General features: G+C 69.7%; 62 protein-coding genes (1 of these 62 running past the window's edge). 30 read left to right on the forward strand and 32 right to left on the reverse strand.

The genetic code is table 11. The features are described 5' to 3' along the window. Positions 1 to 929: xanthine dehydrogenase family protein molybdopterin-binding subunit (locus tag QH270_RS24790; protein ID WP_280346490.1), on the forward strand; the 929-nt coding region annotated here is incomplete at its 5' end. Positions 930 to 931: 2 nt separating this feature from the next. Here the strand turns inward: QH270_RS24790 and QH270_RS24795 are convergent. Together QH270_RS24795 and QH270_RS24800 are read right to left on the reverse strand one after the other, a co-directional pair. Beyond that, positions 932 to 1,327 carry a DUF3618 domain-containing protein gene (locus tag QH270_RS24795; protein WP_280346491.1) on the reverse strand — a complete coding sequence of 132 codons (396 nt, stop codon included), beginning with the start codon at positions 1,325 to 1,327 and terminating at the stop codon, positions 932 to 934. Next, positions 1,324 to 1,764, reverse strand: coding sequence for a phage holin family protein (locus QH270_RS24800; protein ID WP_280346492.1), 441 nt, complete (start codon positions 1,762 to 1,764; stop codon positions 1,324 to 1,326). Before QH270_RS24800 ends, QH270_RS24795 begins: the two co-directional genes overlap by 4 nt. A gap of 168 nt (positions 1,765 to 1,932) precedes the next feature. On the opposite strand from QH270_RS24800, the gene QH270_RS24805 reads away from it, so the two are divergent. Both QH270_RS24805 and QH270_RS24810 read left to right on the forward strand, forming a co-directional pair. Next, positions 1,933 to 2,232 (forward strand): hypothetical protein, encoded by a 300-nt coding sequence (locus QH270_RS24805; RefSeq protein ID WP_280346493.1) that lies wholly within the window; start codon positions 1,933 to 1,935, stop codon positions 2,230 to 2,232. A gap of 340 nt (positions 2,233 to 2,572) precedes the next feature. Then, on the forward strand, positions 2,573 to 2,869 hold the full coding sequence (locus QH270_RS24810) for a hypothetical protein (protein ID WP_280346494.1): 297 nt from the start codon (positions 2,573 to 2,575) through the stop codon (positions 2,867 to 2,869). Between the two features lie 59 nt (positions 2,870 to 2,928). Here the strand turns inward: QH270_RS24810 and QH270_RS24815 are convergent, their stop codons facing one another. Beyond that, positions 2,929 to 3,468 carry an OsmC family protein gene (locus QH270_RS24815; RefSeq protein WP_280346495.1) on the reverse strand — a complete coding sequence of 180 codons (540 nt, stop codon included), beginning with the start codon at positions 3,466 to 3,468 and terminating at the stop codon, positions 2,929 to 2,931. Positions 3,469 to 3,633: 165 nt separating this feature from the next. On the opposite strand from QH270_RS24815, the gene QH270_RS24820 reads away from it, so the two are divergent. Further along, the gene (locus tag QH270_RS24820; protein WP_280346496.1) at positions 3,634 to 3,927 is read left to right on the forward strand and encodes a DUF4242 domain-containing protein; all 294 of its coding nucleotides are present in this window, start codon (positions 3,634 to 3,636) and stop codon (positions 3,925 to 3,927) included. Here the strand turns inward: QH270_RS24820 and QH270_RS24825 are convergent. After that, positions 3,924 to 6,806, reverse strand: coding sequence for an ATP-binding protein (locus QH270_RS24825; protein ID WP_280346497.1), 2,883 nt, complete (start codon positions 6,804 to 6,806; stop codon positions 3,924 to 3,926). The genes QH270_RS24820 and QH270_RS24825 overlap by 4 nt on opposite strands. A gap of 141 nt (positions 6,807 to 6,947) precedes the next feature. Between QH270_RS24825 and QH270_RS24830 the strand changes: the two genes are divergently transcribed. Continuing rightward, positions 6,948 to 7,310, forward strand: coding sequence for a hypothetical protein (locus QH270_RS24830; RefSeq protein WP_280346498.1), 363 nt, complete (start codon positions 6,948 to 6,950; stop codon positions 7,308 to 7,310). 38 nt (positions 7,311 to 7,348) lie between these two features. Further along, a complete protein-coding gene (locus tag QH270_RS24835) occupies positions 7,349 to 8,725 on the forward strand; it encodes an FAD-binding oxidoreductase (RefSeq protein WP_280346499.1) in 1,377 nt (458 codons plus the stop codon). A 76-nt stretch (positions 8,726 to 8,801) separates the two neighbouring features. Here QH270_RS24835 and QH270_RS24840 read toward each other — a convergent pair whose 3' ends face one another. The 3 genes from QH270_RS24840 to QH270_RS24850 form a co-directional block, all read right to left on the reverse strand. Further along, positions 8,802 to 9,161: a hypothetical protein gene (locus QH270_RS24840; RefSeq protein WP_280346500.1), complete on the reverse strand. Its 360-nt coding sequence runs from the start codon at positions 9,159 to 9,161 to the stop codon at positions 8,802 to 8,804. A gap of 490 nt (positions 9,162 to 9,651) precedes the next feature. Next, positions 9,652 to 10,161 carry a MarR family winged helix-turn-helix transcriptional regulator gene (locus tag QH270_RS24845; RefSeq protein ID WP_280346501.1) on the reverse strand — a complete coding sequence of 170 codons (510 nt, stop codon included), beginning with the start codon at positions 10,159 to 10,161 and terminating at the stop codon, positions 9,652 to 9,654. Between the two features lie 294 nt (positions 10,162 to 10,455). Continuing rightward, on the reverse strand, positions 10,456 to 10,920 hold the full coding sequence (locus QH270_RS24850; RefSeq protein WP_280346502.1) for a hypothetical protein: 465 nt from the start codon (positions 10,918 to 10,920) through the stop codon (positions 10,456 to 10,458). Between QH270_RS24850 and QH270_RS24855 the strand changes: the two genes are divergently transcribed. Further along, the gene (locus QH270_RS24855) at positions 10,919 to 11,107 is read left to right on the forward strand and encodes a hypothetical protein (RefSeq protein WP_280346503.1); all 189 of its coding nucleotides are present in this window, start codon (positions 10,919 to 10,921) and stop codon (positions 11,105 to 11,107) included. The genes QH270_RS24850 and QH270_RS24855 overlap by 2 nt on opposite strands. Before the next feature lie 119 nt (positions 11,108 to 11,226). On the opposite strand, the gene QH270_RS24860 is transcribed toward QH270_RS24855, so the two are convergent. From QH270_RS24860 to QH270_RS24875, 4 genes are all read right to left on the reverse strand, one after another. Next, positions 11,227 to 11,913, reverse strand: coding sequence for a cyclase family protein (locus QH270_RS24860; protein ID WP_280346504.1), 687 nt, complete (start codon positions 11,911 to 11,913; stop codon positions 11,227 to 11,229). A 161-nt stretch (positions 11,914 to 12,074) separates the two neighbouring features. Further along, positions 12,075 to 12,800 (reverse strand): hypothetical protein, encoded by a 726-nt coding sequence (locus QH270_RS24865; RefSeq protein WP_280346505.1) that lies wholly within the window; start codon positions 12,798 to 12,800, stop codon positions 12,075 to 12,077. 110 nt (positions 12,801 to 12,910) lie between these two features. Further along, a complete protein-coding gene (locus tag QH270_RS24870) occupies positions 12,911 to 13,651 on the reverse strand; it encodes a Crp/Fnr family transcriptional regulator (RefSeq protein WP_280346506.1) in 741 nt (246 codons plus the stop codon). A gap of 109 nt (positions 13,652 to 13,760) precedes the next feature. After that, entirely contained in the window at positions 13,761 to 14,864 is a 1,104-nt protein-coding gene (locus tag QH270_RS24875; protein ID WP_280346507.1) for a GGDEF domain-containing protein, read from the reverse strand. A gap of 314 nt (positions 14,865 to 15,178) precedes the next feature. Here QH270_RS24875 and QH270_RS24880 point away from each other — a divergent pair, with 314 nt between their 5' ends. Both QH270_RS24880 and QH270_RS24885 read left to right on the forward strand, forming a co-directional pair. Further along, a complete protein-coding gene (locus QH270_RS24880) occupies positions 15,179 to 15,973 on the forward strand; it encodes a hypothetical protein (RefSeq protein WP_280346508.1) in 795 nt (264 codons plus the stop codon). A gap of 76 nt (positions 15,974 to 16,049) precedes the next feature. Beyond that, positions 16,050 to 16,670 carry a TetR/AcrR family transcriptional regulator gene (locus QH270_RS24885; protein ID WP_280346509.1) on the forward strand — a complete coding sequence of 207 codons (621 nt, stop codon included), beginning with the start codon at positions 16,050 to 16,052 and terminating at the stop codon, positions 16,668 to 16,670. Between the two features lie 51 nt (positions 16,671 to 16,721). On the opposite strand, the gene QH270_RS24890 is transcribed toward QH270_RS24885, so the two are convergent. After that, complete coding sequence (locus QH270_RS24890) at positions 16,722 to 17,729, reverse strand: LacI family DNA-binding transcriptional regulator (RefSeq protein ID WP_280346510.1); 1,008 nt, start codon at positions 17,727 to 17,729, stop codon at positions 16,722 to 16,724. 123 nt (positions 17,730 to 17,852) lie between these two features. Here QH270_RS24890 and QH270_RS24895 point away from each other — a divergent pair, with 123 nt between their 5' ends. From QH270_RS24895 to QH270_RS24905, 3 genes are all read left to right on the forward strand, one after another. Then, positions 17,853 to 19,025 (forward strand): acyl-CoA dehydrogenase family protein, encoded by a 1,173-nt coding sequence (locus QH270_RS24895; protein WP_280346511.1) that lies wholly within the window; start codon positions 17,853 to 17,855, stop codon positions 19,023 to 19,025. Beyond that, the gene (locus QH270_RS24900; RefSeq protein ID WP_280346512.1) at positions 19,022 to 20,128 is read left to right on the forward strand and encodes a CaiB/BaiF CoA transferase family protein; all 1,107 of its coding nucleotides are present in this window, start codon (positions 19,022 to 19,024) and stop codon (positions 20,126 to 20,128) included. Before QH270_RS24895 ends, QH270_RS24900 begins: the two co-directional genes overlap by 4 nt. 114 nt (positions 20,129 to 20,242) lie before the next feature. After that, on the forward strand, positions 20,243 to 20,623 hold the full coding sequence (locus QH270_RS24905) for a hypothetical protein (protein WP_280346513.1): 381 nt from the start codon (positions 20,243 to 20,245) through the stop codon (positions 20,621 to 20,623). A 42-nt stretch (positions 20,624 to 20,665) separates the two neighbouring features. Here the strand turns inward: QH270_RS24905 and QH270_RS24910 are convergent, their stop codons facing one another. Then, entirely contained in the window at positions 20,666 to 21,094 is a 429-nt protein-coding gene (locus QH270_RS24910) for a hypothetical protein (RefSeq protein ID WP_280346514.1), read from the reverse strand. Positions 21,095 to 21,193: 99 nt separating this feature from the next. On the opposite strand from QH270_RS24910, the gene QH270_RS24915 reads away from it, so the two are divergent. Continuing rightward, on the forward strand, positions 21,194 to 21,421 hold the full coding sequence (locus tag QH270_RS24915) for a DUF6480 family protein (RefSeq protein ID WP_280346515.1): 228 nt from the start codon (positions 21,194 to 21,196) through the stop codon (positions 21,419 to 21,421). Between the two features lie 8 nt (positions 21,422 to 21,429). Here QH270_RS24915 and QH270_RS24920 read toward each other — a convergent pair whose 3' ends face one another. After that, entirely contained in the window at positions 21,430 to 22,584 is a 1,155-nt protein-coding gene (locus QH270_RS24920; protein WP_280346516.1) for an AI-2E family transporter, read from the reverse strand. A 113-nt stretch (positions 22,585 to 22,697) separates the two neighbouring features. Between QH270_RS24920 and QH270_RS24925 the strand changes: the two genes are divergently transcribed. From QH270_RS24925 to QH270_RS24935, 3 genes are read left to right on the forward strand one after another with little or no spacing between them, the layout of a single operon-like run. Then, positions 22,698 to 23,339 (forward strand): TetR/AcrR family transcriptional regulator, encoded by a 642-nt coding sequence (locus QH270_RS24925; RefSeq protein WP_280346517.1) that lies wholly within the window; start codon positions 22,698 to 22,700, stop codon positions 23,337 to 23,339. Then, positions 23,336 to 24,928, forward strand: a complete 1,593-nt coding sequence (locus QH270_RS24930; RefSeq protein ID WP_280346518.1) for an MDR family MFS transporter — start codon at positions 23,336 to 23,338, stop codon at positions 24,926 to 24,928. Before QH270_RS24925 ends, QH270_RS24930 begins: the two co-directional genes overlap by 4 nt. After that, positions 24,928 to 25,665, forward strand: coding sequence for an LppU/SCO3897 family protein (locus QH270_RS24935; protein WP_280346519.1), 738 nt, complete (start codon positions 24,928 to 24,930; stop codon positions 25,663 to 25,665). The genes QH270_RS24930 and QH270_RS24935 overlap by 1 nt, the downstream gene beginning before the upstream one ends. Positions 25,666 to 25,669: 4 nt before the next feature. Here the strand turns inward: QH270_RS24935 and QH270_RS24940 are convergent, their stop codons facing one another. Beyond that, positions 25,670 to 25,942 carry a hypothetical protein gene (locus QH270_RS24940; protein WP_280346520.1) on the reverse strand — a complete coding sequence of 91 codons (273 nt, stop codon included), beginning with the start codon at positions 25,940 to 25,942 and terminating at the stop codon, positions 25,670 to 25,672. A 204-nt stretch (positions 25,943 to 26,146) separates the two neighbouring features. Between QH270_RS24940 and QH270_RS24945 the strand changes: the two genes are divergently transcribed. Both QH270_RS24945 and QH270_RS24950 read left to right on the forward strand, forming a co-directional pair. Next, the gene (locus tag QH270_RS24945) at positions 26,147 to 27,199 is read left to right on the forward strand and encodes a fatty acid desaturase family protein (protein WP_280346521.1); all 1,053 of its coding nucleotides are present in this window, start codon (positions 26,147 to 26,149) and stop codon (positions 27,197 to 27,199) included. A 108-nt stretch (positions 27,200 to 27,307) separates the two neighbouring features. Then, a complete protein-coding gene (locus QH270_RS24950; RefSeq protein WP_280346522.1) occupies positions 27,308 to 27,694 on the forward strand; it encodes a hypothetical protein in 387 nt (128 codons plus the stop codon). Between the two features lie 37 nt (positions 27,695 to 27,731). Here QH270_RS24950 and QH270_RS24955 read toward each other — a convergent pair whose 3' ends face one another. The 5 genes from QH270_RS24955 to QH270_RS24975 form a co-directional block, all read right to left on the reverse strand. Further along, on the reverse strand, positions 27,732 to 29,402 hold the full coding sequence (locus tag QH270_RS24955; protein ID WP_280346523.1) for an FAD-binding dehydrogenase: 1,671 nt from the start codon (positions 29,400 to 29,402) through the stop codon (positions 27,732 to 27,734). 54 nt (positions 29,403 to 29,456) lie between these two features. Beyond that, positions 29,457 to 30,287 carry an alpha/beta fold hydrolase gene (locus tag QH270_RS24960; RefSeq protein WP_280346524.1) on the reverse strand — a complete coding sequence of 277 codons (831 nt, stop codon included), beginning with the start codon at positions 30,285 to 30,287 and terminating at the stop codon, positions 29,457 to 29,459. A gap of 104 nt (positions 30,288 to 30,391) precedes the next feature. Beyond that, positions 30,392 to 30,982 carry a TetR/AcrR family transcriptional regulator gene (locus QH270_RS24965; RefSeq protein WP_280346525.1) on the reverse strand — a complete coding sequence of 197 codons (591 nt, stop codon included), beginning with the start codon at positions 30,980 to 30,982 and terminating at the stop codon, positions 30,392 to 30,394. Between the two features lie 99 nt (positions 30,983 to 31,081). After that, positions 31,082 to 31,522 carry a hypothetical protein gene (locus QH270_RS24970; RefSeq protein WP_280346526.1) on the reverse strand — a complete coding sequence of 147 codons (441 nt, stop codon included), beginning with the start codon at positions 31,520 to 31,522 and terminating at the stop codon, positions 31,082 to 31,084. Between the two features lie 113 nt (positions 31,523 to 31,635). Beyond that, on the reverse strand, positions 31,636 to 32,589 hold the full coding sequence (locus QH270_RS24975; protein WP_280346527.1) for an alpha/beta hydrolase: 954 nt from the start codon (positions 32,587 to 32,589) through the stop codon (positions 31,636 to 31,638). Between the two features lie 212 nt (positions 32,590 to 32,801). Here QH270_RS24975 and QH270_RS24980 point away from each other — a divergent pair, with 212 nt between their 5' ends. Next, positions 32,802 to 33,371 carry a TetR/AcrR family transcriptional regulator gene (locus QH270_RS24980; protein ID WP_280346528.1) on the forward strand — a complete coding sequence of 190 codons (570 nt, stop codon included), beginning with the start codon at positions 32,802 to 32,804 and terminating at the stop codon, positions 33,369 to 33,371. Between the two features lie 21 nt (positions 33,372 to 33,392). Here QH270_RS24980 and QH270_RS24985 read toward each other — a convergent pair whose 3' ends face one another. Both QH270_RS24985 and QH270_RS24990 read right to left on the reverse strand, forming a co-directional pair. Then, on the reverse strand, positions 33,393 to 33,698 hold the full coding sequence (locus QH270_RS24985) for a DUF1905 domain-containing protein (RefSeq protein ID WP_280346529.1): 306 nt from the start codon (positions 33,696 to 33,698) through the stop codon (positions 33,393 to 33,395). Between the two features lie 25 nt (positions 33,699 to 33,723). Further along, entirely contained in the window at positions 33,724 to 34,104 is a 381-nt protein-coding gene (locus QH270_RS24990; protein WP_280346530.1) for a DUF1761 domain-containing protein, read from the reverse strand. A 76-nt stretch (positions 34,105 to 34,180) separates the two neighbouring features. Here QH270_RS24990 and QH270_RS24995 point away from each other — a divergent pair, with 76 nt between their 5' ends. Then, on the forward strand, positions 34,181 to 34,801 hold the full coding sequence (locus tag QH270_RS24995) for a TetR/AcrR family transcriptional regulator (RefSeq protein ID WP_280346531.1): 621 nt from the start codon (positions 34,181 to 34,183) through the stop codon (positions 34,799 to 34,801). 83 nt (positions 34,802 to 34,884) lie between these two features. Here QH270_RS24995 and hpnE read toward each other — a convergent pair whose 3' ends face one another. Further along, entirely contained in the window at positions 34,885 to 36,252 is a 1,368-nt protein-coding gene (gene hpnE, locus QH270_RS25000) for a hydroxysqualene dehydroxylase HpnE (RefSeq protein WP_280346532.1), read from the reverse strand. 161 nt (positions 36,253 to 36,413) lie between these two features. On the opposite strand from hpnE, the gene QH270_RS25005 reads away from it, so the two are divergent. Together QH270_RS25005 and QH270_RS25010 are read left to right on the forward strand one after the other, a co-directional pair. Further along, complete coding sequence (locus QH270_RS25005) at positions 36,414 to 37,499, forward strand: NAD(P)-dependent alcohol dehydrogenase (RefSeq protein WP_348537688.1); 1,086 nt, start codon at positions 36,414 to 36,416, stop codon at positions 37,497 to 37,499. Between the two features lie 88 nt (positions 37,500 to 37,587). After that, the gene (locus tag QH270_RS25010; RefSeq protein WP_280346534.1) at positions 37,588 to 38,202 is read left to right on the forward strand and encodes a hypothetical protein; all 615 of its coding nucleotides are present in this window, start codon (positions 37,588 to 37,590) and stop codon (positions 38,200 to 38,202) included. A 56-nt stretch (positions 38,203 to 38,258) separates the two neighbouring features. On the opposite strand, the gene QH270_RS25015 is transcribed toward QH270_RS25010, so the two are convergent. Beyond that, on the reverse strand, positions 38,259 to 38,501 hold the full coding sequence (locus tag QH270_RS25015) for a hypothetical protein (protein ID WP_280346535.1): 243 nt from the start codon (positions 38,499 to 38,501) through the stop codon (positions 38,259 to 38,261). 217 nt (positions 38,502 to 38,718) lie between these two features. On the opposite strand from QH270_RS25015, the gene QH270_RS25020 reads away from it, so the two are divergent. From QH270_RS25020 to QH270_RS25030, 3 genes are all read left to right on the forward strand, one after another. Beyond that, complete coding sequence (locus tag QH270_RS25020) at positions 38,719 to 38,982, forward strand: hypothetical protein (protein ID WP_280346536.1); 264 nt, start codon at positions 38,719 to 38,721, stop codon at positions 38,980 to 38,982. After that, positions 38,979 to 39,242: a twin-arginine translocation signal domain-containing protein gene (locus QH270_RS25025; protein ID WP_280346537.1), complete on the forward strand. Its 264-nt coding sequence runs from the start codon at positions 38,979 to 38,981 to the stop codon at positions 39,240 to 39,242. Before QH270_RS25020 ends, QH270_RS25025 begins: the two co-directional genes overlap by 4 nt. 235 nt (positions 39,243 to 39,477) lie before the next feature. Beyond that, the gene (locus tag QH270_RS25030) at positions 39,478 to 39,939 is read left to right on the forward strand and encodes a hypothetical protein (protein ID WP_280346538.1); all 462 of its coding nucleotides are present in this window, start codon (positions 39,478 to 39,480) and stop codon (positions 39,937 to 39,939) included. Positions 39,940 to 39,944: 5 nt separating this feature from the next. Here the strand turns inward: QH270_RS25030 and QH270_RS25035 are convergent, their stop codons facing one another. The 3 genes from QH270_RS25035 to QH270_RS25045 form a co-directional block, all read right to left on the reverse strand. After that, positions 39,945 to 41,789, reverse strand: coding sequence for a glycoside hydrolase family 15 protein (locus QH270_RS25035; protein ID WP_280346539.1), 1,845 nt, complete (start codon positions 41,787 to 41,789; stop codon positions 39,945 to 39,947). Between the two features lie 221 nt (positions 41,790 to 42,010). Continuing rightward, positions 42,011 to 43,108, reverse strand: a complete 1,098-nt coding sequence (locus QH270_RS25040; RefSeq protein ID WP_280346540.1) for an NAD(P)H-dependent amine dehydrogenase family protein — start codon at positions 43,106 to 43,108, stop codon at positions 42,011 to 42,013. Between the two features lie 8 nt (positions 43,109 to 43,116). Continuing rightward, positions 43,117 to 43,908 (reverse strand): SDR family oxidoreductase, encoded by a 792-nt coding sequence (locus QH270_RS25045; RefSeq protein ID WP_280346541.1) that lies wholly within the window; start codon positions 43,906 to 43,908, stop codon positions 43,117 to 43,119. A gap of 91 nt (positions 43,909 to 43,999) precedes the next feature. Here QH270_RS25045 and QH270_RS25050 point away from each other — a divergent pair, with 91 nt between their 5' ends. The 4 genes from QH270_RS25050 to QH270_RS25065 all read left to right on the forward strand — a co-directional run bounded on the left by QH270_RS25050 (position 44,000) and on the right by QH270_RS25065 (position 49,161). Continuing rightward, entirely contained in the window at positions 44,000 to 44,896 is an 897-nt protein-coding gene (locus tag QH270_RS25050; protein ID WP_280346542.1) for a helix-turn-helix domain-containing protein, read from the forward strand. Between the two features lie 76 nt (positions 44,897 to 44,972). Next, complete coding sequence (locus QH270_RS25055; RefSeq protein ID WP_432420428.1) at positions 44,973 to 46,763, forward strand: multicopper oxidase family protein; 1,791 nt, start codon at positions 44,973 to 44,975, stop codon at positions 46,761 to 46,763. 86 nt (positions 46,764 to 46,849) lie between these two features. After that, positions 46,850 to 48,088, forward strand: a complete 1,239-nt coding sequence (locus QH270_RS25060; protein WP_280346544.1) for an oxygenase MpaB family protein — start codon at positions 46,850 to 46,852, stop codon at positions 48,086 to 48,088. 17 nt (positions 48,089 to 48,105) lie between these two features. Beyond that, positions 48,106 to 49,161 (forward strand): lipocalin-like domain-containing protein, encoded by a 1,056-nt coding sequence (locus QH270_RS25065; RefSeq protein ID WP_280346545.1) that lies wholly within the window; start codon positions 48,106 to 48,108, stop codon positions 49,159 to 49,161. A gap of 7 nt (positions 49,162 to 49,168) precedes the next feature. On the opposite strand, the gene QH270_RS25070 is transcribed toward QH270_RS25065, so the two are convergent. After that, positions 49,169 to 49,786, reverse strand: a complete 618-nt coding sequence (locus tag QH270_RS25070; RefSeq protein WP_280346546.1) for a TetR/AcrR family transcriptional regulator — start codon at positions 49,784 to 49,786, stop codon at positions 49,169 to 49,171. Between the two features lie 110 nt (positions 49,787 to 49,896). Here QH270_RS25070 and QH270_RS25075 point away from each other — a divergent pair, with 110 nt between their 5' ends. Continuing rightward, entirely contained in the window at positions 49,897 to 50,733 is an 837-nt protein-coding gene (locus tag QH270_RS25075) for an LLM class F420-dependent oxidoreductase (protein WP_280346547.1), read from the forward strand. Between the two features lie 10 nt (positions 50,734 to 50,743). On the opposite strand, the gene QH270_RS25080 is transcribed toward QH270_RS25075, so the two are convergent. The 4 genes from QH270_RS25080 to QH270_RS25095 all read right to left on the reverse strand — a co-directional run. Then, complete coding sequence (locus tag QH270_RS25080; protein ID WP_280346594.1) at positions 50,744 to 50,923, reverse strand: hypothetical protein; 180 nt, start codon at positions 50,921 to 50,923, stop codon at positions 50,744 to 50,746. 226 nt (positions 50,924 to 51,149) lie between these two features. Beyond that, entirely contained in the window at positions 51,150 to 51,518 is a 369-nt protein-coding gene (locus QH270_RS25085) for a VOC family protein (protein ID WP_280346548.1), read from the reverse strand. A 345-nt stretch (positions 51,519 to 51,863) separates the two neighbouring features. Beyond that, positions 51,864 to 52,787 (reverse strand): helix-turn-helix domain-containing protein, encoded by a 924-nt coding sequence (locus tag QH270_RS25090; protein WP_280346549.1) that lies wholly within the window; start codon positions 52,785 to 52,787, stop codon positions 51,864 to 51,866. Positions 52,788 to 53,079: 292 nt separating this feature from the next. Further along, a protein-coding gene (locus QH270_RS25095; RefSeq protein WP_280346550.1) for a sensor histidine kinase crosses the window boundary here: on the reverse strand, positions 53,080 to 53,690 show its 3' portion. 466 nt of this gene lie beyond the right edge of the window; the window shows 611 of its 1,077 coding nt (coding positions 467–1,077); its start codon lies beyond the right edge, outside the window; its stop codon occupies positions 53,080 to 53,082.

Here is a 53,690-nt window from a genome sequence, read left to right on the forward strand (position 1 = left end):
GGGGGGGGGGGGGCTCCCCGGGCGGCGTGGCCGGGTTTTTCCGCGGGGGCCCTGCGGGGGGGGGGTGGCCTGCCGTTTCCCGGCGGGCGGGGGGCCGGCGCCGGGGTCGACGACTGGTCGGCTCGGGTGTCGCCGCGGCGACCTATCCCGCCCAGGTGTCGGCGGGCAACAGCGCGCGCGTGCGCCGCAGCGGCGACCGCTACGAGGTGGACATCGATGCCATGGACATCGGCACCGGCACCTGGACCACGTTGCGCCAGATCGCCGCCGACGCGCTCGAGGCCGACTTCGACCGGATCGAGCTGCGCATCGGTGATTCGCGCCTCCCCGAAGGGTCGGTCGCGGGCGGCTCCAGCGGCATGGCGTCGTGGGGATCGGCCGTGGTCGCCGCCGCGCGAGCACTGCGGGATCGCTACGGTCCCGATCCCGCCGACGGCGCCGAGATCACCGTCGAAGCGCCGAAAGACCCTCGGCGGGAAGACTTCTCGACCCACGCCTTCGGCGCGCACTTCGCCGAGGTCGAGGTCGACACCGACACCGGCGAGATCCGGGTTCCGCGCGTGGTCGCGGTCTTCGCCGCGGGCCGCATCATCAATCCGCGTACGGCCCGTTCGCAGTTCATCGGCGGCATCACGATGGGCATCTCGATGGCGTTGTGGGAGGAGAGCCGGTTCGACACGCGGTATGGCCAGGTCGTCAATCACGACCTGGCCGGCTATCACCTTCCTGTGCACGCCGACATCGGCGACATCGACGTGAGCTGGGTGGACGAACACGATCCGCACGTGAATCCCATGGGCAGCAAGGGAATCGGCGAGATCGGCATCGTCGGCTCGGCCGCGGCGGTCGGCAACGCGGTCTATCACGCCACCGGTGTGCGCGTGCGCGACCTACCGATCCAGGTCGAAGACCTGCTCGACGCGCTGTGAGGTCACGGCCTGCGTCGCCGGATGGCCAGCCACACCACGACACCGGTCAGCACCGCGAGCGCGGTCACCGGTACCGCGGGTTTCCTGGCGACCTCGGCGGCTTGCCTGCCCCGCGCTGCCACCGGAGCCGGGATCGCGGACTCCAGGTTCGCGGCGGCCTGCCTGGTCTTGTCGAGCGCGTGGTCGGCCTTGTCCCGTGCCTGGTCCGCGGTGTGCAGGGCCTGGAATTTCGCGTCGGTGACCTTGTCCCTGGCCGCCTGCGTCCGCTCGTGCACGCTGGTGCGCGCACGGCCGGGAACGTCGAGTTTGCCGGTCAGTTCGGCGAGGGTCTCACCGAGTTCACGGCGCGCCTGCTCACGGTCGAGGCGCAGGATGTCCGGGTCCTGGGGCTCGCTCATCGCGTGCTCCTTCCCTTGATCGTCGCGAAATCGTCCTTCACGCTCTGTGCGGTGTCGCGGGGGATCGGTGGTGCCGCATCGGTGGCCTTGCGTTTACCGAGCAGCCCGAGCCCTCCGCCCAGCAGGATCAGCACCGCGCCGACGATGAGCGCGGCCGCCCACTCCGGCAGCAAGATCGCCAACGCGAACACGGCGGCGGCGGTGAGGGCGATGCCGCCGTAGAGCGCGAGCAGCCCACCGGCGCTCGCGAGGCCGGCGCCGAAGGCCAGTCCCTGGGTGCGTTCGCGCATCTCGATGCGAGCCAGCTGGATCTCGTCGCGCACCAGCCTGCTGACCTGCTGCGACGCGTCGTCGACCAGTTCGGCCACCGATCGGGTGTGCTCGGTGGTGGGCGGTCCGGTCCGGGTCTCCGCCATGTCGTCATCTCCTTGCGTCATCTCGGCGTCCTCTCCGACAGCGATGCCACCTCGACGACGGTCCAAACAAGGGCGGCGCGGTATTCACCGCTGATTGCTTTCGTCCACAACGGCTACATCCGTGACGACAGGCCCGCGCGGGCGCACGGTGGACGAGAGGCGGAACCGGCGATGAACATGCGGAGGACGATGGCCGTGACAGGGGCGATAGTGGTGGCCCTCGCGGTGTCGGCGGGGTGCGACGAGGTGGAGGAGGCGGTCAACAAGGGCGGCGACACCAGCTGTAGCGAGTACACCGCGCAGGACGCGGGCGAGCGCCGCACCACGGTCACGAAGTTCCTCGAGGAGGAGCGGCGCGACAATGTCTCACTGGATCAGAACCAGATCGACCTCGCGGTGGCCGCGATCGACCTCATGTGCGGCGCACAGGCGAACCCGGACACGCCGATCCGGGAAGCGGATCTCACCGGGGTGCTGGTGCCGAAATAGCACCCGAAGAACCCGCCGCGCTGGCCGACGCGGCGAGCGAATCGTTTGCTGCCACGGGATCACCTGTGGCAGCAAATCATCGGCAGCGCGGCGCGCGGTGCTTCCGTGGACGGCCGATCGAGCCGAATTCACGGCTCCGGGCGGATGTTTGCCGCCACACCGGGTCGTCTCGGGCAACCATTGCGGAGAGTTTGCGGATATCGAGATTTTCGGAGTGCGGGCAGATCCGGCCACCGGGCCGGTACCGAACACGAGATGAGCGGAACGACTCGGCTCCGGCGGCGTCCCGCCCGGGGTCGTCACCGTCCGGACGGATCGATACCGAACTCGAGGATTACCCATGGTCAGCGACGCGCACGCCGTCATCGCCACTGATACGACCGACGCGCGTGTGGACACGCCGCTCGACGAACACGACGAACCACCACCCTGGGCCGCGCCCGCCCTCTTGCTGTCGATCCTGATGCTCGGCGCCGACCTGGTCGCCCTGATCCCCCTCGGCGAGTGGATGACCGACTACGGCATCATCCCGGTCTGCACCGTCTACCTGGTGCACGTGTTGTCCACCATGGCACTGGCGGCCTGGACGGTGACCCGGCTGCCCGCCCGATACCTCGACATCGACGTCCACGACTGAGCCCGGTGGCACCGGAGGTGTGCATCGCCGGCCGCGTAGGACCGACGTGTCGGACCGGCCTACTCACTCTCGCGAGGGGAGAGTCGTTCGGCACGCACAACCCGGACCACCGGTGGGTGCCGCAGGCTGCGGCCGACCACGCAGTACCGCTCGGTGAGTTCGGCGAGTGTCGTCAAGGCCGCCGGGTCCACCTCGGACGAGGTGGTGACGGTGATCGTCACCGTGATGGGCGAGACGCCGATCTCGGTGTTCCGGTTGATGCCGAGGGTGCCGGTGGCGTCGAAGGAGCCGGTCGTCTCGATCTCGGCGCCGGTGATGGGCAGGGCCATGGCGGTAGCGACGCTGCGGCAGGTCACGCCCGCGCAGGCGGCCAGTGCCTCCAGCAGCATGTCGCCCGAGCAGGCATCGGAACCGTCGCCGCCGGTGGCCGGGTGCAGACCCGCGCGCACCGGCCCCGCGAACGTCCGCACCGTGCAGGTGATGCCGGGGTCGGCGAAGGAGCCGACCGCGCGCAGGGCGGTGATCGCGGCGGCCGGATCGTCCCGGTACCGCTGCTTCACCGAAGCCTGCTTGGCCTTCAACTCCGCCGCGGTGGTCATCTTCGCAGCGTAGGCCCCTGCGACGGTCCAGCACAGCCCCCGGTGGACAGCGCTGACCATTGAACAGCGAGAGGCGACCTTGGTACGTTGGGATCGAGGTCGGGACCACCGTTCGGACCGGTGCACCGCATGGCCGCCGCCCGAGCACGATCAAGGGGCGTTTCGATGCCGGTATTCATGGTGGAGCGGCAATTCGCCGAACAGCTCGAGGTGGCCCCGGAGACCGCCGCGGAGATCAATCGGATCAATGACGAGTTCGGCGTGCGCTGGCTCAGTTCCTTTCTGTCCCTGGACAAACGCAAGACGTTCTGCCTCTACGAGGCCGACGACGTCGAGGCGATCCGCGCCGCCGCTGTCCGGGCCGGGATCCCGGCCGACGCCATCATGGAACTGTCCGGCACGCTCTCGCCGGACGGCGCCTTCGCGCCCGTGTCGACAGCGGACGGACCGGTCGGCTAGAGCAGTCCGTGCTCGGTGGCGAAGATCGCGGCCCTCGTCCGATTGGGTGCCGCGGTCTTGATCAGGATGCTGCGCACATGATTGGCGGCGGTGTTGGCGCTGATGAACAGGCGCTCGCCGATCTCGCGATTCGACAGACCGTCGGCGACCAACCGGAGTACCTCCACCTCACGCTCGGTCAGCCCGTTCGGTAGGCAGGCGTGCTCGACGCGGGGCGCCGGCTCGGCGTCCAGCTCCCGCAGGATGCGGCGGTGGCCGATCCGCCGCGCCAGTGCCCGTGCCTCGCCGGCCAGATCGGCGGCGGTGGGCCCGGGCAGGGCGTCGGGGTGGCGGACTCGGTGCCGATACCACGCCGCCAAGGTCTCGGCCTGGTGGGTCACCGCGCCCATCCGCCGGTCCATCGCGAGCGCGCGCCCGAAGTGCGTGTCCGCGCTCGGCACACCGAGTACGGAGTCGAGCTCGGCGAGGTAGCGATCCGCACTGCCGAACACCGCGACGCTCGCGCCCGCCATCAGATTGGCCCCGGCGTACCCGGCCACCAGCGGGCGCAGGGTCGCCGCCACCGCCGTGTCGTCGAGCCGGACCGCCGCCTCGGTGGCGAACGCCAGCACACCCGCCCATTGCGCGCCGAACCGGTGATCGCCGAGCCGGTCGCACAGGTGGGTCAGCAGGCGCCCGGCCGGCTGCCACATCGCCAACTCCGTGTACAGGGCGAGCAGGCCGGGCAGCCAGTGCTCGTCGAAGCTCTCCTGCCCGGTGACGAGCGAACGAACCTGCTCCAGGCCGCCGGTGACCCGCCGGAGCATGAACTGCTGCACACCCCAGGAACCCTCGGTGGCGCCGCCGAACTCGTGGGTGAACTGGTCGTCGAGCCAGTCGCTGATCCGCTCGGCGCCCGCGAAGTCACCGACCGCGAACCGATGCGCGCAACGCGAGCAGCCGGCGACATAGCGGAAGAACGGCTGCCCTCGCGCCAGCGCCAATTCCGTCAGATCCCGCTGGGCGCTGGTCCAGGTCGGCTCGTCGCCGACCAGGTAGGCGAACACCCCACGGTGGAAGGCGGACGGGCCCCGGTAGTCGTCGTCGCCGAGGCGCGCGCCGAGTTCGTTGAGCTCGATCGCCCTGGCCAGCAGCTCGGGGGCGAGGTCGGGGCGCAGGCCCTGCCACAGCGTCGTGCACAGGGCATGCGCGAGAAGCTCGGGATCGCCGATCGCCCTGGCTCGTGTCAGTGCGTCGTCCCCGATGCGGCGAGCCCGCCGGAAGTCCCCGGTGAACGACGCGGCTCGGCCCATGCTCGCGTGCGCGCGGATCGACAGGGGATCGTCGGGGTCCAGGGCCGCGGCGCGCGACGCTTCGCTCAGGAGAGCCAGCGAGCGTCGGCCATTCGCGGACGGCCGCCACGACGCGTTCTCGTGCCCGATCGCGGCGGCCAGCCGGACACGCGGGTCGCTGTCCGCGGCGAGGTCTTCATAGATCCGGCGGGCGGTCGGGAAGTCGCCGCTGTGCAGGTGACAGCGCGCGGCCGCCGAGAGGAGTTCGACCCGGGTCGGTCCGTGTCCGGCGTGCGCCTGCGCGGCGCGTTCGTAGAGCACCGCCGCCTCACGATGGGCGATGCCGCGCTCGGCCTGACGGGCGGCGAGCACGAGATAGTGCACCGCCTTGTCCGCGTACCCGAGGGCGCGGGCCCGGAAGAAGTGATGAGCCAGCGTGGCCACCCGCGTAGGGTCGGCTCGCTCGACCGCCAGCGCGACCCGCGCGTGCGCGGCCGCGAGGTCGCCCGCCGACATCCGGTCGAGCACGGCCTGCCGAGCCAGCGCGTGCGCGAATCGATACTCGCCGTCCGCGGCGCCGGTGACGAGCAGTCCGGCGCGGACGCCGAAGTCGATCCCCGCCAGCACCGTGTCCGAGCCGAGTCCGTCGGCGAAGAACTCGGGGTCGACGACGTCACCGGCGACCGCGGCCAACTCGATCACCCGCGCGTGCTCGACCTCGAACGCCGCCAGCCGCCGGGCCAGCGCGTCCTGCACCGATCGCGGCGCGGCACCACCGGATCGCATCGCGCGCAGGCCGCCGCGGGTCGCCAGGTCGTGCCAGTACTCCCGGAGGAAGAAGGGATTGCCGCCAGTGTGATCACGCAGTACCGGAGCGGCCGACCGCGCCGCACCGGGCGGGACCCCGGCCGCCCGGACCAGGTACTCGGCCACCTCCTCGGTGCTGAGCCCGACGAGATCGATCCGGGAGACACCGTCGAGGCGGTGCAGGTCGGCGAGAGCGAAGCTCACCGCGTCCGTGCGGTCCGGTGCGGTGGTCCGCAGGGTCGCCAGCACGAGCAGTCGTTCACCGGCCGTGGACTCGACCAGATGGGTCAGCATCGCCAGCGTCGGCTCCGAGGCCCAGTGCAGATCCTCGACGACGAGCACCAGCGCGGAACGCTCGGCGATCGCCAGCAAGACCCGCAGGAGGGCGTCGAAGAGGGCGGGCCGGGAGTCCCGGTCGTCCGGAACCGGTTGTGCCGACGGCCAATACCGCGACACGTTCGGGGTCAGCCGCAGCAGCGGCGCGGCCGCGGCGGGCGTGATCACACGCAGGACGTCCGGCGGGGTCTGCTCGATCGCCTGCTCGAGTATCGCGACGAACGGCCGGTAGGGGATGTCGAGATCCTGGCGGCACGCGCCGCCGAGGACCGTGGCGCGGTGCGCGCGCAGTGCGGCGGCCGCCTCGCTCACCAGCCGGGTCTTGCCGACGCCGGGCTCGCCGCCCACGAACACGACCTGCCGCCGATCGTCCTCGACCGCGGCCCAGACGGTCTCGAGCCGCGCGACTTCCGCGCGGCGGCCGACGAAGGTCGTGCCACTTCTCGGCGGAGCCGATTCCGTCACTTCTCGACCATAGCGGCATCCGGCGACCACCGGGATAGTCCGATCTGCCCCCCTGTCCTGCGCCGATTCGATCAGATCAGGTCAGGCGCGCGGCACCGGCCCGCCGTAGCGTCACCGGTATCGCCGACCGAGGAGCACACCATGGCGACCAGGATCGAAGACCTACCCATCGAGGTCGCCCAGGGCGAGCTGGTGACCCGCTACATCGAGTGGGGCGACATGGCGCTGCGCTACGCCAGCGTGCCCGCCGAGACCGACTTCGGCCCGGTCCTGCGCGGGCTCCCCGACGACCGCTGCCCCAGCCCGCACTGGGGAATCGTGCTGGACGGGTCGTTGCGGCTCGAACACGCCGACGGCTCGGTGGAGACCGCCGCCGCAGGCGAGGTCTACCACTGGCCCCCCGGGCACACCGCCACCTCCGCCGGGGGAGCCGTCTTCCTCGAGGTCGGCCCGGTGGCGCAGATGCGGCAGTTCCACGACCACGTCCTGCGCCTCTTCGGCTGATCGCCGCAGCGGCTCGACCCCATCCCGGAGGAGCGGAAATGAACGGCACGCCTGCACTGACCATGCTCGAAGCAGTCCGCGGCGAGGTGCGCACCGCGCAGTCGCCCGGCTACGACCAGGCCCGTTCGGTCTACAACGGGATGATCGACCGCAAACCCCTCGCGATCGTCGGCGCCGTCGATGTCGCCGATGTGCGCACCACCGTCGGCGCCGCCCGCGAGAGCGGCCTCGACCTCGCCGTCCGCGCCGGCGCGCACAGTGTGCCGGGGTTCGGCACCGTCGACGACGGCATCGTCCTCGACCTCGGCGCGATGAAAGGCCTCCGCATCGATCCCGAGCGGCGAATCGCCCGCGTCCAGGGCGGCTGCAACTGGGGCGACTTCGACCACGCAGCGCACACCTTCGGCCTCGCCACCACCGGCGGCATCATCTCGACCACCGGCGTGACCGGACTGACCCTCGGCGGTGGTATCGGCTACCTCGCCCGCGCCTACGGGCTCTCCATCGACAATCTCCGTTCCGCGGACGTCGTCCTGGCCGACGGCACCTTCGTGACCGCGAACGCGACCGAGCACCCCGACCTGTTCTGGGCACTGCGCGGTGGCGGCGGCAATTTCGGGGTGGTGACCGAGATGGAGTTCGACCTGCACCCGGTGGACACCGTCTACGGCGGACCGATGTTCTTCGAACTCGACGCCGCCGAAGAGCTGCTGCGGACCTACCGCGACTGGATCGCCGCGGCGCCCCGCGCCATGGGCTCCTTCCCGGGCTTCCAGATCGCCCCACCGCTGCCGTTCATCCCCGAGGACCGGGTCGGCCGGCCCTTCCTGCTCATCGTCTCGTGCTTCGACGGCAGCGATGAGGAGGGCGAAGCGCTGCTCGCGGACCTGCGCGCGGTCGCGGCGCCGGTCGCCGAGCACGTCGGCCGGATGCCCTACCCGGCCCTGAACAGCGCGTTCGACGGGCTGCTTCCCGCCGGACTGCAGCACTACTGGAAGGCGGCGTTCCAGCCCGAGCTCACCGACGGCGCCCTCGCCGCCCATCTCGCGTTCGGTCCCCGGGTCCCCGCCGTGGAGTCCACCATGCACCTCTACCCGATCGACGGCGCCGTGCACGACGTCGCGGTCGACGCCACCGCGTTCGCCTACCGCACCGCGAACTTCGCGCCGGTCATCGCCGGCATGTGGCCGGATCCGGCCGACAACGAAGCCAATATCGCGTGGGTGCGCGACTACTACGCGGCCCTCGAACCGCACACCGCCGACGGCGGCTACATCAATTTCATGGCCGCCGACGACCAGAGTCGCATCCGCGCCAACTACGGCCCGAACTACGACCGCCTGGCCGCGATCAAGAAGACCTACGACCCGGCCAATTTCTTCCATCTCAACCAGAACATCGCCCCGGCCGGGTAGGGCCGTCGCGAAGGCCGGCACGGGCGACCGCATCGGCCCGTGCCGACGTGGCGCTGCTTCACCCGCGGACCGTTCGCTACCGGTCGGCAGGCGTGGCTCGGCTCAGCGGACCGTCGTCACCCGTGGTGAGGTCGTCGGCGAGTGCGGGATCGACGGAGTCGGCCGCACGGACCTGGTCGGGGTCGGCGGAGCTGACGTCGGCGCCGCCGTGGTCGTGGAGCGTGTCGATGTGGTCGACGGGGCCGCGGGGGAGGTGGAGACCTTCGGTGGCCGCGATGTCGTGGCCGAGCTCGGCGGCATCATGGTCGCCGTGGTGGTGGGCCGCGGTGTGGTCGTCGGGATCGGTGCCGGAGTGGTGGTGGAGGTGACGGTGCTCGTCGGCGGGGCCGGTACCGACACGCCGACCGTGACCGAGAAACTCACGCTCGCAGACCATCCCGGCGAATTCGACGCAGGGGCAGGCGGCGTGGTCGGCGTCGTCTCCGTCGCGGCAGGTGTGCTCGAGGGCTCGTCGGCCGGTGGGGGTACGTCGGGATCGGGAGTCTTGTCGGTACCGGGGACATCATCGGGGGCGACGGGTTGCTCTGCCGGCGTAAGTGCTTCGCCCACGGCTGGGTCCTCGCCGGGTGCCTCAGCCGGTGTGGTCGGGCCGGCCACGCCGGGATCGCTCGGGGCAGTGCAGAATTCGGTTGCCCGCGGCGGGATCCCGACGGACAACTCCGCGTCCTCGATCCGCGACGGTGTGCTCGTATCCGCACCGACCACGACCGCCACCCCGATCGCCGTGATCGCCAGGGCGGACGCGACCCCCGCGCGCGACAGCTGTCGCCGGCGACGCGAGGACGCTGATTCTTCGCGGTAGTCGACGGTGGGCATCCAATTCCTGCTTTCTCCCCGGAATATGGCGGCCGTCGGCCGGCCTGTTCTCAGGGTCTCGGATAGGGATCCACGTCGCGCAGTCGTTGCTGATGGATTCGTTGCAGTTCGCCCGCGCGGGTGAGAAAGTCCGCGATTATTTCGAGTTCGGCGGAGTCGTAATAGGTGAGCAGCATTTTGTAGCTCTCGACGATCATCGGTACGACGAGTTCCTGAATACGGTGGGCCGCGAGTTCGGTCGCCATCACGAGCACCCGACGTCGATCGGTCGGGTGCAGCGTGCGGGTGATGTAGCCCTGCCGCTCCAGCCGGTTGAGCATGACCGTGACGCCCGCCGCGGTGAGGCCGAGCCGTTCGGCCAGCGTGCCGGGCGTCGTGGCCTGCTCGTTCTCGAGCAGCACGATCTCCAGTGCGCGTCGATCGGTCTCGTTCACGCCCAGCACCCTGATCAGTTCGCGGGACAGATCTTCGACGGTTCCGTGATAGAACTCCAGCGCTCGCTTGAGCTGCACCGAGATCCGGGCGGGTTCGCTTGTCGTCGGGCACACAGGCTTTCCCATCGATCACTTTGAAACCTGAAGGACATGCACTGTACGACACGGGGTCGGCGCGCTGCCGCGCATCGGAATATTAGGGCGAACCAGCTGTGGTAGCCCAAACCTCAAGCAGGGCAACCATTGTCGAGGCAATGGTGGTACCGACGGGATGGGTGACGAGGGGGGGGGGGGGGGGGGGGGGGCGGCCCGGCCGCCGGCGCCCGGCGGGGGCGGCGCCCGCCGGGCCCCCCCACCCCCCCCCCCCCGCCCGGATTCACCGCGGACGGCCGACGATCGCCGTGCCGCCCCACGGCGGTCCTAGGTGACGGTCGTCGTGGTCAGGGTCGGGGACGGGTTCGGGTAGCACGCGGTCGCGACATTGCCGACGAAGGACACGTTGGTGGTCATCGTCATGCCGGGACTGGTGTAACTCGTGCCCGCGTACTTGCTCGTGATCGGCGTTCCGGCGGCGCCCGCGGTGACATTGATCGTCACCGCGGGCGGGGTGAAGCTGGTGCCGCCGGCGATCGGACCCGGCACGGTCAGAACGACATTCCCGCCGGAGGTGGAGACGCTGCCCGCGACGGTGCCGCCGGATGCCGTCGCCGAGACCAGCGTCGAATTCGCCGGAGTCGGAATGGTCATCTTCAGGTTGCTGATGTTGTTCACGGTGAAGCCGGAGGCCGAACTGGGCACCGAGGAGGCGCCCGGGGTGATGGTGATGGCCACCGCGGAACCCGAGGCCGCCGAGCCCGGCGCGGTGCCGGTGACGGTCGTGTTCATGCTCGAGGTCTGGCCGATACCGAGGACGGTGCCCCGGCAGCTCCAGTTCACGCTGACGGGCGCGGCATTCACCGGTGCCGCCAAACAAAAGACGGTCGCGACGGCCACCGGCGCGAGAAAGCCGGCACGGAACAGGGAAGACGTCGATCTCATGGCGATCTCCAGGAATTATCGAGCCGCGGTGTGACGGATTGTCGAACCGCAAAATGGGGGTGTTAAGAAAATATAGCCTGCCTGTATCTTTTCGTGGTCGGAATCGTGAATAAAAGCAGGTTGAAAATATCACTAGTCACTATTAGTTATTCACTACGAATAGTTAATTCCGGAAAGATTTATATCGCTATTGCCGATCCGGGCCACCGCCCGGACCGGGGCGCCGTCTCCACCGCGCAGTGGCAGCGGGAACAAGGACACCTCGATCGGTTCACCCGCCGCCTGGGCGGTCACGAGTTCGTCGAGTGCGGTGAGGTTCTCGGCGATCACCGCGTGCGCACCGCACAGGATCCGGTGCGCGGGCAGGGTGAGGTCGGCGGTCTCGGACGGGTCGATGCTCGGAGCGTCGACGCCGACCGTCCGAATTCCTTTGTTCACCAGCAATTGTGCCGCATCCGGGTGCAGGTAGGGGTGGGCGGGGTAGTCCGCGGTATTCCACCGCGACGCCCACCCGGTGGCGATGAGCACGATCGTGCCGGGCACCAGGTCGATGTCGACCAGTGCCGGCCCGATCGCGCCGCGCGCGGGCACCGATCGGGCGTCCACGATCCGCGCGCGCCCGATGAAACGTTCGAGGGGGAGTTCGTCCACGGTCGGCAGGCTGTCGTCGAGGTGAGCCGGGGCGTCGACATGGGTCCCGGATTGTGAGCCGAGATGCAGACGCAGCACGTTCACCCCGTCCGCCGCGACCCGCAGCGCCGGTTCAAGGAGCACGTCGGGATCACCCGGGAACACGGGCATGCCGGTGTGGATCGGCCGGGTCAGATCGATCAGGCGCACGCCGTCAGAATACGAGGCCGACCGAGGGGAGTCGTTCGAGGCGGGCGTCACCGCCGCCGAGGTCGTGCCGACGCGCACTGCGCGATGTGCTCAGTGGCGAGGTCCCCTCGGCGCCGCGACAACGGCCACTCGGTCGAACCGGCGAGCGGGGCTCGCGACGATCACGCACGCGGGGCGAAGAACTCGGCGCGGGCGGCATCGATGCGGGCCTGGGCTTGCGCGGCGCCTTGGAAACTGACCGCCGCCGATCCGCCACCGGCCAGGCCGAGGGCGAGGAGACCGCCGATCACCGAGAGGAGCTTCGGCTCGGGGAGGATGCCGGTGTCGCTGGTGGGAGCCACCTCGTGGGTGGGCGCTGTCGGTCCGCCTGCGGGTGCGGTCGCCGGTGGAGCCGGTGGAGCGGCCGGTTCACCGGGAGCCGGTGATCCGGGGGAGTCGCCGGGAGCGGACCCGGCGGGTGGGGCGGAGCCGTCGCCACCGGGAGCGGCGCCGCCCGGTGCGCCGCCGGGCTCGGCGGTGCCCGGCGGGGCAGTCTCCGGCTCGGGTTCGGCGGGTGCATCCGGCGCGGGTTGCGGAGCGGGGTTCGGATTGTTGCCCGGGTTCGGGTTGCCGTTGTTGCCTTGGTTGCCGCCGCCGTTGCCCTGGTTCCCGTTGCCGCTGCCCGGGTCCGAATTGCCGTTGTTCCCGCCGTTGCCATGGTCGCCGGGACCCGCGACGAACCTGAGGTCGCCGAAACCCGTGCGACCGGGGACCTCGGTGTGGCCCTGTGCTCCGGCGACGGCGGCTTCTTCGCTGGTGACCGCACTCGGCTCCGCGGCCGCGAGCCCGCCGAAACCGAGAAGCCCGAAGACACCCGCGGCCCCGGCGACCACGGCTGTTCGTCTCATCCGACCGGCTGTCACGCGCCCTCCGTCCCGTCCTCGATAGCCCAGCTCACACCATTGCGGTCGGATCCGGCACCGCCCGCGTTACGCATCGTCGGACCGTGGCCGCGTGTTCAGTGGCTCAGTGCCGTCGCGGTGAGCTGACGCAGCCCGTCGGTGTCCAGGATCTCGATGCCCCCGGTGCCGGTGCTGATCAGGCCGTGTCGCTCGAACTCCGCCAGCACCTTGTGGAGTTCCGGGCGCCGGGCGCCGAGCATGGCTGCGAGCGTGCGCTGGGTCGGTGATACCGATCCGTCGACGGCTTCGTCGACCAATATCTGGGCCACCTGCACCGGCAGCGGGCTGCCGAGAATGGTGATCAGCCGATCCCGGCCCGCGGCCATCCGCTGCGCCACACTGGTGAGCCAGCGTCGCGCGATCGTGGGATGGCTGGTCAGCAGCGTGTCGAAATCGCGGGGGGACAGGAACAGGCATTCCGCGTCGGTGAGCGTGCGCGCGGTATAGGCCGGCGGTGTTTCCTGCAGCAGGGCGATATCGCCGTCCACGTCGCCGGGGCGCAGCAGCCCGACCACCGCGCGCTCCCCGTCCGACCCGACGGACAGTTCGATCGTTCCTCGCCGCACGATCCACACCCCGTTCGGCGGCGTTTCCGCCGCGAACACCGCCGATCCGGCCGGTAGCGCCTCGGGTGAGAGCCATTCGGACAGCGCGGTGAGATCGCCGGGTTGCAGGGGCGCGGTGGCGCCGCGGCCGACGCACCGCGCGGCCCAGACCGCGTGCCGCACGCGGTCGTCGTCGAAGGACTCCTCGCCCATCGCCTGTAGCAAGTGTGAGAACGTGCGGTGGCTGTGCATGTCGCCTGCTCCTCGTGGTGCGCGCGATCCTGCCCTCCCGATGCCGATTATCCTCGGTTCGGCAAGTGCCCGCCCAGGCCCGCGGGCTGATCGGCGCCGCGGCCCGGCGTCAGTCCGGCTCGGCCGGATGGTGATGGTCGCGCGGCGGGGTGAGCTCGTCGACCACGACCGTGTTGCCGCCGGATTGTTTGGCCCGGTACATCGCCGCGTCGGCGGATTGCAGCAGCCGGTCCGCGGCCGGACTCGGGCATCGACGGCAGGCGGTGGCGTCGAACACCGCCACTCCCACGCTCGTGGTCACCGCCACCGGACCCTCCGACGGTTCGGCCACCACCTGGCACAGCCGTTCGGCTTCGCTGCGCGCGGCCGCCGCGGTGAGCGGGGCGGCGACCACGAACTCCTCGCCGCCCGTGCGCGCCACCACCGCCGTCGGACCGGCCGCGTCGCGCAGCCGCCGAGCGGTCCGCACCAGCACGATGTCGCCGATCCGGTGGCCCCAGGTGTCGTTGACGCTCTTGAACCGGTCGAGGTCGAAGCAGATGACGCAGATCGCGTGCTGGCCGGCCATCAGTCGCGGCAGCTGGTTCTCGAGACCCCGCCGATTCAGCAGCTCGGTGAGCGGGTCCGACAGCGACTCGGTCCGCAACAGCCAGTAGAGGAATTGATACGCGGGCACCGCGCTGAACACGGACGCGAGCAGCAGCCCGACCGCGAAGGCCAGATGCACGTCCCCGCCGCCCGTGGCGATCCGGAACGACAGCACCAGCACCGACAGCAGCGACCACGCCGAATGCACGGCCAGCGCCCGCGCGGTGTGGAAGAAGCTCAGGTAGCTGCCGGTACCGAGGAGCAGCACGGTGCCCATCGCCCCGAACAGCCGATCCTGTAGCTGCAGGAATTCCAGGGTGAACAACACATCGGCGCAGGCGATCAGCAGCAGTGACTCCGTCTTGCCCGGCCAGGGCGCCAGCCACCAGCGCAACGCCCAGAGGGAACCCGACAGCACGCCGATCGTCGAAGCGAACCCGGGATGTCCGGGTGGTCCCACCGGCGTTCCCGCGATCACCGCACCCATCACCGCGATCACCGCGCCCGCGAGGCCGATCAGCACCTTCAGCGGTACCAACGCCGAGCGAGCCGCCAGGGTTCGAACCAGCCACCGGTAGTCCACCGGGTCGACCCACCAGGCCCGCAACGTCTTGCCGTCGTTCATCGACTCATCCTCGATCCGACCTCATCACCCGCCCGTTCGTGCCGAGTCCGAGAATTCCGCGAGATCCCACCAGCTGATCGGCAGAGTGTAGGTCGCCCTCCCGGATCGGTGGGGCAGTCCAGACGCCGTGCGGTTCGGTTCAGCCGACGTTCGCGCGGACCCCGCGCGGCGGCGAAGCATCCACTGCCCGAGAAACCCTTGCGCCCAGCGCAATTCCGTGAGGAGGGCTAATCCAGGTCATTAACGCAAGTATTTCTTGCGTTAATGACCTAGAGTGGCCCTCGTCGATACGGCGTGGAGAGGCAGGGCTGGTCATGATCGAGGCGAACGACATCCGGGCGACGGTGGGGGAGCGCGACGTCGCGCGCGAGCAGGTGCTCGGGTGGGAATCCCGACGGGCCGATGCTGTGCTGGCCAAGTTCGCCAAACGTCTCGGGGCCTTGGGCATCGGGGAGGTGCTGCCCGGCGCCACCGCCGCCCGATTGCGAGGTGGATCGTTGGAGGAGCGGCGTGCCGCACTGGGCATCCTGCGGACACGCCTGGGGCACGCCGGAATCTACGGCATGCTCACGCGCGAGCTGGCGGTATCGGAACGCATCACCCGCCTGGGGGTGTCCATGAGCCGGGGCCGGGTCGCGTTCGCGGTCACCCGGCTCCGTGTCCCCGGTCTGTCCGCGGACGGCTTCGCCGAGTGGTTCGGCAATCTGGTCGTCGTCGACGATCAGGACGCGATGAATGCCGCGTGCCCGGATCACTACCTGCTCCGTGGCCTGCCGGACGGGCGGCAGGAGGTCGTCGAGACGACCGGCGGTTCCCCGGTCGCCGTACGCTTCCTCGTCGACTACACCCGCACCGATCAGGTCCGGGTGCCGGTCGATCCCGGCTATCCGATCCAGATCGCCGGCACGGCGCTGCTCGACGACGGCCTGGTCATCGGCGGAGTCCGGCACCAGTTCCGCGACCGCGACGGCGCGCTCGAAGCGTTGCTCACGGCGCAGTTCCCCGCGGCGGTGCCCGGCCGGAACATCCGCGAGCATCAATGGCACCTGGCGTGCGAATTCAGCAACTGGATGATCGCGTCCGCGCCGTACGCCGCGAACTCCCGATGACGGTCCCGCCGGGGTGACCCCCGCAGACCGCGCACGCATTCTGCGTCCACCGGGTCCGTCGAGTAGAACTTGGACCATGGGCCTGCGTGGACGCGAGGACGATGAGCCGATCGAAGCGTTTCCCGGGCCGCGCAAGCGGACCGGGGGACGTTCGGCGCGCGTGCGTGCGGCGGTGCTGACGGCCACCCTCGACCAGGTGACCGAGTACGGAATCGAGGGGTTGACCATCGGTGACGTGGCAGCGCGGGCAGGCGTGGCGGAAACGACGATCTACCGGCGCTGGGGTACCCGGACCGCCCTGATCGCCGAGGCGATCACCGACCTGGCCGCGGCGGGAAACCCCGTGCCGGACACGGGCGCCCTCCGGTCGGATCTGCGCGTGCTCGCCGAGCAGGTCTCCCACTTGCTCTCGACCCCGGGGATCGCCCGGCTGCTGGGAACGACCATCGCGCTCTCGGCGGACCCGGAGGTGGACGCCGCACGGCGCCGGTTCTGGAGAGACCGGTTCGAGGTGAGTTCGCCGATCATCACCAAAGCGATCGAACGCGGCGAACTGCCCGCTCACGCCGACCCGCGGACCGTCCTCGAAACCCTCTCCGCGCCTTTGTATTTCCGGTTGCTCGTCGGCGCGGAGCCGATCGATGACGCGTTCATCGCGCGCTGTGTCGACGACACCCTCGCCCTGCACGGGCCGTGATCCCCGTCGCGCCCCGGCCGGTACCGGCGGCGTGGCCACCGGACGCGGTCCTCAGGTGGTCCCCCGGACGACGAGTTCGACCGGTAGGCGGACGGATTCGGCCTCGCGGCCGTTGACCAGCTCGAGCAGCTGACGAACCGCGGTCGCGCCGATGTCGCGGGCGGGCGAGGCGATGGTGGTCAGCGCGACGGGCAACTGCGCGGCGACCGGGATGTCGTTGTATCCGATGAGCGCCACCTCGTCGGGGACGGCGAGTCCGAGGTCCCGGGCCACGCCGAGGACGCCGATCGCGATGGTGTCACTCACCGCGAACACCGCTCGCGGTCGATCGGGCCGGTCGAGCAGGGCGCGCGCCGCCTGGACGCCGCCGTCCACATCGAAGCTCGACGCGACGACGCGCTCCGGCGCGATCGGCACGCCCGCCGTGGTCACCGTGTCGAGGAACCCGTGGACGCGGTCTCCGGCCGTGGTGGCGTGGGCGGGCCCGGCGATCACCGCCAGATCCGTGTAGCCGCGCGCGAGCAGGTGCCGCGCCGCCAGCGTGCCGCCGAGCCGGTCGTCGCCGACGACGAAGGGGAGACCGGCGTCGGCGTGTCGGGTGACGGTGAGGACCGGAACCCCGCCGAGCGGCAGGGCGGCGACGAACGCCCGCCCCGGCGCGTGCACACTGCTCAACAGCAGGCCGTCGACCTGCCTGCCGAGGAGCAACTCGGCCGCCCGGCGTTGCGCCTCCGGGTCGTCGGGTGGGCTCGACAACAGGACCGAGTAGCCGGCCCGGGTCGCGGCCTCCTCGATGCCCTGATAGGTCATCGCCACCACGCCGTCGATCAGGCGCGGCATCACGACACCGAGCGTCGTGGTCTTGCGCGTGCGCAGGCTCGCGGCCCAGACGTTGCGCTGATACCCCAGCTCCGCGGCCACCTCCAGCACGCGCCGCGCCGACTCCGACCATCCGTCCACGGGTTCGTCCTGGCGCAGCACCCGCGAGGCGGTCGAGATGTGGACCCCGGCGCGCTCGGCGATCTCCTTGAGCGTCGGAGCACGAACGGGTCGGGGCACGGTGTCGTCCTTTCGGCTTGACGCCCCGGCGGGGCGCCACCTAGCGTAGTCGACGCAATCGATAGTGCAAACGTTTGCACAAACGTTCTCATGCTGCGCGGACTCGCGATTTCCGGAGGTACCATGACTCGGCCCCAGACCCTGAGCACGCTGTTCGCGCTCGACTCCCTGCTCTCGGCGGACGAGATCGAGATCCGCGACACCGTCCGGAAATTCGCCACCACGCGACTGCGGCCGCAGGTGGCGCGGTGGTTCGACGAGGCCCGCATTCCCGTGCGTGAGCTGGCCGAGGAACTCGGCGAACTGGGTGTGCTCGGCATGCACCTCGACGGTTACGGATGCGCGGGCACCAGCGCGACCGCCTACGGCCTGGCCTGCCTCGAACTCGAGGCCGTCGATTCGGGCATTCGCAGCCTGGTCTCGGTGCAGGGATCACTGGCGATGTTCTCGATCCACCACTGGGGCAGCGAGGAACAGAAGCAGCAGTGGCTGCCGCGGATGGCCGCGGGCAAGGCGATCGGGTGTTTCGGGCTCACCGAACCCGATTTCGGGTCCAACCCGGGCGGCATGCGGACCCGTGCCAGGCGTGACGGCGGTGACTGGATCATCGACGGCACCAAGATGTGGATCACCAACGGCTCCGTCGCCGATGTCGCGGTGGTGTGGGCGCGGACCGACGAGGGCATCCGCGGTTTCGTCGTGCCCACCGACACTCCGGGATTCGCGGCGCCCGAGATCCACGGCAAACTGTCGCTGCGCGCCTCGGTGACCGCCGAACTCGTCCTCGACGGTGTCCGGCTGCCCGCCTCGGCGATGCTGCCCGAGGCCGAGGGTCTGCGCGGGCCGCTGGCCGCCCTCGGTGAAGCGCGCTTCGGCATCGTCTTCGGTGCCCTCGGTGCCGCCAGGGACTGCTTCGAGACCGCCGTGGACTACGCGCGCTCGCGCACCGTGTTCGACAAACCCCTCGCGGGCTATCAGCTCACGCAGGCCAAGCTGGCCGACATGGCGCTGGAACTGGGCAAGGGACACCTGCTGGCCTATCACCTCGGACGTCGCAAAGACCTCGGTGAGATCACGCCCGAGCAGATCAGCACCGGCAAGCTGAACAACGTGCGCGAGGCCATCGCCATCGCGCGCGAATGCCGAACCATCCTGGGCGCCAACGGCATCACCCTCGAATACCCGGTGCTGCGGCACGCGAACAACCTCGAATCGGTGCTCACCTACGAGGGCACGTCCGAGGTGCACCAGCTCACCATCGGCAAGGCGCTGACCGGGGAAGCGGCGTTCCGATGACCGGGGCGCTCGACGGACTGCTCATCGCGGACTTCGGCCGCGTCCTGGCGGGCCCGTACGCGACGATGCTGCTGGCCGACCTCGGCGCGGAGGTGGTCAAGATCGAACGCCCCGGCACCGGCGACGACACCCGCCGCTGGGGGCCGCCGTGGGGTGCGACCGACTCCACCTATTTCGAGAGCGTCAATCGCAACAAGCGTTCCGTCGCACTGGATCTCACCGATGCCGAGGGCCTGTCCGCCGCGCGACGCCTGGTCGCGCGCGCCGATGTCGTCGTGGAGAACATACTGCCCGGCGGCATGGACAAGCTCGGTCTCGGCTACGGCCAGGTGGTGGCGGCCAACCCGGACATCGTGTACTGCTCGATCACCGGCTTCGGCCCCGACAACGACCTGCCCGGCTACGACCTGCTGATCCAAGCGGTGGGTGGCTTGATGAGCGTGACCGGGCCGGATCCGGGGACGCCGACCAAGGTCGGGGTCGCCATGGTCGATGTCGTCACCGGATTGCACGCGGCCGTCGGCATTCTCGCCGCGCTCCGGCACCGTGACCGCACCGGCGAGGGGCAGCGGGTGGAGGTGAATCTGCTCTCCTCGCTGCTGTCGGCCTTGACCAATCAGAGCGCGGCCTACGTCGGCGCCGGTGTCGTCCCCCGGGCGATGGGCAACGCGCACCCGAGCATCGCTCCCTACGAGGTGTTCGACAGCAAGGATCAGCCGCTGGTGCTCGCGGTCGGCAACGACCGCCAGTTCACCCGCCTCGTCGAAGTGCTCGGCCTGCCCGCGCTGGCCACCGACAGCCGATTCGCCACCAACACCGCCAGGGTCGCCCACCGCGACGAACTGCGGACGATCCTCGAGACCGCACTGCGCACCGACACCGCCGAGGCGTGGTGCGCCGTGCTCACCGCCGCGAAGGTGCCCTGCGGCCCGGTCAACGACCTCGCGCAGGCGGTGACCCTGGCCGAAAGCCTGGGTCTCGCACCGACTGTCACGCTCGGCGATCCCCCGCAGCCGACCGTGGCCAACCCGATCGGCCTCAGCGCGACGCCGGCCACCTACCGCATCGCACCACCCCACCTGGGTCAGCACACCCTCGGTTGACGCTCGTGCACGGTGGCTGCCCGCTCCGGCAGGGCTGTCCGCTACCGGTACGGTGAATCGGTGTACGGGCTTTTCCGGGTTGGGTCGCGGAGACGGAGATCAGAAATGCCTACGATGACATGGCGCGTTATCGGTACATCGACGCTGATCGCGGGTGCGACGCTGTTGTCGGCGTTCGCGGCGGGCTCGGTGCGGGCGGAGCCGCAGGGCTGCACGCTGGATCGGCGGTGGGACGGTGCGTCCGCGCAGTGTGGTGGGGACGGCACCTACATCCTGGAAGTCGACTGTTTCGGCGTGAGTGTGTCCGGTGGGCAGCCGTTCGGGCCGTACTACAAGTCGGTCACCGGGCACACCGATCCGACGATGGACCCGATCTTCACGCACCCGCAACGCAATTGCATGAACCCGCTCACGCTGGGGCAGATCGGGATCGTGACCGATGCGCGCATCACGCTGGTGCCCACCCGGCCGGCCCCGTCGAACGCCTACGAATAGCGGCGGATGCGCGACCGTGCGTCGCACCCGCCGTGACCGTGCTCAGGCGGCGGCGAGGAGGGCGATGCCCGCGACGAGCAGCGCGATCGCCTTCACCACCTCCAGCGCGATATAGACGTAGTGGCCGTGGGAGCGGGGCGCGTCGAGTCCGGCCAGTACCGCGTCGCTGCGGCGGGTGAGCCGCGGGCGCACCGCGATGAGCTGGACGGCCAGGGCCAGCACCGCGATCGTCGCGGCGACGGTGGCGGCGCGGCCGGGCGGGCCGAGCACGAGGGTCACGACCACGAGCGCGGCCCAGCCGGTCTCCAGCACATTGAGGGCACGGAAGACGAGCCTGCCGATGCCGAGACCGATCGCGAGGGTGACGTTCGGCGCGCGGAATTTCAGCGGGGCTTCGAGGAACGAGATGGCCACAACCATGCCGAGCCAGACGAACACGACGGCGACGGTGACAGCCGATGCGGTACTCATCCCGTGATTGTCGCGTGATTGAGGAACCGGTGCCGGGGTAGAGCGGGGGTATGGCCGTCGTGCGCGGTCGTACCGATCGTTGCTGAGGAGGTGTGGACCATGGCTTCCATGGACCCTGATCCCACGCGCATTCCCGATCTGGAGCCGGGCGGCGGGGTGCCGCCGGGGTCGACGCCCCCGGAGTCGGGGCAGACTTCCGGCCTGTCCGCGCCCGAACCACGGACCCGGCGTCGATTTCCCCCGACCGGGATCGCCGCTGTCGCGGTGACGGCGGTGATCGTGGCGGTGTTCCTCGTCGTCGCGGTGGCGCTGTTGCTCACTCTGTAGCGCGTCGATCAGTCGGGATTCGGGGGCTCCGGTGCGGCGGCGGGGGTGCGCTTGCGGCGCGGCGTCGTCTGCTCGATGCGCGGATCCTCCACCACCGCATAGTGTTTCAGGTACTCGGAGAGGAAGGCCTGCACGGTCGCGGTGGCCGGGATGGCGAGCAGCGCGCCGACCGGGCCCAGCAGCGCCCCGCCGGCGAGGACCGCCAGCAGGGCGATGGCGGCGTTGACGTCAACGGTGCGCGCGGTGATCCGGGGCTGCAGCAGATAGTCCTGGAACCACTGGTAGACCACGGCGAACACGATGATCCACACCGCGTCCATCGGATCGACCGTCAGGGCGACGAACACCGGCACGATCGCGGCGATATAGGTGCCGACGGTCGGGATGAACGCGGAGATCACCCCGAACCAGACGCCGAGGGCGATCGGGTTCGGCAGGTGCAGGAGCGCGAGGAACCCCGCGTGCACGACCGCGGAGACGATCGCCAGCAGCACCCGCGAGAACAGGTAGCCGCCGGTCTTGTCGATGGCGAGGTCCCAGGCGTGCAGGAACGTCCGCTGACGGGCGGGTGGGAGCAGCGCGCACACGGTGCGGCGGACCCTGGGGCCACCGGCGGTGAGGTAGACGCTGAACAGGGCGATGGTCAGGACCTGCGCCAGGCCGCCGAGCACCGTCGTCGACACGCCCCAGACGTTGTCGGCGGCCGTGCGCGCGTAGTTCTCGAGCAGGTCGGACTCGCGCAGCAGTCGCTGACTCAGGTCGTGCGTCGTGAAGTGCTGGCCGAAGGTGCGATTGACCCGGTCGACGCCCTCGTTCAGCAGCCGCGGCGATTCATGGGCCAGGTTCGTGGCGGTCTCCACCAGGAGCGTCACCAGCGCGGCGAGGAAGGCCAGCACGCAGGCGAAGGTGGCCACGAACACGAGTCCGGTCGCGAGCCCGCGCGGGACACCCCGGCGCACGAGCGTCGCCACGGCGGGCTCCATCGCCAGCGAGATGAAGAAGGCGACGAACAGGATGATCAGGATGCCGGTGAGCTGGTGAAAGGCCCAGTCGGCGAACAGGAACAGCCCGAAGAACACCAGTGCCAGCACCATCGCGCGCGGTAGCCACGTCGGCATCCTGGGGCGCGGCTGCGGAACGCTGTCCTCGGAGTCGGTATCCACGGTTCTCAGTGTCGCCCCGGAACGGCCGGTTTCCCGGCACCCACGCGGCGGGGACCCTTCGCGGTGAAGGTTGCAGTTTCTGAAAAATTGCAGTTTGTGTTAATTTATTGACCGTGCCTCAGGAACCGGTCGCGCAGGCCGTGATCGGACTGCGCGAACAGAAGAAGCAACGGACCCTGCTCGATCTGTGCCTCGCCGCACGGCGATTGGCGGTCGAGCGCGGGCTGGACGCGACGAACATCGATGACATCGCCAAGGCGGCCGGCGTCTCCTCGCGCACGTTCTTCAATTACTACGACACCAAACTCGACGCGGTCGTCGGTCCGATCGGGCCGATCGGCACGCCCGAAGCGCGCCGGGAATTCATCGCGGGCGGCCCGACCGGCGTGCTCATCGAGGACCTCGCCTGGCTGCACGCCGCCGGTTTCCAGCCGGAAAACGATGTGCGCGAAGGTATCTCGCTCGTCACTGAGCTGGTGACGGCCGAGCCCCGGGTGCTCTCCGCGTTCATCGCCTCCGGCGCCAGGATGGAATCGGCCACCGCCGAACTCCTCTCGGCCAGGCTCGGGGCCGAGGTCGCCCCCGAGTTCGCCTCGCTCACCGCGGGAATCATGACCACCATCACCACGCGGGCGGCGATGTCGCTGGCCGCGGACCCGAACGGGTCGCTGGCCGCAGCGCTGCACGAGCACTGCGCCATGGCCGCCCGGCTGTTCGATCGGCCGGACGACAGCACAAGGGAGAAGCTCCGATGACCACGACGGCCGACTCGCCGCCCACCCCGATCGTCCTCACCCAGAAGCGGATCTGGCTGATCTTCTCCGCGCTGATCGCGGGCATGTTCCTGGCCAGCCTCGACCAGATGATCGTCGGCACCGCGATGCCGACCATCGTCGGCGAGCTCGGCGGCGTGTCGCACATGGCCTGGACCGCGACCTCCTACCTGCTCGCCACCACGATCGTGATGCCGATCTACGGAAAACTCGGCGACATGTTCGGCAGGCGGTGGCTCTTCCTGTTCGCGATCACCGTGTTCACCGCCGCCTCCGTCGGGGCCGCGGCGTCGACCGGCTTCTGGGAGTTCATCGCCTTCCGCGGGCTGCAGGGCGTCGGTGGCGGCGGTCTGATGATCCTGGCGCAGGCGATCATCGCCGACGTGGTGCCCGCCAAGGATCGCGGCAAGTACATGGCCCCGATGGGCGCGGTCTTCGGCATCACTTCGGTCGCCGGACCCCTGCTCGGCGGGCTGTTCGCCGATCACCTCGACTGGCGGTGGTGCTTCTGGATCAATGTGCCGATCGGCATCGCCGCGCTGTTCATCGCGTTCCGCTACCTGAGCATCCCCAGCCATCGGCCCAAGACCCGGCCCGACTATCTCGGCATCGTGCTCATGTCGAGCGCGACCACGTTGCTGATCCTGATCACCGACTGGGGTGGCAAGCAGTACGCGTGGGGCTCGACGACGATGCTGGCGATGATCGCCGCACTGGTCCTCGTGGTCGCCGCCTTCATCTACGTGGAGTCGCGGGCCGAGGAACCGATGCTGCCGCTGTGGCTGTTCCGCAACCGCACGTTCGTCCTCACCTCGGTGATCGGCTTCCTCGTCGGCCTGGTGATGTTCGCGGCGATCGGCTTCATCCCGACCTACCTGCAGATGGCGACGGGGACGTCCGCGTCGGTGTCGGGCCTGCTGCTGATCCCGATGATGATCGGCATGATGCTCACGCTGATCACCTCGATGAACGTCATCACCAAGACCGGCCGCTACCGGGTGTATCCACCGATCGGCGCCGCGCTCATCGGGATCGACATGCTGTGGCTGACCCGCCTGGACGCCAACACCTCGATGTGGCTGGTCTCGGCCATGCTGTTCGTCATGGGCGCGGGCCTGGGCCTGATCATGCAGATCATCGTGCTCGTGGTGCAGAACGCGGTGGCACCCGACCAGATCGGCACGGCGACCAGCGCGAACAACTACTTCCGGGAAATGGGCGGTGCGCTCGGCATCGCGATCTTCGGCTCCATCTTCACGGGCAGGCTGACCGACAACCTGACCGTCGCGTTCCAGGAGAACTGGCAGGAAGTGGCGGCCTCGGGACTGGACCCGAGCGCCCTGATCCCGTCGGTGGTCAAGAACCTGCCGGACACCCTGCACGACGCCATCGTCGGCGCCTACGTCGACGCGCTGGTCCCCGGCTTCTGGTACCTGATCCCCGGTGCGATCCTGGCTTTCGGTCTCGCGCTGTTCATCCCGCACCTGAAGCTGTCGGACGAGGCGGGTATGGTCGCCCGCGGCGAAGCGGTGATGGCCGACGAGGAGCCGGAGCTGGTCAAGGAGGGGTGATGCCGGGGAGTGTCCGGGCGGCGCGGGCCGTCATTCTGGTGATGGCCGCGATCGGCATGGTCGGCACCGTCGTGTTGATCGGCATCGGGCACCCCCGCGCGGCAGGCGCGAACGCCTACGGGTATCTGTTCTTCTGGGCGCTGGCGATCACCGCCTGTTTCTTCGGTCGGCGGCGGCGTGGAGTGCGTGTCACCGCGACCGTGTTCGCCGTGCTCGAAGGAGTCGTGGCACTCGGATCCGCCGCGTTCAGCAGCGGTGGTGGGCAAGCGGACGGCGAGGGTGGAATCGCCCTTGTGCGACTGTCACCGGGTCCCGTCGGCGTGGTCGCGGTGATCACCGTGATCGTGCTGCTCTACCAGCGATCGGCAGGTGAGTGGTTCACCGGAACCGCCGTGGCTCGGCGCCGTGTCACGGCCGGTGTGCTGATCCCGCTCGGGGTCATCGTCGCCCTCGCGCTCGGTCTCGGGGCCTGGCTGATCGTTCGCGGCGTCGTCGACGGCGACGACGAGCCCGCGGTCGGCGACTGTGTCACCACGGCGGACGAGGTGAAGATCAGCTACTCCGACGCGCGGCTGGTGAAGGTGGCCTGTTCGGACACGAACGCCCAGGCGAAGATCATCGCCCGGCTCGACGCCGGTGAGACGCTGACGTGCAGGGACTACGAGGATGGTGTCCGGCTCGACGAGTACGACGGCCTCGAGGGCGGCGTCATCCTCTGCCTGCGCCCGTTCAGCTGAGGGGCTAGGCCGTTTTGACGGTGACCATCGTGTCGGGGCTGGGGAAGTCGAGCACGCGCAGGCGGCCGGTGACCAGGTCGACCGTGTCGGCGACCACCCGGCCCGCGCGCCGGGCATCGCCGGCGAAGCTCGTGCTGACCACGCGGTAGCTGCGCTTGGTGGTGAGCACGATGTCGCCCGGACGCAGCGACCCGGCCGGGGTCGGCGGCTCGGTCGACTGCACCGGCTGCGCCGGTCTGCGGATGAGCTCGATCAATTTCAGCAATGTTGTCTCCACCCTGGTGAACGTCTGTCGAGACGTCCCGCTCGCCGGATTTCGCGAACGGTGTCGAGCACTTCTTTACCCAGCCGCGTCATGTTTCAACCCCTCGATGCGGGGCACACTGTGTCGCGGCGGCGCTGCGGATATCACTCCACGGTCCGATCACGTGTCATACCAAGGGATTACGAGCGACGAGATTTCCGCCGATAGCTTCGGGGAATGACGACATCTGCCCTGGTCCCCGACTCTTCCGCACGGCCGCCGCGGCGCGGCGCCGACGGCGACTACGCCCGGCTGCTGCGCCGCGTGTCCGACGCCGGGCTGATGCGCCGCCGTCCCGGCTACTACGCTGTCCGCCTCGGCCTGGTCGGCGCCGCGTTCGTGGGCGGCTGGGCGGCGTTCGTGCTGGTCGGCGACTCGTGGTGGACACTGCTGGTCGCGGCGTTCCTGGCCGTGGCCTTCGCCCAGGTGGCCCTGGTGATGCACGACGTCGCGCATCGCCAGGTCTTCCGGCTGCGCAAGCCGACGGAGCTGGTGGGCCGCGTCGTCGGCAACGCGGGCATCGGCCTCGGCTACGGCTGGTGGCAGGACAAGCACACCCGCCATCACGCCAACCCCAACCACGAGGACCTCGACCCCGATGTCGCGCCCGACGTGCTGGTCTGGTCACAGCGGCAGGCACGGTCCAGCCGTGGGTTGCCGCGCCTGATCGGGCGGGCGCAGGCCTTTTTGTTCTTCCCGCTCCTGCTGCTGGAGGGTCTCAATCTGCACGTGGCGGGTGTGCGAGCGCTGCGGAATCGCTCGGTCAAGCACCGCGGGTGGGAGGGTGCGTTGTTGCTCGGGCATTTCGCCCTCTACCTGACCGCGCTGTTCCTGGTGCTCCCCGTCGACAAGGCGCTGGTGTTCTTCGCTGTCCACCAGGGCCTGTTCGGCCTGTACATGGGGTGCATCTTCGCGCCCAACCACAAGGGCATGCCGACGCTGACCGGTGACGATCGCCCCGACTACCTGCGTCGCCAGGTGCTCACCTCCCGCAATGTGCGCGGCGGCGTGGTGACCGATCTCGCCCTGGGCGGGCTCAACTACCAGATCGAACACCATCTGTTCCCGAGCATGCCCACACCGCACCTGCGCCACGCGCAGCCGATCGTGCGCGAGTACTGCGCCGAGATCGGAGTGCCATATCACGAGACCGGCCTGGTCGCCTCGTACCGCGAGGCGCTGACGCACCTGCATCACGTCGGCGCCCCGCTGCGCGGCACCGGCGGCTGACCACGCCGTTTATGCCCTCGCGAAACCCGCTGGTACTGGGTAGGATCGGGCTCGAGCGCAGCTACCGACGGGGGAGCGGGCGCGGTGTTCGACAATGGGGGAGCGCACATGAAGTCGAGGCTGATCGCCGCTGCCGTGGCGGTGTTCGCGGGGGCCGCCGTGCTGGCCGGGTGTTCGAGCGATGCCGATGTGGTGTCGGAGAACCTGTCCAAGGAATCGGACCAGTTCAAGATCGACCGCCGGGTCGTGTTCTTCAACGGCATCACCGACAAGTATCTGCTGTCCATCGAGGGCAAGTGTTCGATCAAGGACGCGAACAACCAGCTCGAGGTGACCTGCAAGACCGGGGACGACGAGTACAAGAAGCACTTCCTCGGACTCTCGGACAATGTGAGCTATTTCGTCGAACAGCTCGAGGCCGTCGAGGTGAGCCGCTACCACTACAAGGTGATCTTCAAGCCCGAGGCCATCATTCCCGACGTCGACCGTCCCTGAGTTCGACGTCGGGAAAGCCGGCGGCGGCTCGCGGACGTCAGATCGTCGCCGCGGCCGTGCGCCCGGCCGCGCGGCCGGAGAAGATGCAGCCGCCGAGGAAGGTACCTTCCAGCGAGTTGTAGCCGTGGACGCCGCCGCCACCGAAGCCCGCCGCTTCACCGGCGGCGAACAGGCCGGGAATCGGCACGCCATCGGCGTCGAGGGCGCGCGAGCCCAGATCGGTCTGGATGCCGCCGAGCGACTTGCGCGTCAGCACATGGAGTTTGACGCCGATCAAGGGTCCGGCGGCGGGGTCGAGGATGCGGTGCGGCGCGGTGGTGCGCATGAGGCGGTCACCGAGGTAGCGGCGCGAGTTGTGGATCCCCTGGATCTGCGCGTCCTTGCTGTACGGGTTGTCCACCTGGAGGTCGCGCGCGCGGATCTGTTCACGGATACCCGCGGGGCTGAGCAGCGGTTGCTCGGTGAGACCGTTCATCTTCGCCACGAGGTCGTCGAGGGTGTCGGCGACGACGAAGTCCGCGCCGTTGGCCTTGAACGCCTCGACGGGGGCGGGCGCGTGCTTGCCGAACAGCCGGTCCTTGACGAGCGCCTTGCGATTGCGGTCGGTGATGTCGGGATTCTGTTCGGAGCCGGACAGCGCGAATTCCTTGGCGACGATGCGCTGGGTGGTGATGAACCAGGAGTGGTCGTACGGCACGAGTTCCGGTGTGGTGCGCAGGTATCGGAGCGTGCCGAGCGTGTCGTAGCCGGGCAGATACGGTGCGGGCAGCCGGCGGCCCAGCGCGTCGAACCACAGCGAGGACGGGCCGGGCAGGATACGGATGGCATGGCTCGGCCAGACGGGATTCCAGTTCTGGATGCCCTCGGTGTAGTGCCACATGCGGTCGCGATTGACCAGGCGGACGCCTGCGTCGGCGGCGATGTCGAGCATGCGGCCGTCGACGTGGGCGGGCACGCCGGTGATCATCCGGGTCGGGGGAGTGCCCATGCTCGCGGGCCAGTGGCGGCGGACCAGCTCGTGGTTGCCGCCGATCCCGCCCGTGGCCAGCACGACCGCCGACGCCGAAAGGATGAACTCGCCGACGACCTCCCTGGTGGAGGGCGCGCCGCGCGCGCCGTCGTCCTCGGCCAGGACGGCACCGCGGATGCCGGTGACGGCGCCGTTGGTGAAGAGCAGTTCGTCGACCCGGTGACGGTGCCGGAAGGTGACCGACCCGCTGTCGGCGGCCCGCAATGCCGACTCGGCGAACGGGGCGACGACACCGGTTCCGGTCCCCCAGGCGATGTGGAAGCGCGGTACCGAGTTGCCGTGGCCCCCCGCGGTCAGGTCACCGCGCTCGGCCCACCCGACCGAGGGCAAGAAGCTGATGCCGAGATCGGTGAGGTAGGACCGTTTCTCGCCGGCGGCGAATTCGACGTAGGCTCGCGCCCACCGCTGGGCCCAGCTGTCCTCGTCGGCGAGGCGGTCGAATCCGGCGCTGCCCGACCAGTCGTTCCAGGCCAGCTCCACCGAGTCGTGCACGCCGAGCCGGCGCTGCTCCGGGCTGTCGACGAGGAACAGCCCGCCGAACGACCAGAACGCCTGTCCGCCGAGGTTCGCGGAGTTCTCCTGATCGACCACGATCACGCGCTTGCCCGCACGGGTGAGTTCGTGGGTCGCGACGAGTCCGGCCAGGCCGGTGCCGACCACGATCACATCGGCGTCCATCCGCCACCTGCTTCCTGCTCGGCAGCGCGACGCTGCGAATCCTTATCGGATACGTTAGCGCATCGAATACGTTGATGTATCGAATGAGGCGGACCGGTGCTGCCACCAGTCCGCGATGCGGTCGACCACCGGGCCGGGCGACCGAACCCACTGGATGTGATCGTTGCTCGCGCCGGGCGGGACCGCCGACCGCTCGTAGTCCCACCTGGTGACGGCGTCGGGCGCGAAGAGCCGTCGGGCGAAGGCGTCGATGCCGCGACGCGGCGCGAGCGTGTCGCCGCCGAGCGCGATGACCAGAGACGGAGCGTCGATGACGGGCTGGGTGGGGAACGGTGGCGTGTTCGTCAAGACCATCCGAGCCCATTCACGCATCATGGTGCGCGCCCCCGGCGCGCCGAAGGCGGGCTTGGGGAGGTAGCCGAACGCGGTGGTCAGGGCGGGGACGAGGGCGGCCGCTGCCGCGACGGGTAGTCCGCCGTACGGAAAGTGCCGAAAGTGGGGGAGTGATCCGCCGACGGTGACCAGCCCGTCGGCGCGCGCGGCGGTCAGCTGGCACCCGACCGCCAGCTGGGCGCCGAGGCTGTGGCCGAGAACGACCACCGGCCGGCCGGGATCCTCGGCACGCGCCTCGGTGACCGCCGTGGCGATGGTGGCGATCTCGTCGCCGTAGGACCAGTTCACGGCCCGTGAAGCCGAGGGCTCGCCCGGTTCGAACCCGCGCCGGGGCAACACCCGCGCGGTCCATCCACCGGCCTCGAACGCCCGGGTGAGCGGTGCGTAGAACCGGGAGCCGATCGCCATCGCGGGGGAGATCAGCACGATCGGTGCGCCCCCGATGTCGTCGCGATCCGTGCCGGGCGCACCCGTTTCGCTGTCTGTTGCCACGACTCTCCTTCGATACCGATCCACGAGGCTTCGGAGCTCAGACTAATGTAAGCAGCGGAAACATGCGTGGGCGAGGTCGGTGGCGGGGTGCTGCGTGCGATGCGTCATCTGCGGGTGTGCGCGGGCAGGTCGAGGATCGCCACGACCGTGGCCCGGACGCGGTCCTCGAGCCCGTCCGGCTCGTTCGCGTCGAATTTTCCGTGCAGGTACAGAAACGCGAGTCCGTGCACCATCGACCACAGCGCGGTGGCGAGGGCCTCCTCGTCGGCACCCGGAAAGGCTGTCCGCACAATGGATCTGACGTATTCGTGAATCGCGGTGGTGGCCGCGAGTCGTTCCGGGTCGGACGGGTCGCACGGCTCCGCGAACATGGTGCGGAAGAGTCCGGGGCGGTTCAGTGCGAACCGGATGTAGGCGATGGCGACCGCCGTGAAGTCCTCGGCCGTCGTCGGTGCGGCGCAGGCCGCGGTGAGGTCGGCGGCGAGCTCGCGATAGCCGACGGCCGCCACGGCCGACAACAGGGCGTCCTTGTCCGTGAAATGCCGGTAGGGCGCCGCCGTCGACACACCGGCACGGCGGGCCGCGGCGCGCAGGGACAACTCCGTGGCGCCGTCCTCCTCGAGCAGTTCGATGGCCGCGCGGACCAGCGCGGTGGGGAGGTCACCGTGATGGTAGGGCGCGCTCGTCGTTGCCATCCCCTCAATCTAGCAATTGTTGGCACTGCTTACTTGCGCGTCGCGGTGACCTCCGACACGCACTGCCATCAGCGTTGTTTCCGGCGCGGCCCGCGCCGATCAGTCGCCGGTTCCCGCGAACGCCGTCGCGATCGCCGCCGCCACGGCCACCACCACGCCGAGGAGCACTGTGGCGGCGCCCGCGGTGCTGAGCTCGGCCCAGGTGAGCAGCAGCATTCCGACGCCGGCCACGGTGAGGGCGGAATCCGCGAGGACTGCCAGTGTGCCGATCGAGGCGCGGCCGATGATCGGGCGTGGCTTGCTCGTCGTCGCTACGCCGAGCAGCAGGAATGCCACGCCGAGGGTCGCGACGGCGACCCGCGCCGAGCCGGTCGACGACCCGGCGATGCCCGCGAACAGCAGTGCCGCGCCCACCGCGCTCTGCCCGGCGCCTACGGCACGCAGCGTCCAGAGTGCGGCAGCGTCGCGGGTCGGGAAGTCCCCGGTCGCGGCCGGGGCCGAGACCGGGGGAGTCGTCGCGGACAGTGTTGTTGTCGACATGGTGCCCATCCCTTCAAAAATTGCATCGCCACGCAGAATTACTACCTACTGCAAAAATACTCGATCGGCGCAGGCGGGCAACGGGATCAGGGCGTGAACGCACTCACATCCGATCAGTGCAGCGCTTCGCGCAGGGTGTCCTGGGCCAGCTTGACGGCTGCCGACGCGGCACGGGTCGAGCGCATCGAGTTGATCATCATGAAGTCGTGGATGATCCCGCCGAAGCGCACCTGCGTGACGGGAACGCCCGCGGCCCGCAGCTTGGCCGCGTACGCCTCACCCTCGTCGCGCAGGACGTCGGCTTCGGCGGTGATCACCAAGGCGGGCGGCAGGCCGCGCAGTTGGTCGATCGAGGCGCGCAGTGGTGCGGCGTAGATCTCGGCGCGCTGCTCGTCGTTCTCGGTGTACTGGTCCCAGAACCACTTCATGCCGTCACGGGCGAGGAAATAGTGCTCGGCGAACTGGTGGTAGGACGCGGTGTCGAAATCGGCGTCGGTGACCGGATAGAGCAGCACCTGCTTGCTGATCCGCACGTCACCGCGTTCCTTGGCCATGAGGGCGAACACCGCGGACATGTTGCCGCCCACCGAGTCGCCCACCACGGCGAAACGAGAAGCGTCCAAGCCCTTTTCGGCTCCGTGCGCGACGACCCATTGCGCGGCCGCGTAGTTCTGCTCGATCGCGGTCGGATATTTCGCCTCCGGCGACAAGCTGTATTCGGGGAACACCGCCGCCGCGCCGGCGCCGACGGCGAGTTCGCGCACGAGACGGTCGTGGGTGTGCGCGTTGCCGAAGACCCAGCCGGCGCCGTGGATGTAGAACACCACCGGCAGCGGTCCGTTCGCTCCCGCGGGCTTGACGATGCGGACCGGCACCGTGCCTGTCGGGCCGCCCTCCACGGTGATCCATTCCTCGTCGACGGCGGGCATCTCGACGGCGCCGGACTGCACCTCGTCGACGGCTTTGCGGCCCTCCGCCGGTGGGAGCTGGTACAGGAACGGCGGTGTGTCGGTCGCCTGGCAGAATTCGGCAGCCTCGGGTTCGAGCACGGGCTTCTCATCGGTCATCGCGGTCTCCTTCGGATATGTCGAGCTGAGATCGGCCGGCCGTCAGGCGGGCCCTTCTGTCGTGACAATCGAGACGCAGGAGCCAGGTTAACCATTTGATGTAAACACTGTCAGCACTTGGGATCGAATCGCTGCGGTGAATGTTCTGGCTGTGCGGGACGAGGTAAATATGCGCCGCAAGGCAAACGCTGGGTCGGTGGTAATCTGCGGCGATGACGGTCGGCGGCCTGCGGGAGCGCAGTAAAGCGAAGCGCCGGGTGGCGATCCAGACCGCCGCCTATCGGCTGTTCGCCGAGCGGGGCTTCGACGCCACGAGCATTGCCGAGATCGCCGAACTCGCCGAGGTCTCGCCGCGCACGGTCACCCTGTACTTCCCGACCAAGCTGGAACTCGCGCTGGCGCACTTCACCGCGCAGGTCGACGAGCTGGCTGACACGTTGCAGACCCGGCCCGACGGGCAGGGCATCCTCGACACGGTGGAGCGGTGGCTGCGGGACCGGGAGGTCACGCGGGACGGTTTCGACGAGCTGTACAACCGCATGCTGCACGCCAATCCGCAGCTGGAAGGCCTGTGTCGCGGCCGCCTCACCGACGTGATCCACGAGGGTGCGCGGCTGCTCGCCGAGGAGCAGGGCTGGGACCCCGACGACCTCGCCCCGCGCATGCTCGCGGCCACGGTCGCCAGTGTGATCAGCGAGCTCACCCACCGGTCCGAGCCGGGGGATCTGGACAGGGCCATGGCCTTCATCCGGGCCGCGGCCGCCACACTGCGACCGGCCTGACCCGGACCGTCCCTGCTCGGCTCAGGTGGCCTGTGCCGTGCCCCCGAGCCTTTCGGTCAGGTGGACGGTGACCTCGTCGCCGTCGGTCTTGCCGAGGCGGCGCCGGATCGCGGCGGCGACGGGAAGCTTGTGGGTGCCGTCGCCGAGGGCCATGAACGACGAGGTGAACGGCACCCCGTCGACGGTTCCCTTCACCTTGACCAGGCCCCTGGTGCCGAAGATCCGTGCCGAGTCGGGCAGTTGCACGCACGTCCACGTGTCGCCCGCCCGTACCTTGCCGAGGACGGCGGTGAAGGTGATGTCGATCGGTCCCGGGGTGGTGGCCATGAGAACTCCTGTCGGGGTGGGGGATTCAGGCGAACAGGCCGACGACGGCCCCGCTGACGACCAGCTTGAGCACCCAGTCGGTCATGTGTACCAGCGCGGTCGGAATCGGCACGTTCTCGTGGACGACGGCGCCGGCGAGAATGGTCACCGGGATGATCGCCAGGATGATGCCGAGTAGCGTCCCGGCGCCGAGGCCCTCTCGATCGGCGAGGGTGAGCAGGATGGCCGGCACCGCCGCCGCGAACAGGCCGCGTAGCAGCACGAACAGCATCTGCGTCGGCATGCCGATCCCGGGGCGCGGAGTGCTGGTTCGCGCCACCAGAGCGGCGACCGGGGGAGTCGCGTACAGCACCGCGCTGAGAATGAACGAGACGACCGCCGCGACGACGACACCTGCAACAATCATGGCCAGCTCCTTGAGTACGAGTCAGTATTTAATTTAGGGAGGCGACTGAGTACTGTCAAGTACTAAAGTGGTGGGCATGAGTGCTGCAGGAAGTCGTCGCGGCAGGCCGCCCGGCAAGACCGGCGCCGAATTACTGGCGGTGGCGCGGGAGGTGTTCCTGGAACGCGGGTTCGCGGGATCGACGATGGACGAGGTCGCCGCGCGGGCCGGGATCTCGAAAACCTCGCTGTATCGCGAACATCCGTCGAAGGCCGGCTTGTTCGCCGCGGTCGTCGAGCAGTGGGCGAGCGCCGGACGCGACGCCCTGCGCCCCGCCCTCGCCGGTCTCGCGGCAGCCGAGGACGCGCGCGCGGGCCTGCTCGCGTGGGCGCGGATCGTGCGCGCCGGCGTCCTGTCCCCGACGGTGATGGAGATGCGGCGCCTGGTCACGGCGGAGGCGGCCCGGCAGCCCGAGGTCGGAGCGACGTACCTGCACAAGAGCTGGTTCAGGAACATCGGCGACCTCGCGGACGCACTCGCGGCGCTCGACGCCCGCGGCCTGTTGCGCGTCCCCGACGCGGCGATCGCCGCCGAACAGCTCACCTGGCTGGTCATCGGCGCGCCGCTGAACGCCCGGATGCTCGACGCCACCGCCGCCGTCCCGGACGCGCCGGACGCCGCGATCGACACCTTCCTCGCGGCCTTCGGTCCGCGGTGACGATGCCGACCGAAGCCGTGTTCGACCGCCGCGCGACCTGGCCCGCGCCGCGTCGGCGGCGGCGACGGCTCCGCCGCGCAGCGCTAATGCGGTTGGCGCAGTAGCGCTTCGACGGCGCGTTCGGCGCTCTGGACGGCGCTTTCCATCGTCGCCGACCAGCCGGTGCGGGTCCAGTCGCCCGCCAGCATGAGGTTCGGGACCGAGGTGCGCTGGTCGGGGCGCAGGCTGTCGGTGCCGAGGACCTGGGAGAAGGTCGCCTTCGGCATCTTCACCACGTGGCCCGCCACCACCGTGGCTTCGGCGGCTTCCGGGTAGTAGCGGCGCAGCAGCTCCATCTGCTCGGTGACGATCTCCTCGTTGCTCCGATGGATCTGCTCGTAGGCGCCGCTGGTGGTCAGGCAGTACAGCCAGGTGCCGTCGGGGGTGCGGCCGTGCATGCGTTGCCGGTCGAAGACCTCGTCGATGACGCCGGTGCCGCCGATCAGCGCCTCCATGGCCGACTTGGTCCGCAGCGGCCGGTCCAGGTAGAGGTTCGTGCTCACGATCGGGGTGACACCGAGTTTGTCGGCGGCGGCGTAGATCTCGGGGTGCTCCGGCAGGTCGTCGAGAAGACCGCCGATATTGGTGTTGGGCACCGCGCAGATCACCGCGTCGGCCGCGAGCACCGTGCCGTCGGCCAGCTGCACGCCGGTGGCCTTGCCGTCGGTGACGATGATCTTGCGGGCGACCGCGCGGAAGCGCACGTCGACCCCGTGACGTTCGAAGACCCGCTCCGCCCCGTGGACGTAGAGGGTGTCGAGATCCACGGTGGGATATCCGATGGTGACGGCCGCGCGATCCCGCACGCCGATCCGGATGCCGGTGGCCAGCACGTCGGCGAACACCTTCGCCGACTCCCGGTCGACCGGCTCCGCCGCGATCCCGAGCGCGAGCCAATCCCACAGCGCCTCACGCGCTTTCGCCGGCATGCCGACCCGCTGGAACCACTGGTCGGTGGTGAGGTCGGCGAGATCCTTCGGCTGCCACAGCGCCTGCCGGACCAGCAGCAGCGTGGCCCGCAGCGCGCGCAGCCGTTCCAGCGCGCTCGCGTCCGGGTGCGCGCCGAGCAAGGTGCGTAGCGCGCGGAAACCCTTGGTGTGCAACATGACCGCACGCCCACCGGGCCAGCGGAGACTTCCCGCTCCGGGGAACTCCACGTACCGGCGGGTGCCGACGCTGTCCAGATACCGCCACAGGCTCCGGTAGCCGCTGGCCACGACATGCTGGCCGTTGTCCGGGATGTCGTTCACCTCGGGGACCCGCATCGCGTGCGTCCGACCGCCGAGCCGGGCGCGCCGCTCGAGCAGGGTCACCTGCTCGCCCGCCTCCGCCAGCCACACCGCGGCGGCCAAGCCCGCCAGGCCGCCCCCGATCACGACGAATCTCCGTGTATCGCTTGCCTCCACCACCATTGAGGCAATGTAAATCAAACTCTCTCTTTCTATCGAGGAACTGTCCGATCGGTCCCTCCCGGCAGATTTTCCGGATTCTTGTATGGACAGATGTCTGGACATGGCAGATTCGGGGGTGAGAGCGTGTCGCCGAAATCGGGGAGTCGAGCATGACGGCCGGACTGGAGATCATCGCCGCGGTATCGACCGGGGCCGACGCACCGCTGACCGTGCGGCGGCTGACGCTGCGCGCGCCGCGCCCGGACGAGGTGCTCGTGCGCGTACTCGCCTGCGGCATCTGCCACACCGACCTGACCGCCAGGGCCGCCGTGCCCGCGACCATGCCCATCGTACTCGGGCACGAGGGCGCGGGCGTGGTGGTGGCCGTAGGTGCCGAGGTGCACGGCGTCGGGGTCGGTGACCGGGTGCTGCTGACCTACCAGAGCTGCGGAGCCTGTCCGGAGTGCGTCCGTGGTCTGCCCGGATATTGCGCGCAGTGGGCGGTGCGCAACGCCGGACGGTTCGGCGTCGATTCGCCGCTGACCGACGCGACCGGGCCGGTGGTCGGGGCGTTCTTCGGGCAGTCGAGCTTCGCCTCCCATGTCCTGGCGACGCCACGCAACCTCGTGGTCGTCGATCCCGAGCTGGATCCGGTGCAGATCGCGGCGTTCGGTTGTGCGGTGCAGACCGGGGCCGGGGTGGTCGCCGAGGTGCTCGCCCCGGCGGAATCGTCGGTGCTGGCGATATTCGGTGTCGGCGCGGTCGGGATGTCGGCGCTCATGGCGGCCCGGGCGCTCGGGGTCGGCACTGTCGTCGCCGTCGACCTGTCGCCGGAACGTCGCGCCCTCGCCACCGAGCTGGGTGCCGACCTCACTCTCGACGGCGGGGCCGACGACGTCGCCGCGCGGATCGCGGCGCTGCCCGGTGGCGGCGCCACCCACGCGCTCGACACCACCGGTGCCGCGCCGGTGCTCGCGACGGCCCTCCGGTCACTGACCGCCCGTGGGGTGCTGGCGCTGGTCGGGCTCGGATCCTCGCCCGTGCCCATCGACGTCGCCGGGCTCATCGGCTGGGGGCAGACGCTGCGCGGCAGCATCGAGGGCGATGTGGACCCCCAGGTGTTCCTGCCCCGGCTGATCGGGTGGTACCGCCGGGGATTGCTGCCGATGGACAAGCTCGTGCGGGCCTATCCGGTGGAGCGGATCAATGACGCCGTGGCCGATATGGCCGCGGGAAAGGTGGTCAAGGCGGTGGTGACCTTCCCCTGACTTCGGCCCGGGGAAGGTGGTCGGGTGCGTAAGTGAGCCGGTCGGGGGTATGCGCTGCGTACTTCTGTTGTCGATGATGGGAGGCGTCATGGACGTCGACGAGAAAGTCTCGACCGGACACGGCGGACGGCTGCGGATGCCGCGCAGCCGGGGCGCGGTCGGTGGGCTCGCGGTGCTCCTGCTCGGTCTGTGGGGCGCGCTGATTCCGTTCGTCGGTCCGTACTTCGATTTCGCGTACACCCCCGACGAGCCGTGGGTCTGGTCGACGGCCCGTGGCTGGCTGCAGGTGCTGCCGGGTGTGGTGGCGATCGTCGGTGGGCTGCTCATGCTGATGAGCCGCAACCGGCTGGTCGCGAGTTTCGGTGGCTGGCTCGGCGTCGCCGCCGGCGCGTGGTTCGTCATCGGGCCGTTCCTCGCCGCGCTGCTGCGCCTCGGCGATCTCGGCGAACCCGTCGCCACCTCGGACCTGAAGCGGGCACTGCTCCAGCTCACGTTCTTCTACGGACTCGGCGCGCTCATCCTGTTCTTCGCGGCGACGTCGCTGGGACGGTTGTCGGTCCGCAGCGCTCGCGACATCGCCTTCGCCGAACAGGCCCGGGTCCGCGACCGTGGCACCGTGGTCGAGGAAACGGTGGCGACCGGCGACGATCGCTCCGTCACCCGTCGCATGCCACCGACCGGCGTCCGGCACCGTCCGGTCTGAGGGAACTCGGCGGGACGCTGCGGCGGCGACGCGAAGGGCTGGTCGCTCAGGGTCGGCTACAGCCGCGAGGTCCACTCCGTGGGCTCGAGCCCTTCGGTCCGGCGTAGCGTCTCCGCCGCGGCCTCCAGGCGCAGCAACGACTGGGGGGACAGGCCGGCGGCGCGGGCGCACAGGGCGCGCAGCGGGGTGTCGTGGAGCTGGACGACGAGGTGGGTGTCGAACACGGTCGCGTCGTCGGGGAGGTCGGAGCCGGGGGCATCGAGCTGGTGCGCGCGGGGGTGTGGGTGCGGGTTCTGCATGGGACGCTCCTGTGCGGGCCTCGTGCCTCAGCCGCACTGCGTGCCGGCGAAGGTGATCGGGTGGGTACCTCGCCGATTCCCGGTTCGGCCGACGCCAAACAGCGCGCTCCGCATGGTTTCACGAGTCCCGTCCATTCCGACAGACAGTAAAACCAGGGTATTTCACATTATCGGGCCTGGGCTAGGGTCGGCGCACTACCCTTCACAGGAGTTCGACATGAATCGTCTCTTCATCAAAACCCTTGCCGCCATGGCTCTTTCCACCGCGCTGGTGGGTGCGGCACTAGGTACCGCGCAGGGTGCTCCCGTCGCGCCGATCGAGGACTCCGGCTCCGGAGACTCCGGTTCCTCGCTGAAACCGCTGATCACCTTCCCGCTCGGCGCGCTCTACATCCTGCTCTGCGACGCGGAGCCGAACGGTCCGGTCTGCGCGCTGATCTACGAGATCGGCAGCGGCAGCAGCGAATCGGATCCGGCATGAGCGCGGGCACGCGGCGCCGCCTCGTCACCGCTGTCGCGGTAGTGGGCCTCGCGGCCGGAATCGGTTCGGCCCCGGCGCAGGCCGGCCCGATCACCGTGCTCCCGGTCGCCGACTCCGACACCGGGTCGGCGTCGGGCTCCGCGCTGGTGGCCTGGCCGCTCGGCTTCCTGATGTTCGCCGCCTGCTTCGCCGACGGTGACAGCCCGGTGCACAATCCGCTCTGCCAGGCCGTCCTCGACCTGACCTCCGGCAGCACCTGATCCCCGGATCCGAACAGCGTGGCGCCGAGGGCACCGGGTGGCTCTCGGCGCGCGTGGGAGACGATCGTGCGCGCGTCGACCGAGTGGGTGACGTTTCGGTCCGAGGGGGCGGGTGCGGGCGGGGGTGGGGGTTTTGGTGCAGAATGCGAAGGTGAAAGTAGACCTGGAACGAGATGCGGGGTGCTGGCCGCTGTGAGATCGATGCGTGGCGCGACGCCTGTCCGCGGTTAGTTCGATGTCGGATCAGGAAGCCGGGGCGGGGCCCGGCGGGAGCCGGTTCGACGCGGTCGAGCGGCTGCGCCGGAAGTGGGAAGAGTCCAAGGCCGCCGACGCGGGCGAGAGCGGCGCGTCGAACGTGGTCCGGCTGCCGAGGCTGCCGCGACGCGGCCGCACTGAGGCGAGCGAGGCCAGGCGCAGGCCGTGGTATCCGGAACCCGTGTACGATCCGGCGCCGACCAGACCGGTGACCAGGGCGGAGTTGCAGCAGGAAACCGGTGCGTGGCCGATCGACGGCTCGCCGCGCCGCGCCGCGTCGACGAGCGAGAGCACCGAGCGCGACGCCGACGTGATCGACCTCGGCGCGTCACGCCGCCGGCGCGCAGGCGCGGACTCCGCGCCCGCAGTCACGCGGCCCCGGGTGAGCCCGCGCAGAGTCGGTCCGGGTGACCGCAAGCCGGGTGGCGACAGCGAGAGCTGATCGCCTCACCGCTGGGTCGTCGGCGGCCGCGCCTCGGCCCGATCGAGTTCTTCCTCGAGTGCGAGTGCGGCGGCGATCAGGGCCAGATGCGTGAACGCCTGCGGAAAATTGCCCAGCTGCTCGCCCGACGGGCCGATCTCCTCGGCGAACAGGCCGACGTGATTGGCGTAGGTGAGCATCTTGTCGAAGGCATAGCGCGCCTGCTGCAGCCTGCCGGTCCTGGCGAGCGCTTCGACGTAGAGGAAGCTGCACAGATTGAAGGTGCCCTCGGTGCCGCGCAGACCGTCGGGCGATGCCTCGGGGTCGTAGCGATACACCAGGCTGTCGCTGACGAGTTCGCGATCCATCGCCGCGAGCGTGCTCGTCCACATCGGGTCGGTGGGGGACAGGAAACCCATCCGGGGCATGAGCAACAGCGAGGCGTCGAGCACGTCGGTCGAGTAGTGCTGGACGAACGCCGCGCGCCGCGGATTCCATCCCCGCTCGACGATCTGCTGGAAGACGGCGTCGCGTTCGGCGGTCCAGCGGGCCACGTCGGCGGGCCTGGCCTGCGCGGTGGCCATCCGGATGGCGCGGTCGAAGGCCACCCAGGTCATCAGCCTGCTGTAGGTGAACTCCTGCCGGCCGCCGCGGGTTTCCCAGATGCCCTCGTCCGGGCGGTCCCAGTGGTCGGCGAGCCAGTCGATGAGGCCGGTGAAGGTCCGCCACCCCGTGATGCCCGCCAGGTCGGTCGCCTGCGCCAGCGCGTCGGTCGCCTCGCCGTAGATGTCGAGCTGGATCTGGTCGGCCGCCCCGTTGCCGACCCGCACCGGCGCCGAGCCGCGGTAGCCCGTCAGGTGGGGCAGCACGATCTCCTCCAGTGTCGGGTCACCGTCGACCCGGTACATGATCTGCAGCGGCTCACCCGAGGCGGTGCCGCCCGCCTCGACCCGGTCGCGTAACCAGCGACGGAAGGCGAACGCTTCCTCGGTGAAGCCGAGATCGGTCAGGGCGCGCACCGACAGCGAGGCGTCCCGGATCCAGGTGTAGCGATAATCCCAATTGCGTTCGCCGCCGATCTGTTCGGGCAGCCCCATCGTGGCCGCGGCGATGGGCGCGCCGGTCGGGGCGTAGGTGAGCAGTTTGAGGGTGATCGCCGAACGGTTGACCATGTCGCGCCACCGCCCGCGATAGGTCGACGAGCGCAGCCAGGTCTGCCAGAAGTGTCGGCAGTGGTCGAACTCGTCGGCGATCGCGGTCCAGCTCGGCGCCGGCGAGACCGCCGCACCGGCGGGCGCGGTGGTCAGCACGACGGCGGCGCGCTCGCCGGCGGACAGCGTGAACCGCGCGCCGACGTCCACCCCGTCGGCGTCAAGGACGATCGGGTCGGTGGCCTGCAGGTGGAGATCGGCGACGGAGGAGCCGAACACGGCGGTGTGCTCGTCGACGGTGGTGAGGGTGTGCGTGGCACGGGCGTAGTCGAATCGGGGACGGCAGGTCAGGCTGAATGTCAGACGGCCCCGGACCACCCGGGCGACCCGGACCAGCCGATGCCGCTCGGCCGGCTCGGTGCCGGGGATCGGCGCCATGAAGTCGGCGACCTCGCCCACGCCGTCCGGCCCGGAGAACCGGGTGAGCAGCACGGCGGTGTCGGGGAGGTAGAGCTGCCGGACCGTCATCGCCTCGGCGGTGGCCTCGACCGCGAGCGAACAGTGTCCACCTTTCTCGCTGTCGAGCAGCGAACCGAACACACTCGGCGAATCGAATCGGGGAGCGCACCACCAGTCGATCGTGCCCGCGGTCGACACGAGCGCGGCCGTCTGCAGATCACCGACGATGCCGTGGTCGTCGATCGCTGGATACGCGGACACGGCCACTCCTCAGCGGACCTTGTGCGCCGGTAGCGGCGTCCAGGTGCGGTCGAGTACCGCGGCCCGCGGCGCATAGAGGCGCAGGGTGCGCGGATCGGCGGCCAAGACACTCATCGACCCCTCCATCGTCGGTAGTCCGTGCGGTCACCGCCGCCTCGGCGAAGGGGCGGTGACCGGTCAGGCCGACCTTAAGTGGCTGGGCGTGCGGAGACCTCACCCGTTCAGGGTGAGGTTCGGGGCAACCGGGCGGGGTCCGCCAGGCCGTTGCCGGTGATCAGCGGCAGGTCGAGGGTGGTGCGGATGCCCGGCGCCGCGGCGACGACGGCGGGAATGGCGTTGACCAGGCGCATGGCGGTGCCGACGAGACTGGCGTGGTTGTGGTCGCCGTGATCGCTGAACATGGCCAGGTCGAGGGTGTAGTGCGGTTCGCCGGTGACCTCGACCCGGTAGGACCCGCCGGCGCGGGCGGGTTGTGGCCAGTCGGGAGCGAGGTCGGCGCGCAGCCGGGTGACGTGTTCGAGGACTGTCACCGCCCGGTCGCCGACCACGCCGCGGACCTCGAACCGCAGGGCTGCCGCCGTGCCTTCGGCGATGGTGCCCGAGTCGATGTCGAAGGCCTCGGGCGCGGGCAGCCGCTCGAAATCCTGGGTGACGGCGTCGAGTTCGACGCCGAGGCCCGCGGCCAGCTGGCGCACCACGCTGCCCCAGGCCAGCGACAGCACCCCCGGCTGCAACAGCAGCGGGGTGTCGGTCATCGGGCGGCCGAAGCCCATGATGTCGAACATGACCGCGGCGTTGTCGTAGGTCGAATAGTCGACGATCTCGAGGCAGCGCACCTGCTCGACGGCGCGACAGGTGCCGAGCAGGGCCAGCGGCAGCAGGTCGTTGGCGAAACCGGGGTCGATGCCGTTGACGAACAGCGACGAACCACCCTGTGCGGCAGCATGTTCCACCGGTTCGAGCAGCTCGGCGGGCAGGACGTCCCACGGGTGCTGCAGGAACACCGGCGCGCTGGCCACGACGTTGATCCCGGCCGAGAGCAGCATGCGCAGGTCCGCCAGCGCGTCCATCAGCCGGTTGTCGGTCATGGCCGTGTAGACCACGCAGTCGGGACGCGCGGCCAGGATCCGCGCGGTATCGGTGGTGGCGAGAACGCCGGAGGCGGTGGGTGTTCCGGCGAGTTCGGCGGCATCCCGCCCCGCCTTCTCCGGCCCCGAGACGTGCACGCCGACCAGCTCGAGTCGGGGGTCGGCCAGCACGCCCGCCAGCGCGTGCCGTCCGACATTGCCTGTGCCCCAGTGCACTACACGATGCGTCATGGTCGTCCTCACAGATCGGGAAGGGGGATGGTGAGATTGGGGGCGATGAGCCCGCCGTCGACCTCGAGGACCTTCCCGGTGAGGAACGAGCCCGCGGGCGAGGCGAGAAACAGCGCGGCCGCGGCGATGTCTTCGGGCCGGCCGAGGCGGCGCAGGGGAGTGGCCTGTTCCATCTGCCCGCGCATGTCGTCGTTGCCCGCCACGACGGCCAGCGCCGAGGTCAGGATCGAGCCCGGCGCGATGGCGTTGACCCGCACGCGCGGGCTCAGATCCATGGCGGCGGAACGGGTGTAGTGCGCGAGGGCGGCCTTGGCGGTGGCGTAGGCGGCGAACGCGCGGCCGGGGAGCCTGCCCATGGTCGAGGTGATGTTGACGACCGAGCCGCCGTCGGCGGTGGCGAGCATCTTCGGCACCGCGGCCCGCACCAGGGCGTGCGCCGTTCCGACGTTGAAGGCGAACGCCTCGGCGAGATCGTCGGGGGCGGTGTCGAGCAGCGGCCTCGGCAGGGCGCCGCCCACATTGTTGACGACGGTGTCGAGGCGGCCGAACCGCGTCACCGCGGCCTCGGCCAAGCCGGCGACGGCGTCGTGATCGGCGAGGTCGGCGACGACGACGTGCGCCTGCCGTCCCGCGGCTTCGATCTGGCCGGCGACCTCGCGCAGGTCGGATTCGGTGCGCGCGGCGATCACCACGTCGGCACCCGCCTGGGCGAAACCGAGGGCGATGGCGGCGCCGAGCCCGCGGCCCGCACCGGTGACGACGGCGACCCGGTCGTCCAGCCGGAAGTGGTCGAGAATCATGATCCCACCTTGTGTGTCGAATATTCGACTAATCTCTGGCGAATAGTCGAAGCAGTGTAGGGCCGGTGCCGCCGGCGAACAAGGGGTTGTCATGCCGGAATCCGCGTCGCCGCCGACCCGCCGGGTCATCGAGGTGATGGAGTTGCTGACGCGCACCGAGCGCGCGCTGACCGCGTCGGAGGTCGCCGCGGCGCTCGGGCACGCCCGCGCCACCGTCACCGCGGTGCTGACCGAATTGGCCGAGGCGGGCTGGGTGCGCCGCGACCGGCAACGCCGATTCGCGCCAGGGCCCGCGCTGGCCATGCTGCGCCCGGTCACGGTCGAGGTGCCGAACGCGGCGGCCGGTGCCGCGCTGAAGGCGCTGGCGGTCGCCGCGCACTGCGGCGTGACACTGAGCCGGATCGCCGACGGCAGGCTCATCGTGGTGGCCAAGGAGTACGCCCCCGGCGCGCGGATCCTGCCCGGACTCGCGGTGGGGCAGTCGATTCCGCTGGGCTATCCGGCCGGCGCCGCCGTGATGCCGTGGCGGGGCGAGGCCGAACGAGGCGCCTGGCTCGCGAGCGCGAACGGCCCGGCGCGCCGGGGCGCACCGGCGCTGCTGCGGTTCGTCACCACCCACGGGTGCGCGGTGTTCCGTCCCGACTCCGACGACGCCGGGCTGGTCGAGGTGCTCGCGGAGTTGCTCGGGGCGGTCGGCGCCGAGGTGGTGCAGCCGGAACTGCGCACCCGCGTCCTGCGTCAGCTGGCCCGCCTCACCGCGCGCCCCTATCGCGACGCCGATCTCGACAGCGCCGAGCTCATCCCCGTCAGCTATCTGTCCGCGCCGGTGTTCCTCGGTTCCGAAGCGCCGTACGAGGTGCAGATCGGTCCACTGCGCGCCTCGGTCAGCAAGGCCGAGCGGGCGGATTACGTCGCGGCGATCCGGACGGGCGCCGCGGCGCTGTCGGCGGCGCTGAGCGGGCCGGGGGCCGATACCGGCATTCATTGAAGTACAGACTCCCGTACTCGATGGTATGTTCGCTCGCGCGGCGCCCGCGACGGTGCCGCGCGAGAAGGGTTCGACCATGGAGCATTCGATCGAGCGCCGTCGGTTCCTGCGGGTGGCGGGCGCCGGCCTGCTCGGCGTGGTCGCGGGGGAGTCGGTGGCGGCTGCCGCGCCCACCGCCCCGCCGGGGCCCCTGCTGTTCCGTTCCCCCGTGGTCGAGCCGTTCGTCGACGAGCTGCCCCGCCTCCCCGTGCTGCGTGGTGACCGGCTCGAGCTCGTGGCCGGAACCACGACGCACCGGTTCCATCGTGACCTGCCTGCGTCACCGTCGTTGGGCTACAACGGGATGAGCTATCTGGGCCCGACGATCGAGCACCGTGTCGGCACGCCGCTGCGGCTGCGCTTCGAGAACCGGATGAGCGTCCACCCGCTGGCCGCGGACATGGATACCAGCCTGCACGGCGTCGCCGAGAGCTTCCGCGCCGCGCCGCCCGCCTCGCTGCACCTGCACGGCGGCGTGACGCCACCCGACAGCGACGGGCATCCCGAGCGACTCGTCCATCCCGGCGGCGGTATCGAGCACCGGTTCCCGTTGACGCAGGACACGGGCCACCTCTGGTATCACGATCACGCGATGGGTATCACCCGCGTGAACGTCTACGCGGGGCTGGCCGGAACGCTGTTGCTGCGCGACGAATTCGACACCGGCGCACCCGGCAATCCGCTCGGCCTGCCCGCGGGGGAGTTCGAGATCCCGCTGGTGCTGCAGGAGAAGCTGTTCACCGCCGACGGGCGCCAGTCGGTCCGCTCGACCCCGATCGTGCCCGAAGGCCGCTGGGAGGGCGGGGCCGTGGGTGATGTCGGGGTGGTCAACGGGAAGATCTGGCCGTACCTGCCGGTGGCGCGTGGCCGGTACCGGTTCCGGGTGCTCAACGCGGCCTCGTTCAGTGTCTGGAATCTGTTCTTCGGCAATCGGATGCGGTTCTGGGTGATCGGCAACGACCACGGCCTGCTCGACGCACCGGTGGCCGTGCACGAGCTGCGGTTGGCGCCGGGGGAGCGGGTGGACCTGCTGGTGGACTTCACCGAGCTGGCGCCGGGTGAGACCGTCGAGCTGTGCAACGACGAGGCGCCGGTGTTCCAGGCCGCCGTGCTCGGCGAGGTCGCGATGCCGCGCTTCTGCCAGTTCCGGGTGCTGGATCGGCCGGGCTTCACCGGCGCGATTCCGCGGCAGCTGCGCGGCGGCACGGGGCGACCACGGGCGTTGCCGCCCATCGAGACGCCGACGGTGATCCGCGATGTCACCGTGAGTCAGCCCTATGAGCTCCGCGTGCCGCCGGCGATCATGTCGCTCAACAATCTGCGCTTCACCAGTCCCGATATCGAAATGCCGCGACAGGGCACGGTCGAGCAGTGGAACATCATCAACATCACCCCCGACCCGCATCCGATTCACCTGCACCTGGTCACTTTTCGCATTGTCGGCCGCACGCCGCTGCGCACCGTCGACTACCAGCTCGCGCACCCGCAGCCACCGATCGGCCGGAAATGGGCGCCGTCGGCGGCGGGGTTCCTCGCGGGTCCGACCCGGCCGCCCGCCGCCTGGGAGGCGGGCAGCAAGGACATCGTGCGTGCCGACGGCGGGACCGTCACGAGCATCGTCGTTCGGTTCCCCACCGCGGCGGAGCTCGGTTTCGATCCGGACGCGCCGTTCCCTCGTCACGAGCCGGGTGAGCCGACCGGCGGCGACGGCCACGGTGGGCGGCACGGGGGTGAGCACACGGGCGAACTGCGGGGCTACGTCTGGCACTGTCACCTCCTCGATCACGAGGACCACGACATGATGCTGAAGTACCGGATCGTGCCCTGACGGCGAATTCCATACTTTCAGGTACGGGAAAAATGTGCTTCATAGTATGGTCTACCTGACACGCAGCGACCGCCAGGAGGTCATCGGTGAAGTGCCCCACCGCCTTTCGCTATTGGGAAGCGCGCAGCACGCCGACCGTGCGCCGGGTCGAACGCCTCTTCACGAGGGTGACCGGGCAGCGGTTGTTTCCCACCGACGAGCAGGCCACCGCGCTGTGCGCGGACCTGTTCACCGGTGACCCGGTGGCCGAACGCTTCGTCGCCGAGGTGATGCACGGCGAGATCGGGCCGAAAGCCGGACGCCGGATGCTGGAGACCGCGCTGGCCGAGGGCATCGACACGGTCCCCGACGCACCGGCATCGATGCGCGCCTTGTTCGCCGAGTTCGAGACCGTGCCCGACTGGGTCGTGCCCGAGCTCGTCGAACAGGGCGCGGCGATCTGGCGGCGCTGGGGGACCATGCTGTTCAGCTTCGCCGGCGCCGAGACACTCGAGATGTACACCGAGGCCGCGGTCGCGACCCCGCTGTCGCTGGCGGGCGGCTACGCGGGTGACAGCGCGCTGCGCCGGTTCCTCGAGACCACCCGATTCTGGATGGATGTCTCGGCCGAAGGCGCGCTGCTCACCCCGGGTTCGGCCGGGCGGGCGACCGCGCTGAAGGTGCGGGTCATGCATGTCTCGGTGCGGGCCAAGGTCGCCGAACACCCCGAATGGGATATCGAGCGATGGGGTCTGCCGATCAGCCAGACCTACCAGATGCTCACCCTGCTCGCCGGAAGCGTGACGCCCGGCCTCGGCCTGTGGGCGCTGGGCTACCAGACGACGCCGTCGGAAATCCGTGCGCTGCTGCACTTCCAGAAGTACATGGGCCATCTGCTCGGCGTGCGGCTGCGTTGGTATCCGGAGACGGTCGGCGACGGGCTGCGGGTCCTGGCGATGACGATCGCGTCGCGCTCCTACGACTCCGGTGAGCACGGCCGCGAACTGATCGAGTCCTATCCCGCGGCCTTCGCGCCGCGCGACGGACACCGCGGCCTGACCCGGCTGCGCGACATGTACAACTACCGCATCAATTCCGTGTACTCGGCGATGTACATGGCACCGGGCACCCGCCGCCGGTACACCATGCCGCCCGCGTTCCCGTGGATCCTCGTCCCGATCCTGCGCTTTCCCCTCATCACGGTGCTGGAGATCGCGCGCCGGGTCTGTCCGCCCTTCGCGCGGGCGCACGAGAAGCTCATGCTCGCCCACCGCGAGAACTGGTATCGCGCCCAGATGCGAGGTCGCGAAGCGGCCTTCGACGCCAGCGGCGCCCTGCGCCGATGAACCGACCGAAAGCAGCCATGACAGAAATCGTCGAAGTATGGAACGGACCCGGCCGTCGCGACGCGGTCCTCACCGAGGTCCAGCCGCACCACAACGGATTCCATCCCGCCGCGAGCAAGCTCGCCTTCGAACACTGGTACTTCGACGCCCATCTCGACACCGGCCACGTGGTGATCGGCTTCCTGATCCGGCGCAGGCCGGAGGACCTGCCGTGGTCGCGGCCCTGGGTGGAGATGATCGTCTACGCCCCCGACGGCACCCGGCGCCAGGTGTCGCGGCGCTACCCGCACTCGGCCACCGCGTTCTCGCCCGACGCCTGCGACGTCCGCATCGGAGCGAACACCGCGCGCACCGAGCACACCGACGGCCTGCCGACCCACCATCTGCGGATGCGGGAGGACGGGGTCGCGTTCGACCTGCGATTCCACAACGAGGTCCCCGGCTGGATGCCCGGCAAGGGCGAAACCCGTTTCGGCACCGCGGATTCCTTCGGCTGGATGGTCGGTGCGCCGCGAGCCGTGGTGCGCGGGTCGATCGAACTCGACGGTGTGCGGCACGAGGTCACCGGGCGTGGGTATCACGACCACAACTGGGGCGTCGGCGACATGAAGAAGATCATCGAGCGCTGGCACTGGGGCAGGCTGTACGTCGAGGACTACTCCCTGCTGTACGCCTCGGTGCTCACCCAGCAGCGCGCGGGTGGTCACGAGATCAGCCCGCTCATGCTCGCGCACGACACCGAGATCGTGTTGTCCACCGGCGAGACCGAGCTCACCGAGGGGCCCGCGCGCTTCGACGCGACCGCGGGCCGCACCTACCCCGAGTGGATCGAGCTGCGTGTCCCCGGCGAACTGGAACTGCGACTGGAGGTTTCGCGGGTCATCCACGCCCACGATCTGCTCGACGATCTGCCCGTGGTGCGGGCCAGGCCGATCAAACCGCTGGTGCGCCGGCTGGTCGGGCATCCCGGCTACTTCCGCTTCGAATCCGCCTTCGAATTGACCGTGCGCACCGGCGCAGGCGCCGAGACGCGGTCGGGCACGACGCTGCACGAACTCGTCGCGTTGACCTGAGGGCGGTTCATCCGGGTGGCTGCTCGCTGGTGATGAATCGGAAGAACTCGCGGCGCTGCTCCTCGGTCGGCACCGGCAGGTTCTGATTGCCGTGCACGAAACCGATTCCGGCGAAGCACATCACGCCGGCGCGCAGCTCCGCCTGGTCCGCGGAGAACCCCATGTCGACCAGCGTGCCCGCGAGGGTATGGAAGATGCGCTGGTCCAGTGCCCTCACCGCCTCGGCGACCTTGGCGTTGGTGCGCGCCCAGTCGCGCACCGCGAGCTCGACCTGCCACACCCGCTCCCCGGTGAGCAACTCACCCATCCTGGCCAGCCGTTCCTGCGGGGGCAGGTCGTCGAGATCCTGGAAGCCGCGGGCCGCGTCGTTGTGATCAGCGCACCAGAACTGCGCGGTGGTCTCCAGCAGCTGGTCGATGCCGTCGAAGTGCCAGTAGAAGCTGCCCTTGGTGACGCCGAGTTCCTCGCACACCTTGGCGATGGTGATCGCGGCGACGCCCTCGCGCAGCAGTATCCTCAGTGCGGCGGCGGTCCAGTCCTCGACACCGAGCCTGCGTGCCGCTCCCCGCGCCGACGCCGCTTTGCGTTTGGACACCGGCGCCGGCGGCCGCGAATTCTCGGTCATGCCCTCTTCCTTCCGGCCACGCCGACCGTACTCGGCCGTACAGTCGAACCTACCAAAGGGTATGGGACCGTCGCGGAATAAGTGGCTCGGTGGCCCGAGTTGCCCCCGGCATGACCAGAGATGATCTCGGAACATTCGGTGTGTGGCGCCATTTCCAGGGGTTCACGCCCGAAGCGGCTCGCGAGCTCGAAGAGCTCGGATACAGCGCGCTGTGGCTCGGCGGGTCGCCACCGGCGGACCTGCGGACGGCCGAAACCCTGGTGGCGGCGACCGAGTCGCTGACCATCGGGACCAGCATCGTGAACATCTGGACCGCGCCCGCCGACGTCGTCGCCGCATCGTTCCACCGGATCGACCAGCGGTTCCCCGGCCGCTTCCTGCTCGGTATCGGGGTGGGTCATCGCGAGGCGAACGGACCGGGCGCGGTGAAACCCTACGACGCGCTGGTGGCGTATCTGGACGACCTCGACGCGGCGGGAGTGCCGAAGGAGCGCAGGGCGCTCGCGGCCCTGGGACCGCGGGTGCTGGAACTCGCCCGTGACCGCACCGCGGGCGCGCTGCCCTACCTCGCCCCGCCGGAGCACACCGCGATCGCCCGCACGTCCCTCGGCGCGGACGCGCTGCTGGTCGCCGAACAGAAGGTCGTCGTCGACGACGATCCCGAGCGCGCGCGTGAGATCGCCAGGTACATGGTGCCCATGTACCTGGGACTGGTGAACTACGTCAGCAATCTGCGCCGGTTGGGATTCTCCGAGGAGGACCTCACCGCGCCGGGTAGCGACCGGCTGATCGACATCCTCGCGATCCACGGCACGCCCGCCGCGATCGCCGCCGGCTTGGTGGCGCACGTGGACGCCGGCGCCGACCACGTCGCGATCCAGGCGCTGAACCAGGACTACCTCGCGGCACTGCGCGCGCTGGCGCCGGAGCTGCCGTTCGCGCGGTGAGGCGAGGGGGTCACTGGCTCGGTTCCGGCAGTCGGCAGTCGGAGACCTTCGGGTTGACGCCAAGATAGTTCAGTGGCCCCGCCACGACGGTCAGCGCGATCGTGCCCCAGGCCCCGCACTCGACCGGCGGCGTCGTGAAATGGTCTCGCTGGTGTGCCGCGAGCAACCCGGCACCCAGCCAGACCAGCATGAGCAGCGAGAGCACCCGTTTGGTGGCTTGGTGCGGGGGCTGAGCGTGAACTACTTCGCGGATCTCACGAGAACGTCTCCGTCGGTCGCGCATCGTCATCGCATCCTTCCCGTGTGCGATCATCACGCTCATACCTGGGTGAACTACGCCGACTTCGTGGATACCTCTGACCGTGCGCGGTCTGTCCATCCACTGTGCGGCCCCGCGCGCACGCCGTCAACTCGCTTCAGCTCTCGGCCGAGACCACGCAGAACTCGTTGCCGTGCGGATCCCGCAGCACCGTCCAGGTGAAGCCCGGCAACGCGTGCTCACCGACCACCTCGGCGCCGAGTGCGGTCAACCGGGTTACCTCCGCGTCCCGCGTCGCGGTCTGGAAGTCGATGTGTACCCGATTCTTCGTCGTCTTGAACTCGGGAACCCGCTGGAACGCGAGATAGCGACCCTCCCCGATTCCCACCCCCGGTGGCGCGATCATCACATAGTCCCCGGTATCGGCCAGGGTGACGTACCCGAGCGCCGCTCGCCAGAACCCGGCCAGCTCGGCGGGATCATTGCTGTCGATGGTCACGCCCGCGAAAGCGATGGTCTCGGCCATCCTCGTGACGGTAGACCACGGCTATGGCAAATGACGGCCCGCCGCGCTGCCGCGTCGCTGGTCCGTTCGAACGTATGGTGGCCGGGGCCAGCTCGGGCCGGGCAGTCCGACCGTCTTGCTGAGCTACTGCCGATGAGCGTGCTCCGATTCGGCTACCACAAGGTGCGCACCCCGGCCCAGATCCCGTCGGCCGGATCGGAAGAGTTCTGAAACGGCCTGGATCACCGCGGGCCGATAGCTGGGAGGAACACCGCGCAGCGCGATCGCGCAGACCAAGATGCGCGACGATGTGGCCGAAACTGCCACAATGGCAGTCGAGATCGCCACGACATCACCGGTATCCAATTAGCATTTCACCCCTTCTGTGAGATGTCGTATCCGCGCGATCGTGTCTGCCGCGTCGGGAGGTCGTGATGCGAAAACCGCTAGCAGATCGGCTATTTGCAGATATCGGTTGATGTCTCCGATGTCCTCGAGGTACAGCGTGCTGGTCGGCTGCGATACGCAAACGATGTCGGGCAGATGACCGTCGACGAAACGCAGGTAGACAAACGCGCCGCCTGCCCGTGTCGGCCCGAAAGACTCATCGCTGACGATCTGGACCGTGACCCTCGGCCGCTGACTCATCCTTGCGAGATGGTCGAGTTGTTCGCGCCAGATCGTGCCCCCGCCGATCTGGCGTCGCAGCGCGGCTTCTTCGATCAGTACCCAAAGTTGTGGCGGGTCGAGAGAATCGAGTATCTGCTGCCGCTTCAATCGGACAGCCAACAGTCGGTCGATCTCGTCGTTGGGCCGCCCAGGATTGCTCAGTTGTAGTGCGGACCTGGCATATTCAGGTGTCTGCAGCAGTTCTGGGACCACCGCCGGGTCGTAGCACCGAATCAACTGAGCTGCGGGCTCCAGGTTGAGAAGTTCGAACCCCTTGGGGAGCGAGTCGCTGTCGCGATGCCACCAACCGGGACGGCTGCCGAGTTCGACCAACGAGAGATACTTGTCGTGCTCGCTCGCGTTATTGACGCCATAGAACCTCAGAAGTTCGACAACGCCGCTCCGGTCGAGCCGCACCATACCTGACTCGATCCGACTGATCTTCGATCCTGACGCCCAGATCTTCTCGCCGACCTCCTGCTGGGTCAGTCCAACGTCCTTGCGGAGTTGCTGAAGCCTCAGTCCGAGCATCCGACGTAGAACTGTGGGGACGTCTCCGATGCGCTTGTCGGCCTGAGCTTCCCGTTGTGGATCGCCTTCGAGGTTGCGGTATGTGTGCACAGGTCGAGTCTGGCACCACAGTGACGGAATGTGCGTGCAGATGTACTTGCAAATGCGCGCACGAGTTCGCAACTTCGCAGCGCGGGTGAGGGATTCGTGCGAGCTGGTCCGACGACCTCATCGACGGGTTTGCTCACGCGGCAGCCGCGCTGTCATGCCGCTGGCAACGGCGCCGCGCTCGAGACGACGGCCTGATCAGCGCGCTGGTGGCGCCGCCAGGATGCACTCTCAACGGTCGAGATCGCGAATTTCTGCATCCGTTCCCCCCGGTCTGCGCGATCGGCCGGCGCGGTCAGCGACGGAGTGTCACTGTCGCGCGGAGGCCGCCCTCGGGGCGTGGCGTGAGGAGGAGGGTGCCGCCGTGTGCCCGGACGATGCTGTCGACGATCGCCAGGCCGAGGCCGACGCCTGCGTCGTGGGTCCGCACGCGCGTCGCGCCGCGCTGGAACGGCTCGACCAGGGTCGACACCATCGGCGCCGGCAGCATGGCGCCGGTGTTCTCGACGGTGAGTACCGCGGTGTCCGCGTCGATGCCGGTCGTGATCCACACGCTGCCCCGGCCCGCGAGATTGTGCACGATCGCGTTGTGCACGAGGTTCGTGGTCATCTGCAACAGCAGCGCGGGCGAGCCGAGCGCCCGGGCCTGCGGACCGGCGATCTCGACGGTGACGCCGTGGCGTTCGGCCAGCGGGAGCAGGGTTTCGGCGGCTTCCTCGGCCAGCAGCGACAGGTCGACGGGTTCGCGCGCGAAAGACCGCTGGTCGGCGCGGCTGAGGATGAGCAGGGCTTCGGTGAGGTCGATCGCGCGGGTGTTGACGGCGGCGAGCCGGTCCAGCAGCCGGGTGATGTCGCGGTCGGGATCGTTGCGGGCCACGTCGAGCAGGGTGCGGGTGATCGCCAGCG

Origin of the sequence: Nocardia neocaledoniensis, from assembly GCF_029868625.1 — a bacterium.
Taxonomy (GTDB): Bacteria; Actinomycetota; Actinomycetes; order Mycobacteriales; family Mycobacteriaceae; genus Nocardia; species Nocardia neocaledoniensis_A.

Bases quoted from the DNA above. Each gene is read 5' to 3' on its own strand.
- QH270_RS24900 (WP_280346512.1), top strand. From the start codon at position 19,022: ATGACCGGGGCGCTCGACGGACTGCTCATCGCGGACTTCGGCCGCGTC.
- QH270_RS24970 (WP_280346526.1), bottom strand. From the start codon at position 31,522: ATGTCGACAACAACACTGTCCGCGACGACTCCCCCGGTCTCGGCCCCG.
- QH270_RS24810 (WP_280346494.1), top strand. From the start codon at position 2,573: ATGGTCAGCGACGCGCACGCCGTCATCGCCACTGATACGACCGACGCG.
- QH270_RS24850 (WP_280346502.1), bottom strand. From the start codon at position 10,920: ATGAACACGACCGTCACCGGCACCGCGCCGGGCTCGGCGGCCTCGGGT.
- QH270_RS24835 (WP_280346499.1), top strand. From the start codon at position 7,349: ATGAACGGCACGCCTGCACTGACCATGCTCGAAGCAGTCCGCGGCGAG.
- QH270_RS25015 (WP_280346535.1), bottom strand. From the start codon at position 38,501: ATGCAGAACCCGCACCCACACCCCCGCGCGCACCAGCTCGATGCCCCC.
- QH270_RS25080 (WP_280346594.1), bottom strand. From the start codon at position 50,923: ATGCTGGTCTGGCTGGGTGCCGGGTTGCTCGCGGCACACCAGCGAGAC.
- QH270_RS25050 (WP_280346542.1), top strand. From the start codon at position 44,000: ATGCCGGAATCCGCGTCGCCGCCGACCCGCCGGGTCATCGAGGTGATG.
- QH270_RS24820 (WP_280346496.1), top strand. From the start codon at position 3,634: ATGCCGGTATTCATGGTGGAGCGGCAATTCGCCGAACAGCTCGAGGTG.
- QH270_RS25045 (WP_280346541.1), bottom strand. From the start codon at position 43,908: ATGATTCTCGACCACTTCCGGCTGGACGACCGGGTCGCCGTCGTCACC.
- QH270_RS24950 (WP_280346522.1), top strand. From the start codon at position 27,308: ATGAAGTCGAGGCTGATCGCCGCTGCCGTGGCGGTGTTCGCGGGGGCC.
- QH270_RS24865 (WP_280346505.1), bottom strand. From the start codon at position 12,800: ATGAGACGAACAGCCGTGGTCGCCGGGGCCGCGGGTGTCTTCGGGCTT.
- QH270_RS25065 (WP_280346545.1), top strand. From the start codon at position 48,106: ATGACAGAAATCGTCGAAGTATGGAACGGACCCGGCCGTCGCGACGCG.
- QH270_RS24995 (WP_280346531.1), top strand. From the start codon at position 34,181: ATGAGTGCTGCAGGAAGTCGTCGCGGCAGGCCGCCCGGCAAGACCGGC.
- QH270_RS24845 (WP_280346501.1), bottom strand. From the start codon at position 10,161: ATGGGAAAGCCTGTGTGCCCGACGACAAGCGAACCCGCCCGGATCTCG.
- QH270_RS24805 (WP_280346493.1), top strand. From the start codon at position 1,933: ATGGCCGTGACAGGGGCGATAGTGGTGGCCCTCGCGGTGTCGGCGGGG.
- QH270_RS24830 (WP_280346498.1), top strand. From the start codon at position 6,948: ATGGCGACCAGGATCGAAGACCTACCCATCGAGGTCGCCCAGGGCGAG.
- QH270_RS24855 (WP_280346503.1), top strand. From the start codon at position 10,919: ATGCTCGAGGTCTGGCCGATACCGAGGACGGTGCCCCGGCAGCTCCAG.
- QH270_RS24910 (WP_280346514.1), bottom strand. From the start codon at position 21,094: ATGAGTACCGCATCGGCTGTCACCGTCGCCGTCGTGTTCGTCTGGCTC.
- QH270_RS25020 (WP_280346536.1), top strand. From the start codon at position 38,719: ATGAATCGTCTCTTCATCAAAACCCTTGCCGCCATGGCTCTTTCCACC.
- QH270_RS24955 (WP_280346523.1), bottom strand. From the start codon at position 29,402: ATGGACGCCGATGTGATCGTGGTCGGCACCGGCCTGGCCGGACTCGTC.
- hpnE (WP_280346532.1), bottom strand. From the start codon at position 36,252: ATGGTGGTGGAGGCAAGCGATACACGGAGATTCGTCGTGATCGGGGGC.
- QH270_RS25085 (WP_280346548.1), bottom strand. From the start codon at position 51,518: ATGGCCGAGACCATCGCTTTCGCGGGCGTGACCATCGACAGCAATGAT.
- QH270_RS24945 (WP_280346521.1), top strand. From the start codon at position 26,147: ATGACGACATCTGCCCTGGTCCCCGACTCTTCCGCACGGCCGCCGCGG.
- QH270_RS25025 (WP_280346537.1), top strand. From the start codon at position 38,979: ATGAGCGCGGGCACGCGGCGCCGCCTCGTCACCGCTGTCGCGGTAGTG.
- QH270_RS24840 (WP_280346500.1), bottom strand. From the start codon at position 9,161: ATGGTCTGCGAGCGTGAGTTTCTCGGTCACGGTCGGCGTGTCGGTACC.
- QH270_RS24985 (WP_280346529.1), bottom strand. From the start codon at position 33,698: ATGGCCACCACCCCGGGACCGATCGACATCACCTTCACCGCCGTCCTC.
- QH270_RS24930 (WP_280346518.1), top strand. From the start codon at position 23,336: ATGACCACGACGGCCGACTCGCCGCCCACCCCGATCGTCCTCACCCAG.
- QH270_RS24795 (WP_280346491.1), bottom strand. From the start codon at position 1,327: ATGAGCGAGCCCCAGGACCCGGACATCCTGCGCCTCGACCGTGAGCAG.
- QH270_RS25010 (WP_280346534.1), top strand. From the start codon at position 37,588: ATGGACGTCGACGAGAAAGTCTCGACCGGACACGGCGGACGGCTGCGG.
- QH270_RS25055 (WP_432420428.1), top strand. From the start codon at position 44,973: ATGGAGCATTCGATCGAGCGCCGTCGGTTCCTGCGGGTGGCGGGCGCC.
- QH270_RS24980 (WP_280346528.1), top strand. From the start codon at position 32,802: ATGACGGTCGGCGGCCTGCGGGAGCGCAGTAAAGCGAAGCGCCGGGTG.
- QH270_RS24990 (WP_280346530.1), bottom strand. From the start codon at position 34,104: ATGATTGTTGCAGGTGTCGTCGTCGCGGCGGTCGTCTCGTTCATTCTC.
- QH270_RS24875 (WP_280346507.1), bottom strand. From the start codon at position 14,864: ATGAACGACGGCAAGACGTTGCGGGCCTGGTGGGTCGACCCGGTGGAC.
- QH270_RS25040 (WP_280346540.1), bottom strand. From the start codon at position 43,108: ATGACGCATCGTGTAGTGCACTGGGGCACAGGCAATGTCGGACGGCAC.
- QH270_RS25075 (WP_280346547.1), top strand. From the start codon at position 49,897: ATGACCAGAGATGATCTCGGAACATTCGGTGTGTGGCGCCATTTCCAG.
- QH270_RS24975 (WP_280346527.1), bottom strand. From the start codon at position 32,589: ATGACCGATGAGAAGCCCGTGCTCGAACCCGAGGCTGCCGAATTCTGC.
- QH270_RS24800 (WP_280346492.1), bottom strand. From the start codon at position 1,764: ATGACGCAAGGAGATGACGACATGGCGGAGACCCGGACCGGACCGCCC.
- QH270_RS24880 (WP_280346508.1), top strand. From the start codon at position 15,179: ATGATCGAGGCGAACGACATCCGGGCGACGGTGGGGGAGCGCGACGTC.
- QH270_RS24915 (WP_280346515.1), top strand. From the start codon at position 21,194: ATGGCTTCCATGGACCCTGATCCCACGCGCATTCCCGATCTGGAGCCG.
- QH270_RS24935 (WP_280346519.1), top strand. From the start codon at position 24,928: ATGCCGGGGAGTGTCCGGGCGGCGCGGGCCGTCATTCTGGTGATGGCC.
- QH270_RS24870 (WP_280346506.1), bottom strand. From the start codon at position 13,651: ATGCACAGCCACCGCACGTTCTCACACTTGCTACAGGCGATGGGCGAG.
- QH270_RS25030 (WP_280346538.1), top strand. From the start codon at position 39,478: ATGTCGGATCAGGAAGCCGGGGCGGGGCCCGGCGGGAGCCGGTTCGAC.
- QH270_RS25070 (WP_280346546.1), bottom strand. From the start codon at position 49,786: ATGACCGAGAATTCGCGGCCGCCGGCGCCGGTGTCCAAACGCAAAGCG.
- QH270_RS24965 (WP_280346525.1), bottom strand. From the start codon at position 30,982: ATGGCAACGACGAGCGCGCCCTACCATCACGGTGACCTCCCCACCGCG.
- QH270_RS24815 (WP_280346495.1), bottom strand. From the start codon at position 3,468: ATGACCACCGCGGCGGAGTTGAAGGCCAAGCAGGCTTCGGTGAAGCAG.
- QH270_RS24905 (WP_280346513.1), top strand. From the start codon at position 20,243: ATGACATGGCGCGTTATCGGTACATCGACGCTGATCGCGGGTGCGACG.
- QH270_RS24895 (WP_280346511.1), top strand. From the start codon at position 17,853: ATGACTCGGCCCCAGACCCTGAGCACGCTGTTCGCGCTCGACTCCCTG.
- QH270_RS24885 (WP_280346509.1), top strand. From the start codon at position 16,050: ATGGGCCTGCGTGGACGCGAGGACGATGAGCCGATCGAAGCGTTTCCC.